General features: G+C 66.3%; 51 protein-coding genes, 1 tRNA gene and 1 pseudogene (1 of these 53 only partly in view). 29 read left to right on the plus strand and 24 right to left on the minus strand.

The window, feature by feature from the left end:
* Positions 1-18: 18 nt before the first annotated feature.
* Both ACTRWB_RS27275 and ACTRWB_RS27280 read right to left on the minus strand, forming a co-directional pair.
* A complete protein-coding gene (locus tag ACTRWB_RS27275; protein WP_048243570.1) occupies positions 19-1,725 on the minus strand; it encodes an AMP-binding protein in 1,707 nt (568 codons plus the stop codon).
* Positions 1,726-1,885: 160 nt separating this feature from the next.
* Positions 1,886-3,019, minus strand: a complete 1,134-nt coding sequence (locus ACTRWB_RS27280; protein WP_048243653.1) for an acyl-CoA dehydrogenase family protein — start codon at positions 3,017-3,019, stop codon at positions 1,886-1,888.
* Positions 3,020-3,155: 136 nt separating this feature from the next.
* On the opposite strand from ACTRWB_RS27280, the gene ACTRWB_RS27285 reads away from it, so the two are divergent.
* The 3 genes from ACTRWB_RS27285 (at position 3,156) to ACTRWB_RS27295 (ending at position 6,647) form a co-directional block, all read left to right on the plus strand.
* Positions 3,156-4,190, plus strand: coding sequence for an AraC family transcriptional regulator (locus ACTRWB_RS27285; protein ID WP_446903649.1), 1,035 nt, complete (start codon positions 3,156-3,158; stop codon positions 4,188-4,190).
* A 121-nt stretch (positions 4,191-4,311) separates the two neighbouring features.
* Positions 4,312-5,877 (plus strand): NfeD family protein, encoded by a 1,566-nt coding sequence (locus ACTRWB_RS27290; protein ID WP_446903650.1) that lies wholly within the window; start codon positions 4,312-4,314, stop codon positions 5,875-5,877.
* Positions 5,874-6,647 carry a slipin family protein gene (locus tag ACTRWB_RS27295; RefSeq protein WP_048243566.1) on the plus strand — a complete coding sequence of 258 codons (774 nt, stop codon included), beginning with the start codon at positions 5,874-5,876 and terminating at the stop codon, positions 6,645-6,647. Before ACTRWB_RS27290 ends, ACTRWB_RS27295 begins: the two co-directional genes overlap by 4 nt.
* Before the next feature lie 65 nt (positions 6,648-6,712).
* Here ACTRWB_RS27295 and ACTRWB_RS27300 read toward each other — a convergent pair whose 3' ends face one another.
* A complete protein-coding gene (locus ACTRWB_RS27300; protein WP_048243565.1) occupies positions 6,713-7,990 on the minus strand; it encodes a haloacid dehalogenase-like hydrolase in 1,278 nt (425 codons plus the stop codon).
* A gap of 424 nt (positions 7,991-8,414) precedes the next feature.
* Here ACTRWB_RS27300 and ACTRWB_RS27305 point away from each other — a divergent pair, with 424 nt between their 5' ends.
* From ACTRWB_RS27305 to ACTRWB_RS27330, 6 genes are all read left to right on the plus strand, one after another.
* Positions 8,415-9,311: a M24 family metallopeptidase gene (locus tag ACTRWB_RS27305; protein WP_446903651.1), complete on the plus strand. Its 897-nt coding sequence runs from the start codon at positions 8,415-8,417 to the stop codon at positions 9,309-9,311.
* A 45-nt stretch (positions 9,312-9,356) separates the two neighbouring features.
* On the plus strand, positions 9,357-11,144 hold the full coding sequence (locus tag ACTRWB_RS27310; protein WP_446903652.1) for an SDR family oxidoreductase: 1,788 nt from the start codon (positions 9,357-9,359) through the stop codon (positions 11,142-11,144).
* A 30-nt stretch (positions 11,145-11,174) separates the two neighbouring features.
* The gene (locus ACTRWB_RS27315; protein ID WP_446903653.1) at positions 11,175-12,080 is read left to right on the plus strand and encodes a metal-dependent hydrolase; all 906 of its coding nucleotides are present in this window, start codon (positions 11,175-11,177) and stop codon (positions 12,078-12,080) included.
* Between the two features lie 78 nt (positions 12,081-12,158).
* The gene (locus ACTRWB_RS27320; RefSeq protein ID WP_446903654.1) at positions 12,159-12,446 is read left to right on the plus strand and encodes a hypothetical protein; all 288 of its coding nucleotides are present in this window, start codon (positions 12,159-12,161) and stop codon (positions 12,444-12,446) included.
* 251 nt (positions 12,447-12,697) lie between these two features.
* Positions 12,698-13,075: a DUF2917 domain-containing protein gene (locus ACTRWB_RS27325; protein ID WP_446903655.1), complete on the plus strand. Its 378-nt coding sequence runs from the start codon at positions 12,698-12,700 to the stop codon at positions 13,073-13,075.
* 328 nt (positions 13,076-13,403) lie between these two features.
* Positions 13,404-13,778 (plus strand): DUF2917 domain-containing protein, encoded by a 375-nt coding sequence (locus tag ACTRWB_RS27330; RefSeq protein ID WP_419688900.1) that lies wholly within the window; start codon positions 13,404-13,406, stop codon positions 13,776-13,778.
* 172 nt (positions 13,779-13,950) lie between these two features.
* On the opposite strand, the gene ACTRWB_RS27335 is transcribed toward ACTRWB_RS27330, so the two are convergent.
* Positions 13,951-14,229 (minus strand): hypothetical protein, encoded by a 279-nt coding sequence (locus ACTRWB_RS27335; protein ID WP_446903656.1) that lies wholly within the window; start codon positions 14,227-14,229, stop codon positions 13,951-13,953.
* A 750-nt stretch (positions 14,230-14,979) separates the two neighbouring features.
* Between ACTRWB_RS27335 and ACTRWB_RS27340 the strand changes: the two genes are divergently transcribed.
* Positions 14,980-16,281: an NCS2 family permease gene (locus ACTRWB_RS27340; RefSeq protein WP_193099967.1), complete on the plus strand. Its 1,302-nt coding sequence runs from the start codon at positions 14,980-14,982 to the stop codon at positions 16,279-16,281.
* Positions 16,282-16,523: 242 nt separating this feature from the next.
* Here the strand turns inward: ACTRWB_RS27340 and ACTRWB_RS27345 are convergent, their stop codons facing one another.
* Positions 16,524-16,811 carry a DUF1488 family protein gene (locus ACTRWB_RS27345; protein ID WP_048243539.1) on the minus strand — a complete coding sequence of 96 codons (288 nt, stop codon included), beginning with the start codon at positions 16,809-16,811 and terminating at the stop codon, positions 16,524-16,526.
* Positions 16,812-17,052: 241 nt separating this feature from the next.
* Positions 17,053-17,328, minus strand: a complete 276-nt coding sequence (locus tag ACTRWB_RS27350) for a DUF2964 family protein (RefSeq protein ID WP_240674446.1) — start codon at positions 17,326-17,328, stop codon at positions 17,053-17,055.
* 64 nt (positions 17,329-17,392) lie between these two features.
* Here ACTRWB_RS27350 and ACTRWB_RS27355 point away from each other — a divergent pair, with 64 nt between their 5' ends.
* The 9 genes and pseudogenes from ACTRWB_RS27355 (at position 17,393) to ACTRWB_RS27395 (ending at position 22,693) form a co-directional block, all read left to right on the plus strand.
* Positions 17,393-17,596, plus strand: coding sequence for a hypothetical protein (locus ACTRWB_RS27355; protein ID WP_446903657.1), 204 nt, complete (start codon positions 17,393-17,395; stop codon positions 17,594-17,596).
* A 129-nt stretch (positions 17,597-17,725) separates the two neighbouring features.
* On the plus strand, positions 17,726-19,639 hold the full coding sequence (locus ACTRWB_RS27360; protein ID WP_446903658.1) for a sigma-54-dependent Fis family transcriptional regulator: 1,914 nt from the start codon (positions 17,726-17,728) through the stop codon (positions 19,637-19,639).
* Between the two features lie 82 nt (positions 19,640-19,721).
* On the plus strand, positions 19,722-20,024 hold the full coding sequence (locus tag ACTRWB_RS27365; protein WP_446903659.1) for a 2Fe-2S iron-sulfur cluster-binding protein: 303 nt from the start codon (positions 19,722-19,724) through the stop codon (positions 20,022-20,024).
* A gap of 3 nt (positions 20,025-20,027) precedes the next feature.
* Positions 20,028-20,114 (plus strand): annotated as a pseudogene (locus ACTRWB_RS27370) (vanillate O-demethylase oxidoreductase VanB); the annotation flags it as partial.
* Positions 20,115-20,224: 110 nt separating this feature from the next.
* On the plus strand, positions 20,225-20,602 hold the full coding sequence (locus ACTRWB_RS27375) for a DUF2946 domain-containing protein (protein ID WP_446903660.1): 378 nt from the start codon (positions 20,225-20,227) through the stop codon (positions 20,600-20,602).
* Positions 20,603-20,904: 302 nt separating this feature from the next.
* On the plus strand, positions 20,905-21,270 hold the full coding sequence (gene copC, locus ACTRWB_RS27380) for a copper homeostasis periplasmic binding protein CopC (protein ID WP_446903661.1): 366 nt from the start codon (positions 20,905-20,907) through the stop codon (positions 21,268-21,270).
* 43 nt (positions 21,271-21,313) lie between these two features.
* Positions 21,314-21,760 (plus strand): copper chaperone PCu(A)C, encoded by a 447-nt coding sequence (locus ACTRWB_RS27385; protein WP_446903662.1) that lies wholly within the window; start codon positions 21,314-21,316, stop codon positions 21,758-21,760.
* A gap of 31 nt (positions 21,761-21,791) precedes the next feature.
* The gene (locus tag ACTRWB_RS27390) at positions 21,792-21,965 is read left to right on the plus strand and encodes a hypothetical protein (protein WP_164992052.1); all 174 of its coding nucleotides are present in this window, start codon (positions 21,792-21,794) and stop codon (positions 21,963-21,965) included.
* Between the two features lie 98 nt (positions 21,966-22,063).
* Positions 22,064-22,693, plus strand: coding sequence for a LysE family translocator (locus ACTRWB_RS27395; RefSeq protein WP_446903663.1), 630 nt, complete (start codon positions 22,064-22,066; stop codon positions 22,691-22,693).
* A 15-nt stretch (positions 22,694-22,708) separates the two neighbouring features.
* Here ACTRWB_RS27395 and ACTRWB_RS27400 read toward each other — a convergent pair whose 3' ends face one another.
* Positions 22,709-24,034 carry a leucine-rich repeat-containing protein kinase family protein gene (locus ACTRWB_RS27400; protein ID WP_446903664.1) on the minus strand — a complete coding sequence of 442 codons (1,326 nt, stop codon included), beginning with the start codon at positions 24,032-24,034 and terminating at the stop codon, positions 22,709-22,711.
* 140 nt (positions 24,035-24,174) lie between these two features.
* Here ACTRWB_RS27400 and ACTRWB_RS27405 point away from each other — a divergent pair.
* Positions 24,175-24,259 (plus strand) — tRNA-Leu (locus ACTRWB_RS27405).
* 126 nt (positions 24,260-24,385) lie between these two features.
* On the opposite strand, the gene ACTRWB_RS27410 is transcribed toward ACTRWB_RS27405, so the two are convergent.
* The 6 genes from ACTRWB_RS27410 to ACTRWB_RS27435 all read right to left on the minus strand — a co-directional run bounded on the left by ACTRWB_RS27410 (position 24,386) and on the right by ACTRWB_RS27435 (position 30,153).
* The gene (locus ACTRWB_RS27410) at positions 24,386-25,369 is read right to left on the minus strand and encodes an NADPH:quinone reductase (RefSeq protein WP_446903665.1); all 984 of its coding nucleotides are present in this window, start codon (positions 25,367-25,369) and stop codon (positions 24,386-24,388) included.
* 444 nt (positions 25,370-25,813) lie between these two features.
* A complete protein-coding gene (locus ACTRWB_RS27415; protein ID WP_446903666.1) occupies positions 25,814-26,731 on the minus strand; it encodes a VOC family protein in 918 nt (305 codons plus the stop codon).
* A gap of 40 nt (positions 26,732-26,771) precedes the next feature.
* On the minus strand, positions 26,772-27,218 hold the full coding sequence (locus ACTRWB_RS27420) for a DoxX family protein (RefSeq protein ID WP_446903667.1): 447 nt from the start codon (positions 27,216-27,218) through the stop codon (positions 26,772-26,774).
* 1 nt (position 27,219) lies between these two features.
* Complete coding sequence (locus ACTRWB_RS27425; RefSeq protein WP_446903668.1) at positions 27,220-29,109, minus strand: amidohydrolase; 1,890 nt, start codon at positions 29,107-29,109, stop codon at positions 27,220-27,222.
* 19 nt (positions 29,110-29,128) lie between these two features.
* Positions 29,129-29,296: a DUF1427 family protein gene (locus ACTRWB_RS27430; protein ID WP_412023996.1), complete on the minus strand. Its 168-nt coding sequence runs from the start codon at positions 29,294-29,296 to the stop codon at positions 29,129-29,131.
* 170 nt (positions 29,297-29,466) lie between these two features.
* A complete protein-coding gene (locus ACTRWB_RS27435; RefSeq protein WP_412023995.1) occupies positions 29,467-30,153 on the minus strand; it encodes a hydrolase in 687 nt (228 codons plus the stop codon).
* A 322-nt stretch (positions 30,154-30,475) separates the two neighbouring features.
* Between ACTRWB_RS27435 and ACTRWB_RS27440 the strand changes: the two genes are divergently transcribed.
* A complete protein-coding gene (locus ACTRWB_RS27440; protein WP_412025614.1) occupies positions 30,476-30,757 on the plus strand; it encodes a XapX domain-containing protein in 282 nt (93 codons plus the stop codon).
* 236 nt (positions 30,758-30,993) lie between these two features.
* The gene (locus ACTRWB_RS27445) at positions 30,994-31,902 is read left to right on the plus strand and encodes a LysR family transcriptional regulator (protein WP_446903669.1); all 909 of its coding nucleotides are present in this window, start codon (positions 30,994-30,996) and stop codon (positions 31,900-31,902) included.
* Between the two features lie 29 nt (positions 31,903-31,931).
* Here ACTRWB_RS27445 and ACTRWB_RS27450 read toward each other — a convergent pair whose 3' ends face one another.
* Positions 31,932-33,395, minus strand: coding sequence for a mechanosensitive ion channel domain-containing protein (locus ACTRWB_RS27450; protein ID WP_446903670.1), 1,464 nt, complete (start codon positions 33,393-33,395; stop codon positions 31,932-31,934).
* 280 nt (positions 33,396-33,675) lie between these two features.
* Positions 33,676-35,469, minus strand: coding sequence for a winged helix-turn-helix domain-containing protein (locus ACTRWB_RS27455; RefSeq protein ID WP_446903671.1), 1,794 nt, complete (start codon positions 35,467-35,469; stop codon positions 33,676-33,678).
* Between the two features lie 314 nt (positions 35,470-35,783).
* Here ACTRWB_RS27455 and ACTRWB_RS27460 point away from each other — a divergent pair, with 314 nt between their 5' ends.
* On the plus strand, positions 35,784-36,623 hold the full coding sequence (locus tag ACTRWB_RS27460; protein WP_446903672.1) for an HD domain-containing protein: 840 nt from the start codon (positions 35,784-35,786) through the stop codon (positions 36,621-36,623).
* A gap of 46 nt (positions 36,624-36,669) precedes the next feature.
* Here ACTRWB_RS27460 and ACTRWB_RS27465 read toward each other — a convergent pair whose 3' ends face one another.
* On the minus strand, positions 36,670-37,491 hold the full coding sequence (locus tag ACTRWB_RS27465; RefSeq protein ID WP_446903673.1) for an alpha/beta fold hydrolase: 822 nt from the start codon (positions 37,489-37,491) through the stop codon (positions 36,670-36,672).
* 71 nt (positions 37,492-37,562) lie between these two features.
* Positions 37,563-37,988 carry a DUF3331 domain-containing protein gene (locus tag ACTRWB_RS27470; protein ID WP_446903674.1) on the minus strand — a complete coding sequence of 142 codons (426 nt, stop codon included), beginning with the start codon at positions 37,986-37,988 and terminating at the stop codon, positions 37,563-37,565.
* A gap of 570 nt (positions 37,989-38,558) precedes the next feature.
* On the opposite strand from ACTRWB_RS27470, the gene ACTRWB_RS27475 reads away from it, so the two are divergent.
* Positions 38,559-39,380, plus strand: a complete 822-nt coding sequence (locus ACTRWB_RS27475) for an alpha/beta fold hydrolase (RefSeq protein ID WP_412023986.1) — start codon at positions 38,559-38,561, stop codon at positions 39,378-39,380.
* Between the two features lie 145 nt (positions 39,381-39,525).
* On the opposite strand, the gene ACTRWB_RS27480 is transcribed toward ACTRWB_RS27475, so the two are convergent.
* Positions 39,526-41,106, minus strand: a complete 1,581-nt coding sequence (locus tag ACTRWB_RS27480; RefSeq protein WP_446903675.1) for an MFS transporter — start codon at positions 41,104-41,106, stop codon at positions 39,526-39,528.
* Positions 41,107-41,189: 83 nt separating this feature from the next.
* Here ACTRWB_RS27480 and ACTRWB_RS27485 point away from each other — a divergent pair, with 83 nt between their 5' ends.
* From ACTRWB_RS27485 to ACTRWB_RS27495, 3 genes are all read left to right on the plus strand, one after another.
* Entirely contained in the window at positions 41,190-42,218 is a 1,029-nt protein-coding gene (locus ACTRWB_RS27485; RefSeq protein ID WP_446903676.1) for an HlyD family secretion protein, read from the plus strand.
* Positions 42,215-43,639, plus strand: coding sequence for an efflux transporter outer membrane subunit (locus ACTRWB_RS27490; RefSeq protein ID WP_446903677.1), 1,425 nt, complete (start codon positions 42,215-42,217; stop codon positions 43,637-43,639). The genes ACTRWB_RS27485 and ACTRWB_RS27490 overlap by 4 nt, the downstream gene beginning before the upstream one ends.
* A gap of 85 nt (positions 43,640-43,724) precedes the next feature.
* On the plus strand, positions 43,725-44,747 hold the full coding sequence (locus ACTRWB_RS27495) for a LysR family transcriptional regulator (protein ID WP_446903678.1): 1,023 nt from the start codon (positions 43,725-43,727) through the stop codon (positions 44,745-44,747).
* Between the two features lie 66 nt (positions 44,748-44,813).
* Here the strand turns inward: ACTRWB_RS27495 and ACTRWB_RS27500 are convergent, their stop codons facing one another.
* From ACTRWB_RS27500 to ACTRWB_RS27525, 6 genes are all read right to left on the minus strand, one after another.
* Positions 44,814-45,470 (minus strand): response regulator transcription factor, encoded by a 657-nt coding sequence (locus ACTRWB_RS27500; protein ID WP_412023981.1) that lies wholly within the window; start codon positions 45,468-45,470, stop codon positions 44,814-44,816.
* A 126-nt stretch (positions 45,471-45,596) separates the two neighbouring features.
* Complete coding sequence (locus ACTRWB_RS27505) at positions 45,597-45,968, minus strand: response regulator transcription factor (protein ID WP_412023980.1); 372 nt, start codon at positions 45,966-45,968, stop codon at positions 45,597-45,599.
* A gap of 79 nt (positions 45,969-46,047) precedes the next feature.
* Positions 46,048-47,532: a winged helix-turn-helix domain-containing protein gene (locus ACTRWB_RS27510; RefSeq protein ID WP_446903679.1), complete on the minus strand. Its 1,485-nt coding sequence runs from the start codon at positions 47,530-47,532 to the stop codon at positions 46,048-46,050.
* A gap of 426 nt (positions 47,533-47,958) precedes the next feature.
* Positions 47,959-48,360: a hypothetical protein gene (locus ACTRWB_RS27515; protein ID WP_129515559.1), complete on the minus strand. Its 402-nt coding sequence runs from the start codon at positions 48,358-48,360 to the stop codon at positions 47,959-47,961.
* Positions 48,361-48,377: 17 nt separating this feature from the next.
* Entirely contained in the window at positions 48,378-50,138 is a 1,761-nt protein-coding gene (locus ACTRWB_RS27520) for a S10 family serine carboxypeptidase-like protein (protein ID WP_446903680.1), read from the minus strand.
* Between the two features lie 157 nt (positions 50,139-50,295).
* Positions 50,296-52,254, minus strand: a complete 1,959-nt coding sequence (locus tag ACTRWB_RS27525) for a Xaa-Pro dipeptidyl-peptidase (RefSeq protein WP_446903681.1) — start codon at positions 52,252-52,254, stop codon at positions 50,296-50,298.
* Positions 52,255-52,971: 717 nt separating this feature from the next.
* On the opposite strand from ACTRWB_RS27525, the gene ACTRWB_RS27530 reads away from it, so the two are divergent.
* Complete coding sequence (locus tag ACTRWB_RS27530) at positions 52,972-53,682, plus strand: response regulator (protein WP_446903682.1); 711 nt, start codon at positions 52,972-52,974, stop codon at positions 53,680-53,682.
* 326 nt (positions 53,683-54,008) lie between these two features.
* Positions 54,009-56,811 carry the 5' portion of a trifunctional serine/threonine-protein kinase/ATP-binding protein/sensor histidine kinase gene (locus tag ACTRWB_RS27535; RefSeq protein ID WP_446903683.1) on the plus strand. It continues 2,282 nt past the right edge of the window, so the window shows 2,803 of its 5,085 coding nt (coding positions 1-2,803); its start codon is at positions 54,009-54,011; the stop codon falls past the right edge of the window.

The following is a 56,811-nucleotide window of genomic DNA, read 5'->3' on the forward strand; positions in this document are numbered from 1 at the left end:
CGCGCGCCCCGCGGTCGGTCATTTCAATTCGGCGGCAAAATCTTCTTCCCAGTATTCGCCGGGCATCCGCGCGGTCGCGTCGTCGCCGCGCTCGATCTCGCGGCGGCGCAGCTCGACGCGGCGGATCTTCCCCGAGATCGTCTTCGGCAGTTCCGCGAACTGCAGACGGCGGATGCGCTTGTACGGCGCGAGTTTCTCGCGCGAGAAACGGAAGATCTCCAGCGCGAGCGCCGGGCTCTCCTCGTAGCCCTGCCGCAACGTGATGAAGGTCTTCGGCACCGACAGCCGCACGGGGTCGGGGCTCGGCACGACGGCCGCCTCGGCGATCGCCGGATGCTCGATCAGCACGCTCTCGAGTTCGAACGGGCTCAGCCGGTAGTCGGACGACTTGAACACGTCGTCCGCGCGGCCGATATACACGTAATAACCGTCATCGCGGCGCATCGCGATGTCCGACGTCCGGTAGTGGCCGTCGCGCATCGCGTAGGCCGTCGCGTCGGGGTTGTTCGCGTAGCCGGTCATCAGCCCCACCGGGCGCGTGACGTCGGCGCCGATCGGCAGCGCGACCTCGCCCTCTTCGACGGGCGCGCCGTCCGGGTCGAGCAGCGTGATGCGGTAACCGGGCAACGGCCGGCCCATCGAGCCCGCGACGACCGGCTGGCCCGGCGAGTTGCCGATCAGGCAGGTCGTCTCGGTCTGGCCGTAGCCGTCGCGGATCGCGATGCCCCACGCCTTCTTCACGCGTTCGATGATCTCGGGATTCAGCGGCTCGCCCGCGCCGACGATCTCGCGCAGCTTCACGTCGAACGACGCAAGCGGCTGCTGGACGAGCATGCGCCACACCGTCGGCGGCGCGCACAGCGTCGTCACCTGGTATTTGACGAGCGCATCGAGCACGACCTTCGGCTCGAAGCGCGCGTAGTTGAATGCAAACACGCACGCCTGCGCATTCCACGGCGCGAAAAAGCAGCTCCACGCGTGCTTCGCCCAGCCCGGCGAGCTGATGTTCCAGTGGATGTCGCCCGGCTGCAGGCCGACCCAGTACATCGTCGACAGATGGCCGACCGGATAGGTGCGGTGCGTATGCTCGACGAGCTTCGGCTTCGACGTCGTGCCCGACGTGAAGTACAGCAGCATCGGATCGCCCGCGTGCGTGACGGCGTCCGGCTCGAACGCGGCGCTCGCCGCGTAGCCGTCGTTCATCGCGAGCCAGCCCGCGCGCGGCGCGCCGGCGACGATCTTCTGCGCGAGGCCGAGGTCGGGTTGTTCGAACTTCGCGGTTTCGTTCTCGTCGACGATCGCGTATTTCGCGCCGCCGATCTGCACGCGGTCGCGCACGTCGTCGGGCGACAGTTGCGTGGTCGCGGGCAGCACGATCGCGCCGAGCTTCATCGCGGCGAGCATCGCGTCCCACAGCTCGACACGGTTCGGCAGCATCAGCAGGATCCGGTCGCCGCGCACGACACCTATTGAGCGCAACCAGTTCGCGATCCGCGACGAGCGCTCGGACATCTGCGCGAACGAGTACGGATCGCCCGTGCCGGTCGCCGCGTCGACGATCCACAGCGCGGGCTGGTCGTTGCCGCGCGCCATCGGGTCGAAGTAGTCGAGCGCCCAGTTGAACGCATCGAGCACCGGCCACTCGAAATCGCGGTAGGCGGTTTCGTAGTCGGTGCGATGGCGCAGCAGAAAGTCGCGTGCGTCCAGGAATGCCTGTACCGTCATCGTCTTCTCCAGTCTCCATGCCTCGCAGTCAACCGGCGCACGCGCTGCAGCGCATGCCCGATTCCCTCTTGCGCGGCGCACGGTCACGTCGTTGCGTGCCGCGTTCACCGCCCTGCCCTCGTGCCCTTCGTGATACTGACGCCGGAACGGCCGGCACGGCTCACAGCTGCCGCGCGATCACCATCCGCTGCACTTCGCTGGTGCCCTCGTAAATCTGCGTGATGCGCGCGTCGCGATAGTGACGCTCGACTTCGTAATCGACCAGGTAGCCGTAACCGCCGTGGATCTGGATCGCGTCGGTGCACACGCGCTCGGCCATCTCGGACGCGAACAGCTTCGCCTGCGACGCTTCCGACAGGCACGGCAGCCCGGCCGTGCGCAGCTTCGCCGCGTGATGCACGAGCAGGCGCGCGGCGTTGATCTGCGTGGCCATGTCGGCAAGCTTCTGCTGGATCGCCTGATGCTCGGCGATCGGCTTGCCGAACTGCACGCGCTCGCCCGCATAACGACGCGCCTTGTCGAACGCCGCGCGCGCGATGCCGAGCGCCTGCGCGGCGATGCCGATGCGCCCGCCCTCGAGGTTCGACAGCGCGATCTTCAACCCTTCGCCGCGATTGCCGAGCAGGTTCTCTTCCGGAATCGCGCAGTTCTCGAACGTGATCGGGCACGTATCCGACGCGCGAATGCCCATCTTCTTCTCGGGCTTGCCGACGATGAAGCCCGGCGTGTCGGTCGGCACCAGGAACGCGGAAATGCCGCGCTTGCCGGCCTCCGGGTCGGTCATGGCAAAAACGATCGCGACACCCGCGCGCTGGCCGTTGGTCACGAACTGCTTCGCGCCGTTCAGCACCCATTTTCCGTCGCGCAACTCCGCGCGCGTGCGCAGGTTGTTCGCCTCGGAGCCGGCCTGCGGCTCGGTCAGGCAGAACGCGCCGATCACGCGGCCGCACGCCATGTCGGCCAGCCAGCGATCCTTCTGCGCCGGCGTGCCGAAACCGAGGATCGGTCCGCAGCCGACCGAGTTGTGCACGCTCATCAGCGTCGCGCACGCGGCGTCGCCGGCGGCGATCTCCTCCATCGCCAGCGCATACGCGACGTAGTCCGTATACGAGCCGCCCAGCTCCTGCGGCACGATCATCCCGAGCAGGCCAAGCTCGCCGAGCTGCGCGACGACGGCGTCGGGCAACTGCGCGTCGTGGTCCCACTGCGCGGCGTTCGGCGCCAGCACCTCGGTGGCAAAAGCGCGCGCGGCATCGCGAATCATCCGCTGGTCTTCGGTGTAAAGCTCGTCCATGGTGCTGCTGTCTCCCGCGGCCGCCGGGCGCGACCGTCCTTGCGTTTCGATGCAACAAGTGTAGGCAAGCGCGCGCGACTGTTCGATGCTCGCGTCGCTCATTTACACTGAGCGTTTTTGCCACACCGGCGGCATGATGAAGCAGGAAGACAAGGGAACCGTCGCGATCAGCCTCGTCGCTTACAGCGTCGCGCTCGCCACCCGGCGCGGCGTCGCGGCCGAGCCGCTGCTCGCGCAGGCCGGCATCGCGGCCGCGCTGCTCGGGCAGCCGCGCGCTCGCGTGTCCGCGCAGCAATACGGCGCGCTGTGGAACGCGATCGCGCGCGCGCTCGACGACGAGTTTTTCGGGCAGGATCGCCACCCGATGCGCAGCGGCAGCTTCATCGCGATGAGCCAGGCCGCGCTGTCCGCGCGCGACGGGCTGCACGCGATGGCGCGCGCGGTGAATTTCATGCACTGCGTGCTCGACGACCTGCACGCGGAGCTCGACGCGAACCCGCAGCGCGTGCGGCTGCGCTTCGTGCACCGCAACACCGGCGCGACGCCCGCGATGTTCACGTACGCGACCTATTTCATCATCGTCTACGGGCTCACCTGCTGGCTGATCGGGCGGCGCATCCCGCTGCTGCATGCGAGCTTCCGCTGCGACACGCCGCCCGCCGACCACGAATACCCGTCGATGTTCTGCGACGACATGCGCTTCAACGAACCCGATTCGTATGTCGATTTCGATCCCGAATTCGCGACGCTGCCGGTCGTGCAGAACACGAAGACGCTGAAGACGTTCCTGCGCAACGCGCCGGCGAGCTTCATCGTCAAGTACCGCAACCCGAACGCGCTCGCGCAGCGGGTGCGCGCGGTGCTGCGCGGGATGCCGCCCGCCGCGTGGCCGGGCGCGGGCGGGATGGCCGCGCGGCTGCACGTGGCCGAGGCCACGCTGCGCCGCAAGCTGCACCAGGAAGGCCACGCGTACCAGTCGATCAAGGACACGCTGCGGCGCGATCTCGCGTTCGAGGCGCTGGCCGACCCCGCGCGCACGATCGCCGACGTCGCGGCTGCAACCGGTTTCGCGGAGCCGAGCGCGTTCTACCGTGCGTTTCGCAAATGGAGCGGGCGCAGTCCGGCCGACTATCGCGACGAGGTGCTCGCACGGGGCGGCGGCTCGGTCTGAATCCGGTCCCAACGGCCCCGGTTTCGCGCTTTGCGTCGAAACCGCCTAATCTTTAAGCATCGGGCCAACGCCCTTTCCGCGAGCCAGGCGGCGCGCGGCCGCGCGCCGCCCGGACGCCCCGATGCGCTTTCACCGTCATGAGCCGCCGCCGGCGCTTGCCGCGCCTGGCGGCCGCCCCCGTCACCCGCTGTCCGCGCGGGTCGCACGCGCCGCGCTGTTCGCGGCGCTGCTCGTCGTATGCGCGGCCGTCGCCGCGCCGCCGCCCGCCGCTGCCCCGGCAGGCGCGTATCCCGTCGTCGTGATCCCCATCAACGGCGCGATCGGGCCGGCCAGCGCCGATTTCATCGTTCGTTCGCTGGAACGCGCGGCACGCGAGCACGCGCCGCTCGCGATCCTGCAGCTCGACACGCCCGGCGGCCTCGACACGTCGATGCGGCAGATCATCAAGGCCATCCTCGGCTCGCCGGTGCCGGTCGCCGCGTTCGTCGCGCCCGGCGGGGCACGGGCCGCCAGCGCCGGCACCTACATCGTCTACGCCAGCCACTTCGCGGCGATGGCGCCCGGCACCAATCTCGGCGCGGCGTCACCCGTGCAGTTCGGCATCGGCGGCGGCGCGCCGGGCGCGAACCCGGCTACGCCGCGGCCGCCGCCGGGCGGTTCGGGCGCATCGAACCCTTCCGCTACGCCCGCCACGCCGGTCGCGCTGCCGAACGACACGCAGTCGACCGAAATCCGCAAGGCGACCCAGGACGCCGCCGCGTACATCCGCGGCCTCGCGCAATTGCGCGGGCGCAATGCCGAATGGGCCGAGCGCGCGGTGCGCGAAGCCGTCAGCCTGTCGGCGAACGAGGCGCGCGCGCAACACGTCGTCGACCTGATCGCGCTGGATCCGGCCGACCTCGCGCGCCAGCTCGACGGCCATAGCGCGACGACCACCGCCGGCACGCTGCGACTCGCGACCGCGCATGCGCCGCTCGTCGTGGTCGAACCCGACTGGCGCAGCCGCTTCCTGTCGATCATCACCGATCCGAATGTCGCGCTGATCCTGCTGACGATCGGCATCTACGGGCTGTTCTTCGAATTCGCGAACCCCGGCTTCGTGCTGCCGGGCGTCGTCGGCACGATCTGCCTGCTGGTCGGGCTGTTCGCGATGCAATTGCTGCCGATCAGCTATGCGGGCCTCGGCCTCGTGCTGCTCGGTCTCGGCTGCCTCGTCGCCGAGGCGTTCCTGCCGACCTTCGGCGTGCTCGGTTTCGGCGGGATCGTGTCGTTCACGATCGGCGCGCTGATGCTGATCGACACCGACGTGCCCGGCTACGGCATTCCGTGGCCCGTGATCGCGAGCCTTGCGCTCGGCGGCGGGCTGCTCGTCGCGGGCGTGTCGAGCGTCGCGCTGCGTGCGCGGCGGCGCCCGGTCGTGACCGGCGCCGAAGCGATGGTCGGCAGCATCGGCGAAGTGCTCGACGACGGCTTGCTCGCCGACCAGCCGCACGGTGCGGCCGGCCCCGCGCCATCGGCCGCGGGCTGGGCGCGCGTGCATGGCGAGCGCTGGCGCGTCGCGAGCAGCGTGCCGCTCGCCGCGGGCTGCCGCGTACGCGTCACCGGCCGCCACGGCCTGCTGCTCACCGTCGCGCCGCTCTACGATGTACCCGCGCCAGAACAACAACACCAGGGAGCATCAACATGATGGGCTACACCTTCGGCTTCAGCAGTGTCCTGATCGTCTTCGTCGTGGTGCTCGTCGCGTCGTCGATCCGCATCTTCCGCGAGTACGAGCGCGGCGTCGTGTTCATGCTCGGCCGGTTCTGGAAAGTGAAGGGGCCGGGGCTCGTACTGATCATTCCGATCGTCCAGCAGGTCGTGCGGATCGACCTGCGCACCGTCGTGTTCGACGTGCCGCCGCAGGACGTGATCACGCGCGACAACGTGTCGGTGAAGGTCAATGCGGTCGTGTATTTCCGCGTCGTCGATCCGGAGAAGGCCGTGATCCAGGTCGCGCGCTTCTTCGACGCGACGAGCCAGCTGTCGCAGACGACGCTGCGATCGGTGCTCGGCAAGCACGAGCTCGATGCGCTGCTGGCCGAGCGCGAACAGCTCAACGCCGACATCCAGAAGACGCTCGACGCGCAGACCGACGCGTGGGGGATCAAGGTGTCGACGGTCGAGATCAAGCACGTCGACCTGAACGAGACGATGGTGCGTGCGATCGCGCGGCAGGCCGAGGCCGAGCGCGAACGGCGCGCGAAGGTGATTCATGCGGAAGGCGAACTGCAGGCGTCGGAGAAGCTGCTGCAGGCCGCGCAAAAGCTCGCGCAGGAGCCGCAGGCGATGCAGCTGCGCTACCTGCAGACGCTAACGACGATCGCGGCGGACAAGAATTCGACGATCGTGTTTCCGCTGCCGATCGATCTGCTGGGGGCGTTGCTGGATCGGTTGGGCAAGCCGCGCGAACACTGAGCCGCGCGGCGCCGCCATCTATCCCGCTGGACGCCAGACCACGACAGCCCGGCGCCCGACACACGTCAGGCCAGCAGCTTGCGCTCGGTCTTGCCGTACTTGATCGACTTCTCGTCCGGGATCATCAGGCCCGTGTGCTCGTCGCGGCCCTGCAGCAGGAAACGCGCGTCCGACTTGCCGATCTGCTCGGCCGCGAGCTTGCTGTCCGCGCCGATCTCGCCCTTCTTCATCCGGTTCACGATCACGCCGGCCGCGGTGTCCTTGAAGTCGCGCAGCATCCACGCGTCGCCGTCGCTGTCGCCGAACACCAGCAGCGGGCCATAACCCTTCTTCGATTCGAGCACGTTGCGGATGCCCACCGTCTTGCCGGGCCCCCAGTTGAAATGCCAGCCGGCCGGGTACGTGCTCGTGTACTTGCCGTCGCGCATGTCGAGACGCAGGCCGATCACGTTTTCGGGCGGCACGCCGTAGCCATAGTTCGGATTGCCGGCGAACACGCGCACGACGTCGTCGAGCGACGCGGTGCTCACGTACACGTCGATTCCATTCGCGCGCAGCGTGTGCATCACCGCGCGGATTTCCTCATGAATGCGGATGCCGTGGAAATGCGTGTCGGCCACCACGCCGGCCTTGCCCGGCAGCGTCTTCGGGCTTTCGTAGCGGACCTTGCGCAGCGCGTCGCCGATGCCGTAGTTGTCCGACGCTTCCGCCATCGCCTGCAGCTCGGCGGTCGTCATGTTCTTGTAGAAGTAGATGATCCACTTGTAGCCGACCTCGAGCGGATGCGTGTCGCAAATCGCGTCGTACATGAAGTACAGCTTCGCGCGGAAATCCTTGAACTGGTCGGTTTCGCGAATCTCGTCGAGGCTCTTGCTGCCGCCGAAGCCCGTGTAGTTCGCGTACAGCCAGCGATAGTCGGATTCGACGTCGGCGGCGAGGTTTTCCATCGTCACCGGCTTGCCATCGGTCGTCGTGTAGTCCTTCATGAACGCGCCCTTCGGCACGTCCTTCCACATCACGTCGACGAATTCGTCCGGCGTCAGCTTGTACTGCAGATGGTTGATCTGGTACATCAGCAACGCCTCTTCGCAGTCGTTCATGATGCACGTGTTGTCCCAGTCGAACACCGCGTACGGGCGGCGCTTTTCGTCGTAGCGCGCACTCGCGACGCCATGCTGGTCAAGCACCGCCTGCAGGCGCGCGGCGTTGAACGGCGACCAGCGGCCCGGGTCCAGCGCATCGGGGGCGGTTGTGCTCTTCGCGTCGGCCGTGCCGGCCTTGAACATCAGCGACGTCGCAGCGGTCGCCGCGGCAAGGGTATTCATGAACTTGCGGCGTTGCATGGTCTCTCTCCGTGGAAATAATGTCGAATCGGCTTCGGTCGCCACCCCGTGCGACGCACCGGCGGCTCGGCGCCGCCGCGAAGCCGGGGCGGCTTCGAATTGGGGGCGAATGATGTGACGAAATTATTTCGTCAATTTGACAACGTCACATTGCGACGCGACGGGGACTTGATCCGGCGCGACATGCCGGGTCGCCACAACGCGGCCGCGCGCGCGGCCATCCGGCCCCAATCCTCGTAAACCTAGAGGCTCCCCTCCATTTCGGCCCTGCATTAGGACAAATCCTCACCCGCGGGGGATGGCGTGCCACGCCGAACCGGCTATGATCGTTACATCACTCAATGACACATTAAATGCTGACTGAATAACCCGCGACGGCGACGCCGGGGGTGCGTTCCGGACAGCGCCCGATTGGAGACGCATCATGGCCGACCACCCGCTGCCGGAAGTCCACCTCGACGAGCTGCCGCAATTCCGCGCGGTCCAGCAGCTTGCCTACCGCTGTGTCGAAACCGTCGGCGCGATGCTCTACCCCGGCATCACCGAGAAGGAGGCCGCGCGCCTGCTGACCGAATGGCTGCAGGACAACGGCGTGCACGACTGGCTGCACAAGCCGTTCGCGTGGTTCGGCGACCGCACCGCGTTCGAGGGCTTCTCGGGCCTCAAGCACATGGGCGGCTTCAATCTCGCGTTCTTCCCGAGCAACCGGCAGCTCGAGACCGACATGCCGGTGATCCTCGACGTCGCGCCCGTGCTCGACGGCATCGTCGCGGACGTCGGCTACGCGCACTGTCTCGGCGACAACCCGATCCTCGAACAGCTGCAGGACGACCTGATGGACCATCGCGACATGATCGTGCGGCTCGTGAAGGAGCGCCGGTCGATGGCCGAGGTCGCGCAGGCAGTCGATGCGCTGTGCCGCCGCCAGGGCGTCGAGCCTCGCCACAAGGCCTATCCGTTCAAGGTGCTCGCGCATCGCGTCGCGAAGATCCACAAGCTGTCGACGCCGCGCTTCGTCGCGCGCTTCGGGCTGAACGCGACGCGCAACCTGCTGCTCGACCAGGGCCGCGCGGCGAAGCAGCAGGGCTGGTCGCCGCTGTGGTCGATCGACCGCCGCTCCGAGCATGCGCCCGTGCCGGGCCTGTGGGCCGTCGAGCCGCATCTCGGTTTCGCCGGCGTCGGCGCGAAATTCGAAGAGCTGCTCGTGATCACCGACGACGATGCGTACTGGCTCGACGACGACCTGCCGCACGTGCGCCGCTGGCAGCGCCGCCAGGCCGAGCGCACGCAGGCCGTCGCGACCGTGCCGGCCGCCGCCTGACGCACCCGCGCGTTTCCTCCCGAATCCCTGAACGACGGACTCACGATGCAGCCTCTTTCCGACGAAGCGCCGCTGGCCCTGTTCGAATCGGTTCATAGCGAGACGGCGGTCGCCTCCGGCGACCTGACGCTCGCGATCAGGACCTGGGGCGACCCGGCCCGCTCGCCGGTCGTGCTCGTGCACGGCTATCCCGACGACAGCAGCGTCTGGCAGCAGGTCGCGCCGCTGCTCGCGCGCAAGCACTACGTGATCGCGTACGACGTGCGCGGCGCGGGCCTGTCCGGCGTGCCGAAACGCACGGCCGACTACCATCTCGCGAAGCTGACCGACGACTTCATCGCGGTGATCGACGCGCTCTGCCCCGGCCGCGCGGTGCACCTGATCGCGCACGACTGGGGCTCGATCCAGGGCTGGGAATTCGTCACCGATCCGCGCCTGGCCGGCCGCATCGCGTCGTACACGTCGTGCTCGGGGCCCTGCCTCGACCACGTCGGCTTCTGGCTGCGCGAACGCGTGCTGCGCCCGACGCCCGCCTCGCTGGCCAAGCTCGGCGGCCAGCTCGTGCGCTCGTGGTACGTGTACCTGTTCCACCTGCCGTTCATCCCCGAGCTCGGCTGGCGGCTGTGGCTCGGCCGCGCATGGCCGGGCCTGCTGCGCCGGATCGAGAAGACGCCCGTCGCGTCGCGCCCGACGCAGGCCGACGACGGCGCGCGCGGCGTGCGCCTCTATCGCGCGAACTTCATCCGCTGCCTGTTCGCGCCGCGCGAACGCTACGCGCATGCGCCCGTGCAGACCATCGTGCCGCTCGGCGACAAGTACGTGAGCCCCGCGCTGTCCGAGAACCTGTCGCGCTGGGTGCCGCAGTACTACCGGCGCGAGGTCGCGGCCGGCCACTGGCTGCCGCTCGCCGATCCCGCGCGCTTCGCGGGCCTCGCCGAACAACTGATCGACGCGGTCGAATCGGGCACCGAACCGCCCGCGCTCGCGAACGCGCGCCGCCGCGCGACGAGCGGGCGCTTCAGCGGCAAGGTCGCGGTCGTCACCGGCGCGGGCAGCGGCATCGGCCGTTGCGCGGCCCTCGCGTTCGCACGCGAAGGCGCGACGATCGTCGCGTGCGACATCGATCTCGCGAGCGCCGAGCGCACCGCGCTGCTGATCGGGCTGACCGGCGCGCAGGCCCACGCGAAACGCGTCGACGTCGGCTCCGCAGACGAAATGGAAGCGCTCGCGGCGTGGGTCGGCAACGCACTCGGCGGCGCGGACGTCGTGATCAACAACGCGGGCATCGGCATGGCCGGCGGCATCCTCGACACGAGCACGCGGCACTGGGAGCGCATCCTGCACGTGAACCTGTGGGGCGTGATCCACGGCTCGCGGCTGTTCGCGCAGCAGATGGCCGCGCGCGGCAGCGGCGGCCACATCGTCAACACCGCGTCGGCCGCCGCGTTCGGGCCTTCACGCGACCTGCCGGCCTATGCGACGACCAAGGCCGCCGTGCTGATGCTCAGCGAATGCATGCGCGCGGAACTCGCGGAGCAAGGGATCGGCGTGACGGCCGTGTGCCCCGGCTTCGCGGAAACCGGAATCATGGCGTCGACGCAATACGCGGGCGCCAACGCGCAGGACGAAGCGCGGCTGCGCAAGCGCGCGACGAAGCTGTACCAGATGCGTGGCCTGAAGCCCGAAACCGTCGCGCAGGCGATGGTCGACGGCGTGCTGCGCAACCGCCCCGTCGTCGCGGTCGGCGGCGAAGCGCACGCGATGCGCTTCGTCGGCCGCTTCATGCCGTGGCTCGGCCGGATGATTGCCCGCGTCAGCATGGCATCGCATTGACGGCGCACGACGCCGCACAGGGAGACACAGATGACCGCAACCGCCGACTACCACAAGATCAAGGCCCGGCACGTGAAGTTCGACTTCAGCGACACGCCGATCACGTGGGTGCCGAACGACCCGGGCAGCACGCACATCATCAACACGCTGAACCTGCTGTTCCCGGAAGGCGAGCTGTGGTTCTGCCGCGTGTACAACAAGGCGCTGCCGCTGATCACCGATGCACGCCTGCGCGACGAGGCCGAAGGCTTCCTGCGGCAGGAAGCCGTGCATTCGCGTTCGCACGGCGGCGTGCTCAAGCACTACTACGACCGGCACGGCATCGACACGAAGCCGTTCACGCAGAAGCTCAACCGGCTGTTCACGCGCGTGCTCGGCGAACAACCGCTCGGGCTGAAGATCGGCCATACGCGCTTCTGGCTGCGGCAGCAGCTCGCGGTGATCGCGTCGCTCGAGCATTTCTTCGGTTATCTCGGCAACTGGGTACTCAACGCGCACGGGCTCGACGAAGGAAAGGCCGACCCGACGATGGTCGACCTGCTGCGCTGGCACGGCGCCGAGGAAGTCGAGCACCGCACCGTCGCGTTCGACATCTACCGGCACCTGGGCGGCAACTATGCGGAACGCTGCGTGCACATGACGTTCGTGATCCTGCTGCTGCTCTACTACATCACGACGGGCGCGAAGTTCATGTACCAGCGCGACCCGGCGGCCGGCCGTTATCCGGGTTTCGTGCGCGCGTGGTGGCAGGGTTCGCGGCGCGGGCACCTGCCGTCGTTCTGGAAGGTGATCGGTGCGGCGCTGCGTTATTACAAGCCGAGCTATACGCCGCACCACGAGGGCTCGACCGAACAGGCGCTCGACTACCTCGCGCGCTCGCCGGCCGCGCAGGCGGCCGCGCACGGCGGCAACTGGGGCACGACGAAGGGGGCGTAACCGGGTTTCTTGGGCGCGCGGCGGGCGGCGCCCGCCGAAATGCGTACAATCGCGGCTTCATTTCCCGGAGGTGCCGCGATGGCCATGAAGAAAACCGATCTCGAAAAGAACAAGGCGCTCAAGCTGACGCAAGCGATGAAGCAGTCGGGCGCCGCCCGTTTCGGCAAGGGCGCCGAGGACGCGGCAAAGCTCGACCGCCGTGCGCAGCGCAAGCTCGACCAGGAACAGGGGCTCGTGCCGTTCGCGTGCAAGCTCAACGCCGAACTCGTCGAACAGCTGAAGACGCGTGCGGCAACGCATCCGGACGGGATGACGGGCCTGCTGTCCGAACTGCTCGTGAACGGGCTCGCGCAGCGCGACGCGTAACCGCCACGCATCTCGAAATTGCCGTTGACATCGTAGCGCTGCCACGACACACTCGTTCGCATGCCTATGCTCAAGCCCGTCGCCATCGCGCATAAAACACCAGTGAACGCCCATGCGGGGCGATCACCGGGGGCGCTTGTGCGTTAGCATCGAGATTCAGACACGCATGTCACAAGGCCTCGCCGGAAACGGATGAGGCCTTTTTGTTCTGGTGCGCGTCATCCTGCCCGGCTCAACGGATGGAGATGACGATGGACCAAGCAAGCCGCCTGATTGTTTGCCCCGATCGATGCCGCACCGACTCGATCGCGTTGCCGCGCGTCACGATGCATTTCACGGTCGCGCCGCGCAAGGTACTGACGTGGCGCGCGCAGCGCGACGCCGAGATCCGTGTGCACGACGCGACGCTGTGGATCACGCGCATCGGCAGCGTCGACGATTACTGGATACGCACCGGCGACGTGCTGCGCGTGCGGCGCGGCGATCGCATCTGGATGAGCACCGACGACGACCGGCCGGCCGAGGCGTCGATCACGACCGCGTACGCGATGAAGCGCGACGCGTGGCGTCAGCGTGCGCTCGAATGGATGCGCGGCATGCTGCGCGGACGATGTCGAAGTCGCGCATGACGAACGCGTCGCCGCGCACGCGATCCGGGTGCGCGGCGACATCACGCAACACCGAAGGCGCGCGGCGACGACTCTCCGCGCATATCTTGAAAATTGTCATTGACAACGCCGCACCGCGGCGACAAACTCGTTCGCATGCCTACGTACAAGCTCATCGCCATCGCGAATCATTGCCCGGTGAACATTCGAAAGAATGGATCACGGGAGGCGCTTGTGCGTTAGCATTCGAGCAGTACCGCATGTCACACAAGGCCTCACCGGAAACGGATGAGGCCTTTTTGTTCTGGTGCGCGCCATCCGTCCTCCGGCTCAATCAATGGAGAAGACGATGGACCAGGCAAGCTCGCTGTTTGACCGTCCCGATCGGCGCCGTGCCGGCACGATCGCGTTACCGACTGTCGTGATCCGTTTCGCGGTCGCACCGCGCACGACGATGACCTGGCGTGCGCCGCAAGACGCGGAGATCCGCGCGCACGACGCGGCGCTGTGGATCACGCGCCCGCCGAGCGTCGACGATTACTGGGTGCGGCCCGGCGACGTGCTGCGCATCGCACGCGGCGACCGCATCTGGCTCGGCACCGATGGCGACGGACCGGCCGAAGCGTCGATCACGACCGCCTACGTGCGGCGTGGCGAGCGGTTCAGACGCACGCTCGCGCAAGTGCAACGTTGGCTCGTCGGGGTATGGCGAAGAAGTGGATAAGCAAGTGGATGCGCGACGCGCCGTCACGCACGCGAGACGCGGAACGGTCGCGACCGGAAACGGACGCACCCGCGGCGCAACGCGCCGCAGGTGCGCATCGAATGACGCGGCACGCCGGTGCGTGCCGCGAGCGATCGCGCGCCGTGCGCAGCCACCGGATACATCAGGTGCATCAGGTGCTGGCGGCGAGACGCGGGCCCGTGCTTCGGGGAGTTGAATCGAGCTCGGATCGTTGCGAAGCCTGCGAGGTCACCCACGGATCGATGCCTTGCTTCTGCACCTCTTCGAGAAATGACACACGTGCGCGCCAGTAATCCGCCTGTAATTTCGCATCGATGACGCGCTGTTCGGCTGAGAACAGTTCCATGCGCGCCGTCACAAGCATCGACGCAGCGGTTTTTTCCGGCGTGGGGGCGTGTCGCATCGCCCAACGGCTGATCCAGTTCAACATGCTGACCTCCGTGATTACGGACGAACCCGCATCGGGCAATCGCAATCGGCCGTGCCTGCCCGAACGCGCAACGGCCTTGACCGCCATTCACCGCCTGGCCTGCACGGACTGCGACTCCCCCGCGTCGGCAATTACCGGCCGGCGTGTGCATGCGCGGTGTATCTATCCTAGAAAGACTTGCCGGTTTACGCGATGGGGTCTTGCAATCTTTTACACAGAAACCACAGTCGCCCCCGCATCGCGATATGACAGTTGCGGACGGGACGGCTTCGGCGCACGATAGCCCGATATCTGAAACCGCCTGGACTGACGAATGGCCGCTGCACGGCGCCGTGCATCCGCACCGGCCACGCATGCGACGCCTGCACCGCGTTCGTGCAGCATGCGGGCACTCCGTTTCAGTCGGATGTCATCGCCCACCACGCACGATGCGGTCGGCGCGCCGTTGCGCACGCATCGGCCTGCTTCACCCTTTCTTCCTGCTTCCCCTCACGCCGTTTCTACCGTTTCCGACGGCTCGTTCCGTCCGAACCGGTAAAATGCGCGCCTTCGCCGCGCGGCCGGGCTGCCAGACCGTTCGCGCGCAGGCAGCCGATCATGCCCCCAACTATATCGTCCGAGCTATCCGCGCTATTACAATCCGCCGATAGCCGGGCAATAGTGGCTGGTTACAGTTAGCCGGCCGCGCGCTGCCTTTACAACAATTCGGCACAACAAGCAACACGACAACCCGACCGGAGAAACGCCTTCATGGAATCCATCAAGCGGTATTTCGGCTTCGCTGAAGCCGGCACCGACTTCCGCACTGAAATACTCGCGGGCGTCACCACGTTCCTGACGATGGCCTACATCATCTTCGTCAACCCCGCGATCCTCGGCGACGCCGGCATGCCGAAGGAATCCGTGTTCGTCGCGACCTGCCTCGTCGCGGCGCTGGCGTCGATCATCATGGGGCTGTACGCGAACTACCCGATCGCCTGCGCGCCCGGCATGGGCCTGAACGCGTATTTCGCGTACACGGTGGTCAAGGGCATGGGCTTCACGTGGCAGGCCGCGCTCGGCGCCGTGTTCATCTCGGGCTGCCTGTTCCTGCTCGTCACGCTGTTCCGCGTGCGCGAGGCGATCGTCAACGGCATTCCGAAATCGCTGCGGATATCCATCACCGCGGGTATCGGCCTGTTCCTCGGCATCATCTCGCTGAAGACGTCCGGCGTGATCGTCGGCAACCCGGCCACGCTCGTCACGCTCGGCGACCTGCACAAGCACGACACGATCCTCGCGATCGTCGGCTTCTTCACGATCGTCACGCTCGACCACCTGCGCGTGCGCGGCGCGATCCTGATCGGCATCATCGGCGTCACGATCCTGTCGTTCTTCTTCGGCGACAACCAGTTCCACGGCGTGTTCTCCGCGCCGCCGTCGATCGACGCGACGCTGTTCAAGCTCGACATCCGCGCCGCGCTGTCGACCGGCATCATCAACGTGATCCTCGTGTTCTTCCTCGTCGAGCTGTTCGACGCGACGGGCACGCTGATGGGCGTCGCGAATCGCGCGGGCCTGCTCGTCGAAGGCAAGATGAACCGCCTGAACAAGGCGCTGCTCGCCGACAGCACGGCGATCGTCGCGGGCTCGGTGCTCGGCACGTCGTCGACCACCGCGTATATCGAAAGCGCATCGGGCGTGCAGGCCGGCGGCCGCACGGGCATGACCGCGCTGACCGTCGCCGTGCTGTTCCTCGCGTGTCTGTTCATCGCACCGCTCGCCGGCGTCGTGCCGGCGTACGCAACCGCGCCCGCGCTGCTGTACGTGTCGTGCCTGATGCTGCGCGAGATGGTCGAGGTGCCGTGGGACGACGCAACGGAAGCCGTGCCGGCCGCGCTGACCGCGCTGCTGATGCCGTTCACGTACTCGATCGCGAACGGTGTCGCGTTCGGCTTCATCTCGTACGGCGGCCTCAAGCTGCTGACGGGCCAGGCCCGCACGGTCAAGCCGATCGTGTGGGTCATCGCGGCCGTGTTCCTGTTCCGCTTCTTCTATCTCGGCAGCGAGTGATCGAAGCGCGGCGGCACGCTGCGTGACGGAAAACGCCACCCCTAGGGTGGCGTTTTTTATTGCCGCGTGATTTCCTACGCGATCCTCACGAACCGGCGAGTCCGATCATGCCGACGCACAAGCAGCCGGCGCGGCCCGCATACGAAAATGCCGCCCGGTTCCGCCGAACGGCATTGCATGGACGGCAACGTCTCCGCGCGCGCATTGTCCGCGACGCGCGCCGCCAGTCGAGTGTCGTTTCGTCAGCGCCAGTTGGCCTCGTAGAAGCGCACGTAACCGCTGCGCAGCGTCACGCATTGCGCGCGTGTTTCCGACAGCAGGCGCCGCGCGGCCGCCTCGATGCGATCGCGGTGCTGGTCGAATGCACCGACCATGTCCTCGAAACGCGGCGATGCCGCGCCGAAGTGATCTTCCAGCGCCTCGGCGGTGATCTGACATTGGACGCGCTCGCCATTGACCATCGCCGTGAACGCAAGCATCAGGTCGCGCCCCGAATACTCGGGCTTCTCGTTCGTGAAATGGATCTGCATGGAAGCCGCCTCAACCGGTAGAAAACGAATGACCGCGTCCGTCGTCCCCTACCGGCCGGACGAAATGGACACGGGCTCGCCAGCGGAGGCACCGTCCACGGGGTGTTGGCGCGGACAATGCATGCCGGTTGACTTCCACTTTAGACGGTTTCGCGCAGGAGACAAATATTCCGGTGTGCGTCGTTCCGACGCGCATTTCGTCTGATCAGCGCGGCATCCGGCACCCTTTCGGAAACGGGCATCAGTGCGGATCGGTCGGCCAGACGTTGAGCGCGATCGCAGCCGTCGTGGCGCCCACCGCAATCGCGGCTGCCCCGTATCGCACCGCATCGGTCAAATCGAACAGCAACCCGTGGATCGCCACGGCAATGCCGCCCAGCATGATGAATGTGGCGATGGCCGCCAGCACGACTCTCAGTTCCGTCCGAACCATGATGCGTCTCCCGAACGGATGCATGTCGCGTCGCATGCATGTTGCAATGCGGAACACGGCGCGTGCGTGCTCCATTTCCATCATTGCAGGCGGGCGCTTAAAAGCAAGGGGATTTTGTTCGCGGTCGCATATCGCACGTGGCGCTTGTATGATGATGCGTACCCGGATGGTCGGCCTGCGTGCACCGATGGTGCGCCGCAAGCGGAACCTGGATTCCGCAGACGGTTTCGGTGCAAGCGCTTCGGCACATGGCAACGCGCTGGAGGGGCCGATCGAGGAGCTTGGGGTCCGAGTAAGCGCTGAAGCGCTGACCGAGGCCGACCGCGAAGCATGCGATCCCAGTAGGCGCTGAAGCGCTAGCTGGGACCGACCGCGAAGCATGGGATCGGAGTAAGCGCTGAAGCGCTAACTCGGATCGACCGCGAAGCATGGGACCCCAGTAAGCGCTAAAGCGCTAACTGGGGTCGACAGGAGACAAGTCATGCCGCAACCCTTCGTGCTGCCCGCCACCGCGGGTCGCACCGACCTGCTCGCGCAGGCGCATGCGCGTTCGACCGCGGTCGGCCTGCGCGCGCACGAACGCCCCGATTTCTCGCCGCTGTCGCGCATCGCGCTGCGCGAACTGCTCGACACGAACCACGCGCTGTTTTCACACGCGCGCCCGGTCATGGAGAACCTCCACGCGCAAATCGCCGATACGCAAAGCCTCGTGCTGTTGACCGACGCCGACGGCGTGATCCTGCACAGCATCGGCGACGCGGACTTCATCGAAAAAGCCAACCGCGTCGCACTGTGCACCGGCGTGTCGTGGGCCGAAGGCGCGCGCGGCACCAACGCGATCGGCACCGCGCTCGCATCGGGCCAGGCCGTCGCCGTGCATGGTTCCGAACACTTCCTGCGCGCCAACCACATCCTCACCTGCTCGTGCGCGCCGATCTTCGATCCGTTCGGCCGCACGCTCGGCACGCTCGACGTCAGCGGCGACCCGCGCGGTTCCAGCCCGCATACGCTCGCGCTCGTGCGGATGTCCGCGCAACTGATCGAGAACCATCTGTTCGCGAACCAGTGCGCGGATGCATTGCGGCTCCGTTTTCATGCCCACGAGGAATGCGTCGACTCGCTGTTCGCCGGGCTCGTCGCGTTCGGCCCCGACGGCGGACTGATCGCCGCGAACCGCAGCGCGCAATTCCAGCTCGGCGCGCCGTTCGATGCACTGCAGCATCAAGGCAGCGACGCGCTGTTCGGCATGCGCTTCGGCCAGCTCGCGCAGCAGGCGGCGCGTGCACCCGGCGCGACGTTCCGCCTCACGCTGCCAACCGGCGTACGCGTGCTCGCGCGCTGCGAATTCGCGGAAGCGCACCGGACGGCCATCGCGGTCACGCCGCCCGCACCGGCCGCACGCGTGCGCGCACCGGACCCCGACGCGATCACGTTCGCGACGCTCGACACCGGCGATGCGCGGATGGCCGCCGTGCTCGAACGCGTCGCGAAGATCCGCGGGCGCGACCTGCCGCTGCTGATCCTCGGCCAGACCGGTACCGGCAAGGAATGGCTCGCCCGCGCGCTGCACCAGGCATCGCCGCGCGCGGATGGCCCGTTCGTCGCGGTCAACTGCGCGGCGCTGCCCGATTCGCTGATCGAGGCCGAACTGTTCGGTTATGAGGACGGCGCATTCACGGGCGCGCGCAAGCGCGGCAGCCCCGGCAAGATCGTGCAGGCCGACGGCGGCACCCTGTTTCTCGACGAGATCGGCGACATGCCGCTCGCGCAGCAGGTCAGGCTGATGCGCGTGCTGCAGGAGCGCGCGGTGATGCCGCTCGGCGGCGCGCGCGCGGTGCCGGTCGACGTGCGCGTGGTCTGCGCGACCCATCGCGACCTGCGCGCGATGATCGCGGAAGGCACGTTCCGCGAAGACCTGTTCTACCGGATCAATGGGCTCGCGGTCACGCTGCCGGCGCTCGCCGCGCGCACCGACCTGCCCGCGCTCGTCGACCGGATTCTCGCGCGGCTCGCCCGCAGCGAACCGATGCCGCGCCGCCTCGCGCCCGACGTGCTCGACGCGTTCGCGCGCCACCGCTGGCCCGGCAACCTGCGGCAGATGACCAACGTGCTGCGCACGGCCGGCATGCTCGCCGAAGACGAAGCCGAAATCACGCTCGCGCATTTGCCCGACGATTTCTGGCTCGACTGCGCCGACGCACCGGCCGCATCGACCGCGCCGACGTCGGCAACCCCCGCCGCATCGGCCGACACGCGCGAAGGGACGACGCTGCAAAGCCATCAGGCCGCCGTAATCGATGCGGTGCTCGCGCGGCACGGCGGCAACGTGTCGGCGGCCGCGCGCGAGCTCGGTCTCGCACGCAATACCGTGTACCGGTACCTGCGCCGCCATTGACGCCCGCGGCCGGCGGGCGCCGGCCGCATGCGGGTTCGGGTATGCTTGGCGCGTATCCGCCGAACCGCCGCCCGCATCACTCATGACCGATCCAGACCACCCGCCCCTCGTGCGCATCGAGCCGCTCGGCGCGACCTTCGACGCGCCCGATTCGCTGACGCTGCTCGAAGCCGCCGCGTTCGCGCGCGTGTCGCTGCCGCGCTCGTGCCGCAACGGCACGTGCCGCAGTTGCCTTTGCCGGATCGTCAGCGGCAGCGTACGCTACACGATCGAGTGGCCAGGGCTGAGCCGCGACGAAAAAGCCGACGGTTATACGCTGCCGTGCGTGGCCGTCGCGACGTCGGACATCGTGCTCGACATCCCCGACGCGGTCATGCTCGACTAGACGCGGCGCGCGAAGGCGCGCGACATGAACGATCAGGGCTGGGCCGCACAGATGACGCTGATCACGAAATATCTGGCGAAGCACGCATAGCGCGCCGCCGCGCCGCGTGTTCTCCCCGTCATGCGCATGCGCGCATGCCCGTGCTGCGACGTGCGTGGCATAATCCGCTCCATCGTCGCCCACACGCCGCCGCGTATCGCATGCTGAGTCGTCGTCTCCGGAAGATCGGCAGTCTGATCGGGATACTCGCCATCCTGATGACGGCGCTCGCGCCGACGATCTCGCAGGCGCTGACGACGCAAGGGCGCGTCGACGCGCTGCTGGCCGGCTACTGCACGGCCGCACCGGCCGCCGCCGGTCACGCAACCGATGCATCGTCGAAAAGCCTGCAGGCCCATCTCCAGGCGTGCGGCTATTGCAGCCTGCTTGCCCATACCCCCGCACTGCCCGCGCCCGAACTGACGTTCGCGGCCAACGTGCACGTCATCCAGCACCGCGAAGCCACCCGCTTCGAAAGCCTGCGCCGTGCGCTGCCGCTCACGGCCGCGCAACCGCGCGCCCCTCCGCTCGCGTCCTGAACCGTTGTCGTCACGCGTGATGCCGTAGCGCATCGCGCGGTCCGCGCATGCCACTGGCGTGCGTGACGTGTCACGTTTCGAAGGACGATCATGTCTCACCGTGTTGCGCGCGGCGTCGTGCCGTGCGTGCGGTTGGCCGCTTCCGGTTCGCACCACCACGCCGACATTCGCTCACAGGCGAACGTCCGGCAGCGCACGTCCGTGCCGACGGCAGCCGGCATCGTAGCCGTTGCGATGCCGCTCGCACATGCGTCCGTCGAATCCGTCTTTCTCCATCCGATTCGCCACTCGCAGATCCAGCCATGAAAACCACCTCGTTCGTTCGCGGCGCACTCGCCGCACTCGGCTTCGTCGTCATCCAGGCCGCCCATGCCCACGCGCATCCGAAGACGCAGGAACCGGCCGCCAACGCCACGCTCTCGAGCGCACCGCACGCGGTCACGATCGATTTCAGCGAAGCGCTCGAACCGGCCTTCAGTTCGATCGCCGTCACCGACAGCCGCGGGCAGTCGGTCGCCGACGGGAAATCGGCCGTCGACGCCGGCAACCGCAAGCGGATGCGCGTCGCGCTGGCCAACCTGACGGCCGGCGCGTACACGGTCGCGTGGATCGCGGTGGCCAGCGACGGCCATCGCACGCAAGGCCACTACACGTTCACGCTGAAGTGATGCACGCGATCCCCCCTGTAGCCACCCATAAGGAAAACTAACTATGAAACACTCGATTCCGACCAGCCTGCTCGTCACGCTGCTGGCGCTGCAAGCGCCCGTCACGTTCGCCGCGCCGGCCGTGCAGGCCGACGCGTGCTGGATCCGCGCGATGCCGGCGACGGTGCCGTCATCCGGCTACTTCACGCTGAAGAACGACGGCGACGCGCCCGCCACGCTGACGGACATCGACTCGCCCGCGTACGGGATGGCGATGGTGCACGAAACGCAAACGAACGGCAGCACCGCGAAGATGGTCCACGTCGACGCGGTCGCGGTCCCCGCGCACGGCACGGTGACGTTCAAGCCGAAGAGCTATCACGTGATGCTGGAGCAGCCGCGCCAGGCCGTCGCGCCCGGCGCGAAGGTGCCGCTCCGGCTGCATTTCGCCGACGGTTCGACGGTGTCCGTGACCTGCGACGCCAAGGCGCCTTCGTATAGCGGCCAATAGGCCGCATCCGCCACGACCGATGGAGACGAACATGAAGAACCGCATTCCGCTGGCCGACCTGATCGTCCGTTACCGGACGCCGCTCAATATCGCCGTGCTGATCGCGTGCGGGTTATGGGCCGCGTGGATCGCGTGGATGACGCGGCCCGCCGCGATCGATACGCCGCCGTCGATCCCCGCGTACTGCATGCGCGACGCAAGCTGACGCGCCGCGACGGCACGGTTCCGGCGGCGGCCCGCGCCATTATTGGCGTGGCATCATCGGTTCATCCCGCCCGCCGGAACCGTCTCTCGGAGCGATGCATGTCGATTCAGACCTGGATGCTGTTTGCCGCTGCGTATCTTGCCACGACACTGTCGCCGGGGCCCAACGTGCTGCTCGTCATCCGCAACACGGTGCGCTACGGCACGCACGGCACCGCCGCGACGATCGCGGGCAACCTCGTTGCGCAGGGCGTGGTCGTGCTGTTCGTCGCGCTCGGCGTCGGCGCGGTGCTTGCCGCGATGCCGCCGCTGTTCGTCGCGATGAAGATCGTCGGCGCCGCGTATCTGATGTTCCTCGGTGTCCGGCAGCTGCGCGGCGACCGGAAGACCGCCACGTCGGACCGCGAAACGGAACGCGCCGTGCCCGATCGCCGGAAGCTGTTCCGCGAAGCGCTGTTCGTGTCGGGCAGCAATCCGAAGACGATGATCTTCCTGTCCGCGTTCATGCCGCAGTTCATCGTGCACGATCGCCCGCTCGCGCTGCAGTTCGTCGTGATGTACGCGACAATCGCGTGCACCGTCGTGGTGGTTCACAGCGTCTATTCGGCCGGCGTGCGCCGGTTCCATCGCGGCTTCGGCATGAGCCGCGCGGTGCGTGCGCTCAAGCGGGCCAGCGGGCTGCTGTTCGTCGGGCTCGGGATCAAGCTGCTGACCGCGCGGCAAGCGTAAGCGGGCGCGATTCCGTCAGGGTCGGTGCGCGGCCAGCGCGGCCGTGATGTCGTCGAACGACGGCCGGGTATCGACATCCTCGTTCAGGCAGGCCGCCGCCAGCGCATCGAGCGCGTGCCTGCCGGCCCACGCACGCGGTTCGCATCGCTCGAGCAACTCGCCGAGCAGATAACCGAACGCCCTTACGTCGAGCCGCTCGAACCGGGCGCCGCGCATGCGGTCATTCACGTCGTAGAGCGACGCCGCGCCGAAATCCCCGAGCAGCGCGCCGCCTTCGCCATCGTGCAGGATGTTGTGCGCATACAGGTCGCCATGCATGATGCCGCGTGCGTGCAGATGGCCCGCGACCGACGCGATGCCGTGCGCGATCCGCACCGCTGCCGCCGGGTCGAACCTTGCGTCGGCTTCATACACGTCGCGCGTGCAGGTCGCGAAGCTCGGCGGCCCGGCGAGGTTCGTGAGCGCGGGATCGACCAGTTCCATCACGAGGCCGTGCGTGCCGTCCGGATGCCCGCGCACCTTGCCGATCACCGGGATCATGTTCGGGTGGCGGCCCGCATGCAGGCACGCTGCCATCTCGCAATCGGGCAGCCCGTCGCTCGTCACCGCGCCCTTGAACAGCTTGACCGCGACCGCCCGCGGCGCATGGCCTTGCGCCGTCCATTGCGCGCGGTAAATTACGCCCGATGCGCCTTCGCCCAGCTTCTGCCCGCACGCGAGCGACGCCCAGTCGACGTCCGCCACGTCCGGCCCGGCGGACGCCGCGGCCTCCGGTGCCGCGCCGAACGGATTGCCGGCAGCGGCGAGCCATGCGAGCCGCGGCAGGCGCAGCAACCAGTCCGGCAAGTCGTCCAGCCGGTTCGCCGACAGACGCACCAGTTCGAGCGCACGGCACGCGGCCATTTCGACCGGCAGCGCGCGCAGCCGGTTGCCGGCGAGCATGAGCTTCTGCAAGCGCGAGCAGTCGCCGATGTCGCCGGGCAGCGCATCGATTTCGTTGTCGGTCAGAATCAGCCAGCGCAGTGCGCGCGGCAGAGACCCGCGCGGCACCGTGCGGATCCGGTTCGCCTTGAAGCCGATCATGTCGAGCTGCGCACACGCGCCGAGCACTTCCGGGAATGCGGTGAAGCGGTTGCCGGACGCAAACAGCACGCGCAGGCGATGCAGCCGCGGCAGGTCGTCCGGCAGCGCGGACAGCGCATTGCCGGTCAGGTCGAGCACTTCGAGCGTGTCGGCGAGGTCGAAGATCTCGCGCGGAAATTCGGTCAGCCCGCATGCGAGCTTCAATTGCCGTGCGCCCGACAGTTGTCCGGCCTGCAGTTGTTCGAGGGTAGATGTCACGGTGGAAAGCGGATGGCGGTTGCGATGGTCGTCGGACCGATCGCACGAATTTTACCGGGATCGCTCTCGCGTACACCGCAATCGTGTCACACCCCCTTCACAAACGCGCAATGTGGCGCTAGAATTGCGCCCCTTGCAGTGCCGACGTGGTGAAATTGGTAGACACGCTATCTTGAGGGGGTAGTGGCGAAAGCTGTGCGAGTTCGAGTCTCGCCGTCGGCACCAGACGCGGTTTTACCGTGTTTCGCACCTATTCAAAGACCCGCGACAGCGCATGGCTTCGCGGGTTTTTTGTTGTCGTCGCGTTCGATACGATGTCGTTGCAATCCGGCGTAGCGCTGCAATTCGCGCTTACCGCTGCATATCGACGAGGATCTTTGCGTTCGCGCCGGACTCGACGCGCTCGTGGGCCTTCGCGATCTCCGAAAGCGGAAAAATCTCGACCTGCGGGTGTTGCAGCACGCCGCGCTCCAGCAGCGGGGTGAGCGCATCGATGGCCGCCTGCCTGACGGCGACCGGCAGGTTGTAGACGATAAAGAATCGCAGATTCGCGAAACCGACGATCATCGGCCTGAACGGAACCTCGATCACGCCCGCGCCCGAGCCGTAAATGATCACGTCGCCGCCAAACTTCAACAGCTCGCCATATTTCCCGGCATTTGCCGCGGCGTCGACCTCGATGATGACGTCCACGCCTTTGCCGGACGTCATCTCGCGCACCGTGGCAGTCACATCCTGCACGTTGCGATTGATGACCCACTCGGCACCGAGCCGGGACGCGAGCCGGCACTTCTCGTCGCTGCCGACTACGCCAATGACCCGCGCGCCCGAAAACGCGGCCAACTGGGTCGCGTAGCCGCCTACCGCGCCGGTCGCACCGTAGACCAGCACCGTCTTGCCGAGCAGCCCGCCGCACGCGTACACCGCATACCAGGCCGTCAGCAGCGGAATGCCCAGCGACGCGCCCGTCTCGGTCGAAACGTTGTCGGGCAATGGCGCAACCTGGTCTTCGGGCAACGCGATCAGCTCCGCTGCCGTGCCGAACGGCCGACGCCACTGGCCATTGATCGTCCAGACGCGCCGTCCGATCCATTGTTCCGGGACGCCGGCCCCCACCGCCTCGACAATGCCGGCGCCGTCACTGTGAGGAATGACGCGCGGAAACTCCATCGCAGGGCTTGTCACACCCGATCGCGATTTGACGTCGGAAGGATTCACGCCCGAGTGCGCAATGCGGACGAGGACTTCACCCGCTTCAGGGGTGGGATCCGGCTCGTCGCCGACGACAAGAACGTCGTGAGCCGGGCCTTTTGACGAATAGTGGGCAGCCTTCATATCGATCGACCTCCAAGCCGGTTCGGTGAAGCGCGGTCGCATCCCTGCCTTGCGGCTCAATGCAATATTGAGCGCACGGCGTGATCCTTTGCTCGTGGACGCGCTTGTGGAAAAGTGACGATACCAGCGATCCGCTCCAGACTCGCCGGCTACGCCACTGTACCAAGATTGCGCATGGCCTCGCGCGCCGGTTCGACGAACTGCGTCGCGCGCACGTTCGGATCGCGTCGCGGTTTGATGTCAGTGGGAAACGGTTTCGCGGGCTGCGCAGGGCGGTGCCTGACCGCACATCGTTGCGGCTCGACTCATATCCAATATATTTCGGATAACGATATATTTTGCGATGAAAGCATACGCCGCGTCACGTGTAGTGACGACACGCTTCAGGCGCCGGGCATGCCGGCGCCATTCACCACCAAGCAGAAAGCACCGCGTCGCCAGGCTTCACTTCGCGACGCTTGCGTGAATCTCGGCGATATAGCCGCCCGGGAACTGGACGATTGCCGCGTTACGACCGTCGGACGCGAACGGCGACACGAGCACGGTGACACCGGCTGCCTTGGCTTTCTCCAGCGTGGCGGACAGGTCCGGCACTTGATAACCGGTCATTTCGTGCCCGAACGGGTAAGGCAGCTGCCCATTCGTCACGAGCACGGTGATCTTGCCGAATCCCGATTCGATCCGGACACGGCGATAGGTGCCGTTCGGCTGCCCGATCTCGATACCGGGCGCGTTGGCCACGTCGGACACGACCTTGCCGTTCGAGAACTTGACGAAATCGTGGACGAATTTATGCAGGTTATTCCGCGATACGTACACCCGATTCTCGGGAATCGTCTGCAACGCATCGTAGTGCGGCGCCTGCGTATGCCAGTAGAGCTGCATCCTCACGCCGCCCGGCCACGAGATGACCGCATCGCGGCCGATCGGATCGGGGAACGTGTCCACGAGCACATCGGCGCCGTGTTCGCGCGCCACCTTCATCGCCACGTCCATGTCGGTCACGAGATAACCGGTGCGCTCCGTGCCGAACGGCGACGGCACCGGCGTCTTGAAACCGAACACGGAGATCGTGCCCGACGGCGTGAACACAAGCTGCGACATCGTCTGGCTCGGCGTCGGCGTGACCTGGAACACGCCCTGCTTCGACTTGCTGCCGCCGAACGTCGCGACGAAGCTGTCGGTGAAACGGTCAAAATCCCCGGGCGCCACGTACACGTGCGTCGTGTCGTATTGCGGACCGACGGCGAGCGTCGGCGCAAGCGTGGAGACGGCCTTGGGGGGCGTTGCGAACGAAGCGGGAGCGGCGACGAAACCACTCGCCAGCATCAGGGCCAACCATGCGGCGCGAACTGTCTTCATGACCGGACTTCCTTCTGGTTTCAATGGGCGGTTCGAACGATCACGCGCGCCCGTCGCCGTCCTCATGCTGGACATCGCCGAGCATGGTGACGAGGACGAGCGCCGCAATCAGCCCCAGGTGCTCGAAAAAACTGTTGAGCGCCATGAAGTGCGCCGTGCCCGTCTGGTTCCAGAAGTCGTTCGCCACGCACATCGCGACGAGCGTCAGCATGCCGAGGCTGCCGGCGCCGAGCCACGTGAAGCGGCGAAACACCACGCATAACGAACCGCCGATCTCGACCACAACCGCCAGTGCAGCCCACAGCGCGGGCGGGTGCAGGCCGAAACGCGCCTGCTCCGCGACCGCGCCGTCGAAATCCAGCGCCTTCGCGACGCCGCCGATCAGAAAGGCGGAGACCAGCGCAAGCCGTACCAGCGCTCCGACCCACGGCTGCGAAAGCAGGACTCGAATCCACCCGGGGCTGTACCGGCCAGTTGCAGTCGACATGTCAGATCGCCCAGCAGGAACAACCGAACGCGCCCCAGAAGCCCTTCGCGTCCGACGTCGGCAACGCGCTGCCCCACGCGCTCGCATGCGCATGTGCGTGCACGTTGCAGGCGCTCGCGCAGGCACACATCGCAGCGGCGGCCGCACGCTGCAGCGGTGCGCCGCTGCGCTGCGTCGCGCCCCAGCCGCCGTAGCCGCCGTACTCGCGCACCGGCGACCAGTCCGGCATCGCGGGCGGAATCGGCGCATCGTGCGACGCGAACGGGCCCGCACCCCATACGATCTTGCCGCCGACCACCGTCAGCAAGGCGGTCGTATCCGCGATATCGTCTTCCGCGCACGCGAAGAAATCGCGATCCGGGACCACCAGGTCGGCGAGCTGCCCGACCGCGACACGCCCTTTCTTGCCTTCCTCGTTCGAGAACCACGTCACGTACTCGGTCCACATGCGCAGCGCGGTTTCGCGATCGAGCAGGTTGCGTTGCGGGTACATCCGCAGGCCGCCGACCGTCTTGCCCGTCACGAGCCACGCGAGCGACACCCACGGGTTGTACGACGCGACGCGCGTTGCGTCGGTACCAGCCGAGACCTTGATGCCCTTCGACAACATCTTCGCGACGGGCGGTGTCGCTTCGGCCGCCTGCGCACCGTAGCGCTCGACGAAATACTCGCCCTGGTACGCCATCCGGTGCTGCACCGCGATGCCGCCACCCAGTGCCGCGATGCGGTCCATCGATTTTTCGGTAATGGTTTCCGCGTGATCGAAGAACCAGTTCAGCCCTTCGAGCGGAATGTCCTTGTTGACCTTCTCGAACACGTCCAGCGCGCGGCTGATCGTTTCGTCATAGGTCGCATGCATGCGCCACGGCCAGCGGTTCTGCGCGAGCACGCGCACGACGCCTTCGAGATCGTCTTCCATCTGTGCCGGCAGGTCCGGGCGCGCGACGCGGAAGTCCTCGAAATCGGCCGCGGAGAACACCAGCATTTCACCCGCGCCGTTGTTGCGGAAGTAGTCGGTGCCGTCGTGATACTTCGTGCTCTTCGTCCAGTTCACGAAGTCTTCCTTCTCCGCGTTCGGCTTCTGCGTGAACAGGTTGTACGCGATCCGGATCGTCATCTCGCCCGCATCGTGCAGCTTGCGGATCACTTCGTAATCGTCCGGATAATTCTGCGAACCGCCGCCCGCGTCGATCACGCCCGTCACGCCGAGGCGGTTCAACTCGCGCATGAAGTGGCGCGTCGAGTTGTACTGGTATTCGAACGGCAGCTTCGGCCCTTTCGCGAGCGTCGCGTAGAGAATCGTCGCGTTCGGGTTCGCGAGCAGCAGCCCGGTCGGGTTGCCCGCGGCGTCGCGCAGAATCGTGCCGCCCGGCGGCTCCGGCGTGTCCTTCGTGTAGCCAACCACGCGCAGCGCCGCTGCATTCAGCAGCGCGCGGTCGTACAGGTGCAGGATGAACACCGGCGTATCGGGCGCAGCCGCGTTGAGTTCGTCGATCGTCGGCAGGCGCTTCTCGACAAACTGGTGTTCGGTGAAGCCGCCGACCACGCGCACCCACTGCGGCGCGGGCGTGACGGCAACCTGCCGCTTCAGCATCTCCATCGCGACCGCGAGCGAAGGCACGCCGTCCCAGCGCAGCTCCATGTTGTAGTTCAAGCCACCACGAATCACGTGGCAGTGGTTGTCGATCAGGCCCGGCAGCACGGCACGGCCACCGAGGTCGACGACTTTCGTCGCGCGGCCGGCGAGCGGCATGACGTCCGCGTCGTTGCCAACCGCGACGAAGCGGCCTGCTGCTATTGCCACCGCTGTCGCGGTGGGGTTCGCGCGGTCGAGGGTCGTGAACCTTCCGTTGCGGAGGATCAGATCCGGTTGGGTCTCGGTTGCGGTCATATGCGTCACCTCGCTTCGATCAGAAGCCAAAAAGCTGTTTGAGGGTGGGGAGGGCCTGCACGCCGATCACCATGCCGAGCAACCCGACAAGGGCAATCAGCGGCGGTGCGGGAGAACGAACCTTGATCGCGCTGTAAATGACGCCGATCAGCAAGCCCGCACCCAGCGAAACCAGATAAGGTTCCATACGAACAATTTCCCGGACGAGTTGAATGGCAGGCCGTACGCCCTGGCAAACGCCCGGCGGGCGGCATCCGTGTATCGAACGGATTCCGCCGCCCGCGTTTGCGTATCGCCGATGTCACGCGTTCACAGGGAACGCGCGGCATCGGCATCGACAGTCGCGATCGACTGCGCTCACTTCGCCGGCACGGGCGCGAGCGACTCGTGCGGCGTTGCGGTGCGCGGTGCGGTCTTGTGGACCATCGTGTACGCGTAGTCCACGCCCATCCCGTACGCGCCCGAATGCTCCTTCGCGATCGCCATCACGGCGTCGTAGGTCTCACGGTGCGCCCAGTCGCGCTGCCACTCGAGCAGGACCTGCTGCCACGTCACCGGCACGACGCCGGCCTGCACCATCCGCTGCATCGCGAAGTCGTGCGCGTCCTTCGACGTGCCGCCCGATGCGTCGGCGACCATGTAGATCTCGTAGTCGCCTTCGAGCATCGCGCAAAGCGCGAACGTCGTATTGCAGACTTCCGTCCACAGGCCGGAGACGACCACCTTCTTGCGACCGTTCGCGGCGAGCGCGTCGCGCACCTTCTGGTCGTCCCACGAGTTCATCGACGTGCGTTCGAGCGTCTTCTGGTTCGGGAACACGTCGAGCAGCTCGGGATAGGTATGACCCGAGAAGCTTTCGCTTTCGACCGTCGTGATCGTGGTCGGGATGTTGAATGCCTTTGCGGCCTTCGCGAGCCCGACGACGTTGTTCTTCAGCGCCTGACGATCGATCGACTGCACGCCGAACGCCATCTGCGGCTGCTGGTCGATGAAGATCAGCTGGCTGTTCCCGGGGGTGAGTACTTCAAGCTTCGGATTGCTCATGACGGTGATGTCCTTTGACGCGGAGAAAAATGAAACCTGCCTCGCCGACCATGCCGGGGAGGCGCCTGATGCGCTGTGCCGGGAGGTTCGCCTGCCAGCCCGTGTCATTCAATACGCAAATTCATGGTAACGCCACTTAATCATTTCGATTAATAAAATACCCAAAACGCAGCCTTAAAAGATCTTAAATCGCTTGAATTCAATCGCCATGATCGACGTGGCCTGATACGCTGGTGACAGGCTTCACGCAAGGCGTTCGCGCGGTATTTGTCGGTAGTTATCCGTATTTCTCACACGGTTGCCATTCGCTTATGTTGGTTTTATGAAACCGTATATTTTTTCGCTATTCGCCGGAATTCTCGCCGGTATCGTTTACTACGTGATCGGCGTGCAATCGCCGGCACCGCCTACCGTCGCGCTGGTCGGTCTGCTGGGCATCCTTGCCGGCGAACAGATCCTTCCGCTCGCACGCCGGATGCTGTCGGGGAACCGACTGGGCACCGCGTGGAGTGAAGCGAAGTGCAGCCAGCACATGTTCGGCCCCTTGCCCGGCGCGCATGCGTCCAATGCCGCCGCGAAGCGCCCGCCATCGACGCCGACGTGACGCACCTCGATTGACCTGACTCGGGCGCGCCGACTGCCGCGCGCCCAGCTTCCGCGGCCAGCACCACGCGTTGCCGGCGCGGAAAACCGGTACGTATGAACATTGACGCTCGGGGCGCCGTCGACGACCTGCCCCGCCGTCCGGTTCCGGTACCCGGACGAATTGTTCCGATTCGTATTGGACTCCGCGGGTCTTGGCGATAACATGACAGCCCGACGCCCCCCGTGGAATTCACTATGAAGCTGTCATTCGAAGCGCTCGAAGCGCTGGACGCGATCGACCGCACCGGCACGTTCGCCGAAGCCGCGGAGCTCCTGCACCGCGTCCCGTCTGCGCTGACCTATCTCGTGCAAAAGCTCGAGAGCGACCTCGACGTCGCGCTGTTCGATCGCAGCGGGCGCCGCGCGAAGCTCACGCACGCCGGTCGCGTGGTCGTCGAAGAGGGCCGCCGGCTGCTGCATGCGGCCGAACAGCTCGAACTCAAGGCGCAGCGTGCGCAGCAAGGCTGGGAAACCGAGGTTCGCATCTGTATCGACGAGATCCTGCCGTTCGAGGCCTTGTGGCCGTACGTGCACACGTTCTACGGACTCGAGATGAACACGCGGCTGCGGCTGTCCACCGAAGTGCTCGGCGGCACCTGGGACGCGCTGATTTCGCGCCGCGCGGATCTCGTCGTCGGCGCGGCGGGCGAACCGCCGGAACTGCCGGACATCGTTGCGCGGCCGATCGGCACGCTCAAGCACGTGTTCGCCGTCGCCCCCAACCATCCGCTCGCGGCACTGCCCGAACCGCTGTCGATGGCGTCGGTCGTCGAGTATCGCGGCGCCGTCATCAGCGACACCTCCCGCGAACTGCAGCCGCGCTCGGTCGCCATCGATGCCGGGCAGCCGTATATCGCCGTACCGACGCTCGCCGCGAAACTGGCCGCGCAGTGCGAAGGGCTCGCCGTGGGCACGCTGCCGGATTGCATCGCGGCACGCGCGATCGCGCAGGGCAAGCTCGTCGCACGCCAGGTGACCGGCATGCGCGACACGACCCATTGCTATATTGCGTGGCGTGGCGACGAGGCCGGACGCGCGCTGCACTGGTGGGTCGATCAACTCGCCCGCCCCGATCTCGTCGACCGGTTCACCGCGTTCGCCTGACTCCGCCGCTCGGGCAACCTTCCATCGCGTCAGCCGAACGAATCGTGCAGGCGCTTCATCTCCTTCTCGAGCCACTCGATCAGGCTGAACGACGCATGCTCCTTCGCGGCCGGCGGGATCATCATCTTCTCCTCGGTCGCGATGTGCTCGGTGAGCGATTCGCACATCAACCGGCCCAGTTCGGGTTTCCTCGCGATCAGCGGCGTCAGGTCGCGACTGCTCAACTGATAGACCGTCACGGCAGTCACGGCGTAGACGCTCGCGTGAAGCCGCGTTCCGGCCAGCACGACGGACTGGCCGATCGCATCGCCGGGCGCCATCCGCCTGACTTCGATGTTGCCCGTGGCACTCGGCACGAACACCGACGCGACGCCGGACCCGACGATGGTCAACAGGCGTGAATCGGAATCCGACGCGTAGATCACGTCGCCCTTGTGGAACACACGGGACACCAGCGCATCGGCCAGCACCGCCAGATCGGCGTCGTCGAGCTGCTTGAAGAGGTCGACCGCGTGCAGCAGCCGTTGACCGCGCGACACCGGACGGTGCTCCGCGGCCGACCCCGCAAGCGGGCGCAACGCGATGTCCGCGGCGGCCAGATGCCGGTGGGCCAGATCGTAGAGCCGGTTGCGGACTACCCCCTTTTTCTGCAGCGAGTCGACGTAACAGACGAGCTCGTATTCGATCGCGTTGGCCCTGAACGCCTTGACGACCGACACCGGCGCCGGATTCGTCAGCACATCCAACGAACTGGCCGCGGCCCGATCGAGCGCATTGACGACGACGGCCGGCCGCACCTGGGGGTCGATCTCGACCGTCAGCGTCACACCGTGCACGCTCACGGGTTCGCTGAGATTGACGATCGTCGCTTTCGCGGCAACGCTGTTGGGCACGACGACCAGGTTGCCGAGGCTGTTGATCATCTTGGTCGCGCGCCAGTTGCTTTCGACGATCCGCCCTTCCAGATCGCCGATCGATACCGTATCGCCAAGACGAAACGGCTGGGTGGTATTCAGCACAAGGCCCGAGAACACATCGTTCAGCGTGTTCTGGACCGCCAAACCCAGGATCACGGCCATCGCGCCCGACGTCGCGACCACGCCGCTCAGCGGCAGTCCGAGGACATAGCCGAGCGCGGCTACCGCGGCGGCGCCGAACACGGCGCCCGCGGCGATGTCGTGAAACAGCCGCTGGTTGCGCCACGCGCGCGGCAACAGCAGATGGTCCAGCATCAGGCTGAACACCAGCGCGAACTGCAGCCACCATGCGACACCGATCACCTGAATCGCCAGCCGATCGAATCGGTCGGGCGACGGTGGCACCGCGAGCGGGCTCACGCCGGTTGCGAACAGCACATAGGTCAACGCGGCGAACGACGCGCAGCGCCAGACCGCTTTCGTCGTGGAACGGCCATGCCCGAGCAGCCGCCATGCGACGAGGTCGGCAACGACGATCGGCACGCCATAGGCGACCGTAGCGGACAGGTTCAGCATGCCGGATCGGGATGCGGACGCGCGGAAAGGTCGGACCGGGCAGGATTCATGCGTGAGTCGCTCGATTGCGCGCGAAGTCGCCGCGGCGGAGCAGTCGCCGCCGGCCTCCCCACGCTGGCATTCAGTGGCGTCGCGATATCGATGAGCGGCCGTGCAAGCAGTCTCCTGATCGCACGCCGGCCCATCGCCGACGGTCCCCGTGCAGGCAATGTAGACGCACCGGCCGGCCAGGTCCTGTGTTCAGGCTGAAACGTTCTGAATTCGTCGGCGGCGCGCGCCGTTACGCGTCGCGTCGCGGCAACTCGGCCTCGCCCGCCTCGAACCCGAGCGCGTGCACTTCGGACCATGCGTCGTGTACAACCTGTGTCGGCCCCGAGGTATGGGCGAGCGCGGCGGCATAGGCGGCCAGCAGACGCACGCGCGCATCCTCGCGCTCGCGCGTCTCGTCCACATTCCGCATCGCATCGAGCGCCGCGCGCGCCCGTTCGCGACACTCGTCCACGAGCGACAGGTCGAACAGGCACGGGACCGCGACAGCCGCAAGCGCGATGCCGACCCCGGCATCGCCGTTCGACGAGAAGGCCCAGTCGAGTGCCGCGCGCAGATTGCCGAGTTCGCGGCGAATCACGTCGAGCCGCGATTCGGCCAGCGACCCGTCGTCGCTGCCCGGTGCAAGCCTGAACAACGTATGGAAGTAGTTCGCATGCGCGCGTGCCGCGGCCGCGCATTCGCCGTTGTTCTCGAGCTGCTTCAGCGCATAGGCGCGCGTCGTCGTCAGCAACCGGTAGCGCGGCCCGCCGTGTGCATTCTCGAGGCTCAGGAGCGACTTCGATACGAGGCCGGCGATCGTGTCGAGCAGGTCCGCATCGGCCAGCCCCTTCATCCCGACGATGTCGCGCACCGCGTCGATCGAGAAACTGTCGCGGAACACGCCGAGCCATCGCAACAACAGGCGCTCCGCGTCGCCAAGCAGGCGGTAGCTCCAGTCGTACATCGCCTGCAGCGTCTGATGCCGGGGCAATGCGGTGCGAAAACCGCCGGTCAGCAACCGGAAATGGTCGTCGAGATGGGCGGCCAGCACGTCGATGCCGAGCACGGCCGCGCGGGCGGCGGCCAGTTCGATGGCGAGCGGCAGACCGTCGAGGCGCCGACAGACCGACGCCATCAGCGCCAGGCTCCGTTCGTCGAGCGGAAAGCGCGGATCGGCGGCACGCGCGCGCGCCGAAAACAATTGCACCGCGCTTGCGCTCAGGGTCTCGCCTTCGTCGGCGCCCTCGCCGGGCACCTCGAGCGGTGGAATCGGACACAGCCGTTCGCCCTGGATACGTAGCGCCTCGCGGCTGGTTGCGAGGACGTACAACCCGGCATCGGATTCGGTCAGCGCGGTCGCGATCTGCGCGGCGGCGTCGAGCAGATGCTCGCAATTGTCGAGCACGAGCAGCATCCGGCGATGCGCGACGCTCGCCAGCACCGCTTCGAGCGTCAACGATCCGGCCGGGTGCACGATGTCGAACGCGCCCGCCAGCGCGTCGGGTACGAATTGCGGACAGGCCACCGTGGCCAGCGACACGAACGCGGCACCATCGGGAAAGCTAGCCTCGGCCCGCATCGCGGCTTCGATCGCGACCCGCGTCTTGCCGATGCCGCCCGCCCCGACCAGCGTCACGACGCGCGCGGTGTCGAGCGCCGCAAGTACATCGGCGACGGTCTGCTCCCGGCCGACGAGTGCGGTCGGCGTGGGCGCCAGCCGCGATGTCGCGGGGCGCACGGGTGCCGCGCCTTCGGCTTGTCCGCCGACCAGCCGATAACCGCGCCCGGGCACCGTGATGATCAGGTTCCGGTCGTCGGCCAGCGCCTTGCGCAACGCGGCGATATGCACCTGCAGATTGTTTTCCTCGACGATCGTGTGCGGCCACACGCGCTGCATGATCTCGTCCTTCGACACCAATGCGCCGTTCGCCCGAATCAGCAGTTCGAGAATTTCGAACGCACGACTGCCGATACGCAGCAGCTTGCCGTTCGCGCGAATTTCACGTCTGTCGAGAAAAACGTGAAGCGTTCCAATCCGGATCATGGGAATCTTTAATCGATTTCATTCATCGATGCCCTGTCAAAAATGACACCGATTTGCCGCAATGCTACGGCATTTGCGTTGCAAAATGATTCAAATTATCAGAACGGAAGATGCAAATTTTTTGAATCGATGAAAACCACGATCGCCGCGACACGAACAGTGTGCACGCCGCGGCCCGCCCGGCACGGGCCGCCAACGGATCCCGCATTTCCGTCAATGCGCGAAAAAGTCATTCACCCATGAACCCGTTTCATACGATAAAACGACCGCTAATTCGGAATTCATTTTTCGACCGATTCAATTGACGTGGCGAATTGAACGATTGGCGTTTACAGCCAGGTAAAAACGACGTGCAAGGTCCACCGGAACCGATTCCTTACTCGACGATCGGTCGGTTTTTCCTTTTCAGGACGATTCAGGCTCCGCTAAGGACATTCAGCCGCGCAACGCGAGACGATACTTCGACGACGCCAGTGTCGAGCGACCGCCGTCGCGCCGCAAGGAACACGACCATGGGCAACCGCATCGCCGGCATCCGGATTCCCGACAGCCCCATCGCACGGGAGGCCGCCGCGATCGTACGCGCCAGCGAACCGGAACTCCTGGCCCGGCACGCGCTGCGCGTGTTCGCGTTTGCATCGATCATCGGGCTGCGTCGCAACATCGCGTTCGACGCCGAGCTCCTGTACGTCGCCGCGCTGTTCCACAACTTCGGGCTGACGGAGCATTACCGGCATTCGCGCCGGCGCTTTGAAATCGACGGTGCGAACGTCGCTCACGCATTCCTCGGAGGATACGGTGTCGCCGCCGACGATGCGGCGGAGGTGTGGCGTGCGATCGCGCTGCACACGACCTTCGGCATTCACCCGTACATGACACCGTTGACGGCGTTGCTTGGCGCAGGCATCGAGACGGACCTCTTCGCGCGGCACTTCGACGAAGTGAGCCGCTCCGAACGCGACGAGATCGTGAACGCGTGGCCGCGCGGCCCGTGTTTCAAGGAGCTGTTCCTCGAGGCGCTCGCCGCGGGCACCGCGCATCGCCCCGCCACCGCGTTCGGCAACGTCTGCGCCGACGTGCTCGAGCGTTGCGACCCGGACTATCGTCGGACGAATTTCTGCGGCCTGGTGCTCGGGTCGAAATGGACGGAGTGAGCAGGCCGGTCGGCCGTGCGCACTCCGTCGCGTCAATGCCGCCGCGTCACGCGCGAACGAACGCCAGCAGTTCGTCGTTCAGGCGTTGCGCGTGCGTCAGATACAGCGCGTGCGGGCCGCCCTCGTAGATGCTCAGCGTCGCGTGCGGCACGCGCTTCGCCGCGACGGCGCCCGTGAGCGCGAGCGGCACCGTCTGGTCGTCGTCGCCGTGAATCACGAGCGTCGGGATGTCGAACTTGTCGAGATCCGCCCTGAAATCGGTTTCGGAAAACGCGCCGACGCAATCGAGCGTCCCCTTCAAGCCGCCTTGCAGCGCCATGAAGGACGACCAGTCGAGCGCGGCGCGCGAGATCGCCGACGTGGGCCGGTTCGAACCGGTGAACAACGGCCAGAAGTGCTCGAAGAATGCCGCGCGGTCGGCCACGATGCCCGCGCGCATCCCGTCGAACACGGCCACGTCGACGCCTTCCGGATGGTCGTCACGCCGTGCAACCAGCGGCGTCACCGACCCGACCAGCACGGCCTTCGCGATGTGTCGCGTGCCGTGCCGGCCGATGTAGCGAGCCACTTCGCCGCCGCCCATCGAGAAACCGACGAGCGTCACGTCGCGCAGCCCGAGTGTCTCGATCAGCGTCGCGAGATCGTCCGCCAGCGTGTCGTAGTCGTAGCCCGTCCACGGCTGGCTCGACCGGCCGAAACCGCGCCGATCGTACGCGATACCGCGAAAGCCGTTCGACGCGAGATGATGCATCTGGACGTCCCACATGTCCGCGTTCAACGGCCAGCCGTGAATGAACACGACCGGGCGCCCCGCGCCCCAGTCCTTGTAGTGAATCGAAACGCCGTCGCGTGTCGTGAACGTGCTCATCAAGATTCCTCATCGGTGAAAATACGGCGGCCGCCGGACGTGCCCGGCGGATGGGGCACATCGTTCCGGCGTCACGAATGGGACAGCCTGACGATGAACCGGTCGAGTTCGGACGCGAGGATCACCTCCCAGTAGTTCGCGGGGCGCTTCGCGCCGCGCCACTGCGGCTTGTAGATCGCGTCGCCGGTGTGAATCGTCTGCCCCGTCAGCGCGCAGCGCCCGAGGGAGCGGGACTTCGCGCTGATCCAGCGCTGCTCGTCATAACGACAGCGCGTCGGATCGCTCCACGAGATCAATACCGACGAATCGGTCTGCCGCTCGGCCGCGACGATCGCGCACCGGCGGCGCACGCCACCGCTCGACGCCGCCGGCGTTTCGTCGCGATGGCGACGTCGCGCGGCGTCCGGGTCGCGCAGATGCGGCGGCGCGCAGCGGCTCGCGGCGGGCGACGGGTCGAGCAGCGTCATCACGTGCTCCCAGCGATTGAATTCGTCCATGGCGGCGTATCCAGGCAAGTGGCGAGGGGTCCGGATGTCGTGCATCCACCGCATCGCGAACGTCGTCCTTCGACGCGAACCGGCACTGACCCGCGACGGGATGACCTGATGCTGACAATAGCGGGCCGCCGCTGAAGAGTCTTGATTCCATGCTTAATTTTTCTGGCACACGTGCTCGCACGGCGGATGGCACGCACCGCCGCCGCGTTCAAGACAATTCAGCGGGAATTCAGTACAGGCCGCATGGCCCCGCGATAGGCTCCAGTCGGCGTTCGTTCGCTACCGCTGCGTGCCTGCCGGCCCGCAATCGCGAACGCACGCCGGCTGCCGGCGGGAGTGCCGCCTGCGGGCAGAACCGAACCGAACCATCCATTCATTCAACGCGGCATCGTTGTACCGCACGTTCAAGGAGCCTCAATGCGTCCCGCAGATTCCGACGCCGTTCCCTCGGCACGCCGCCGAGACATGCTGCTCGCCGGCGCGACCGCCGTTGCAGCCGCCGCGCTGCCGGCTGCCGCCGCAGCCGCCGCCCCGAAACACGCCGCTTCCGGCCATCAAGGAGCCCATGCGATGAACACGATCACCACCCAGGACGGTACGCAGATTTACTTCAAGGACTGGGGCAGCGGTCGCCCGGTCGTGTTCTCGCACGGCTGGCCGCTGTGCGCCGACGCATGGGACCCGCAGATGCTGTTCCTGGTGCAGCACGGTTATCGCGTGATCGCGCACGACCGCCGCGGTCACGGCCGTTCGAGCCAGCCGTCGCACGGCAACGACATGGACACGTATGCCGACGATCTCGCCGCGCTGATGAATGCGCTCGACCTGCGCGAAGCAACGCTCGTCGGCCATTCCACCGGCGGCGGCGAAGTTGCGCACTACATCGGGCGTCACGGCACGAAGCGCGTGTCGAAGGCCGTGCTGATCGGCGCCGTGCCGCCGCAGATGGTGAAATCGGCGTCCAATCCGGGCGGTTTGCCGATGGACGTATTCGACGGTATCCGCAAGAACGTCGCCGAGAACCGCTCGCAGTTCTACAAGGATCTCGCCGTGCCGTTCTTCGGCTTCAACCGTCCGGACGCCAAAGTGTCGCAAGGCACGATCGACGCGTTCTGGGCGCAGGGCATGATGGGCGGCGCCTATGGCCAGTATCTGTGCGTCAAGGAATTCTCCGAGGTCGACTACACCGAAGACCTGAAGAAGATCGACGTCCCGACGCTGATCCTGCACGGCGACGACGACCAGATCGTGCCGATCGACGATTCGGGCCGCCTGTCCGCGAAAATCGTGAAGCACGCGCAACTCAAGGTGATCCCCGGTGGCGCGCACGGAATGTGTGTCGTCAATGCCGACCAGATCAATGCCGAGTTGCTCGCATTCCTGAAGGCGTAAGCGGCGCCGCACGGCGCGCCGGACCATCGCGCCGGCGCGCCTTTTAGCATTTTTCAGGATTTTTCAGGTCGCCGCCATTCCGTTGCGACATGCGCGATCGTTAAGATCGTCGATGCGCGACCTGCGCCGATCCGGCCTCGGGCGCTCACGGCGCACGCGCCGGCCTGAGCAGCATCCCGATCAACACCCCCGCGACCGCGAACGCCGTCGCGACCTGGAAATTGTCGGCCAGCGCGAGCGTGGTCGCCTGGACGCGGACCGCCCGGTCGAGCAGCGCGTAAGCCGCCTGGTCGCCCGTCGCGAAGGTCGCGCCGTGCGACACGAGCGACGCCGCGCCGGCCCGCAAGCGCTCCAGCGTTTGCGGATCCGACAGCGTGACATGCAGACCGACGAGATTCGAATGGGTAGCCTCCATGATGCGCTGGATCACCGCGATCGACGTCGTGCCGAGCTGCCCGCTCAGCAGGCGCGTCGTCTGCACGACGGCGCCGAAGGTCAGCGCATGCTCGGCCGTCACATGCTTGCCGAAGAAGAACACGACCGACGTGAGCGCCATGGTCTGCCCCAACGCCTGAAGCAGCTGCGACGGGATGAAGTCGGGTTCGGCCCAGGCCGACGTGAGCTGCGCGCCGAGCGCGAACGCGACCGCCACCATCGCGAAGCCGATCACGATCAGCCGGCGCGGATCGACGCGTTGCAGCAGCCACGCGACGCACGGCGCGAACAGCAGCTGCGGAATCGCGATCCAGCGCAGCGTATCGCCGATCTGCAGCGGACGAAGCCCGTAGGTGCTCGCCAGAAACGCCGACGGAATGAAGCTCGTGTTGAGCACCGTAAAGCGCACGAGGCCGACGAGCAGGATCAGCAACGCGACGTTGGGCAGCGCGAGGTAGCCGAGATCGAGCCCGGCCCGTCGCGACGCCAGTTCGTGAATCAGGAACGCGGCCACCATCACGATGCCGATGCCCAGCAGCGCGACGATCAGCGGCGACTGGAACCAGAACAGCCGCTCGCCCTGATCGAGCGCGATGCACAGGCACGCGAACCCGCCGGCGCCGAGCAGCATGCCGCGCGTGTCGATACCGGACGCGAAACGCTTGATCGGCTCGTTGGACAGCGACAGCATCAGGCACACGATGAACGGCACGGTCAGCAGCGCGTTCTGCCAGAACAGCCAGCGCCAGCTCAGGTGTTCGCTGTACCACCCTTCGAGCGTCGCCGACAGGTTGAGCGACATCTCGAGGTTCATCGCATACGCGGCGATGCCGAACGGAATGAGGCGCGGCGGCAGCGTGCGGACGACGAACCCGACGGTCAGCGGCACGAACACGCCGGACGCGAGGCCGGCAAGGCTCTGGAACACGATGAACGTGCCGAAGTTCGTGCACAGCGGGAGCACGCTTTCGACCACCAGGAAAATCGCGGCGCCCGCCAGCAGCACGCGACGCGTACCGAACACGAACGCCGCCGCGATCGCGAGCGGTCCGACGAACATCTGCGACGCGATGAACGCGGTGTTGATCCACGCGCCTTCGTCGAACCCGACGCCGAGCGCGCCGCGCACGTCGGCGAGCCCGAGCGATGTAATGCGCGACGTCAGCGTCGAGATGATCGCGCCGAGCAGCACGGCGACGATCGCGGCAATCGAGCGAAACGTCGGTATGTCGGCGGCCGGCGTCGTGGCCGGCCCCGGTGTCGCGCCACCGGGGGCGAACGTGGTGTTCATCGTCGAGCGGCTCCCGCACAAAAAGCTCGCGCAAGCATAGCGCGATGTGAAGAACCCTGTCTGTTTGATGGAGTATCCCGACCGTGACCCCGAACTCGCCGGACACGCCGTCCACTCCCGTCGCGCGATCGCGCAAGTGGCCGGTCGTGCTGATCGCCGGATCCGCGCTGCTGCTCGTCGCGCTGCTGGTCTATGAATTCGACGCGCACGACCGCGGCACCGACGACGCGTACGTGACGGGCCACCTGCACGTGATCTCGCCGCGCGTGGCCGGCACGGTCGAGCGCGTACTGGTGAACGACAACCAGTTCGTGCACGCGGGCGACCCGCTCGTCCGGCTCGACCCGCGCGACTTCGACGTACGCGTCGCGCTCCAGCGCGCACGCGTTGCGCAGGCGCACTCCGACGCAAGCCGCGCGAAGGCACTGGTCGAGCAGGCCGACGCGACGCTCGTGTCCGCGCAGGCCGACACCGAGAAGGCCGAACTCGATTACGCCCGGGCGCGCGAACTGACTCGCGAAACACCGCGCGGATTGTCGCAGCAGGAATTCGATGCGGCCAACGCGGCACGCAAGTCGGCCCGCGCACGCATCGACGCGGCCGACGCGCAACGACGCAGCGCGCAGGCCGCGTGGCAGGCCGCCGATGCCGTGTCGAACCAGAACGACGCCGAGTTGCGCGACTCGCTGCTCCAGCTCGAGTACACGACCGTCGTGGCGCCGTCGGACGGTTATGTCGGCAAGAAGACTGTCGAGACCGGCGAGCATGTCGCGCCCGGCCAGGCGCTGCTCACGCTCGTCGAGCCGCACCCATGGGTGGTCGCGAACTTCCGCGAAACCCAGCTCCGGCACGTCCGCACCGGCGACGTCGTGCAGTTGCGCTTCGACGCGCTGCCGGACCGGACCTTCAACGGACACGTCGACAGCCTGTCGCCCGCGACCGGCGGGCAATTCTCGCTGCTGCCGCCGGACAACGCGACCGGCAACTTCACGAAGGTCACGCAGCGGGTGCCCGTCAAGATCCTGCTGGATGGTCCGGCCTCGGCCGAGCCGCGCATTCGGCCCGGCCTGTCGGTAATCGTGTCGTTGCAACGCGAGCGCGCGCAGCCATGACCCGCATCGCCGCCCTGCTTGCCGCCGGCCTGCTGAGCGCGTGCACGATCACGCCGCGCCCGCTTGCCCCCGTGCCGGTCGGAACCGACCGGTTCCGCCATGCCGAAACGGCGAATGAACCTGCATCGCCGCTCGTCGAATGGCCCGCATGGTTCGGCGCGCCGCCGCTCGTCACGCTCGTCGATGCCGCGCTCGCCGGCAACCAGGACATCCGCGCCGCGGCCGCGCGCGTCGACCAGGCGCAGGCGCTGCTCGGCGAGCGCGAAGCGGCACTGGCGCCAACCGTCGGCGTCGATCCGTCGTTCAGCCGCGCGCGCGTGTCCGGCACGGTCGACAACGCATTGCCGAAACGCACGATGCACAACTGGTCGGTGCCGTTCAACGCCAGCTATGAAGTCGATCTGTGGGGGCGCCTGCGCGGCGACGCGGAGATCGGCAGGCAGAACGTGCTGCAAGCGGCCGCGGATCGCGCGGCCGTTCGCCTGCGCGTCGCGACCGACGTCGCGAGCGACTACCTGACGCTCCATTTCGTCGAACGGGATCTCGCGACACTCGCCCGCGCGATCGAGCTGCGACGCACCGCGCTCGACGTGATCGCCGCGCGCGTGCGGGCCGGCGCGGCGAGCGATCTCGACGCACTGCGCGCGGCGGCCGATCTCGATACGGCGCGCGCCGATCTCGCGGACAGCCAGCGGCTGCGCGACAACCTCGTCGACGCGCTCGCCGTGCTGACCGGGGTCTCGCCGACCGCCTTCGCCGTCGCACCGACCGCATCGGCCATTCGTGTGCCGGAGGTGCCGCCCGGCCTGCCGTCCGCGCTGCTCGCGCAACGGCCGGACCTCTACGCAGCGGCGCGCCGCGCCGACGCGGCGTCGCTCGAAATCGGCGTCGCCCGCACCGCGTGGCTGCCGACGTTGACGCTGACCGCACAGGGCGGATTCGCGAGCCGCGACCTCGGCACGTTTCTCGACCGCAACAGTTCGCTGTGGGGCCTCGGGGCGAGCGTGGCCGAGACGTTGTTCGACGGCGGCAAGCGCGACGCCGCGGTGGCCGCCGCGACGGCAGGCGCGGACCTCGCCGACGCGAACTATCGCGCGACCGCGCTGGGTGCGCTGCGCGAGGTTCAGGACGCGCTCAACGACATCACCGCGCAGAAGGACCGGATCGTGCGCTACGACAGCGCGGCGCGCGCCAGCGAAGCAGCAGCGCGGTTGTCGCTGAGCCGCTACGCGCACGGCTACGTCAGTTATCTCGAAGTGATCGATTCGGACCGCGACGCACTGAATGCGCAACGCCAGCTGATTCATAGCCGCCAGGCACTCGCCATCGCGACCGTCAATCTCGTGCGTGCGCTGGGCGGCGGATGGACGCCGCCCGCGTCGACACCGGCGAGCGATGCGAAACACGCCGACCGGTTCTGAAGAAAAATGAATGCGCCCGCCGCGTTCCTTCGACCAGCCTCACGTATTTTCATATCGCTCTTCAGCTTACCTAACGTTTTTTGTGTTGCTCCGCACCGGTGCGCCGCATAGATTGATCACAACCGAATTCACCGATGCGAGACCTGTCATGGATCGCCTGAAAACACTCGAGATACTCAGGACGGTTGCCGAACTGGGCAGCTTCACGAGAGCCGCCGAGGCCCACCGGCTCGGCGTCTCCTGCATCAGCCGTACGATCCAGTGCCTGGAGACGTCGCTTGGCGTGCTGCTGTTTCACCGCACGACGCGCAAAGTGACGCTGACGCGCGTCGGCCAGGACGTGCTCGAGCAGGCGGTCGCGCTGCTGCAGCAATACGAGCACTTTTCCGTCTGCTGTCATGCCAATGCCAACGAGATGCAGGGCGACATCTCGCTCGAGGTCTCGAACCTGTTCGGCGTCGATCGCCTGGTGCCGGTCCTGGCCGATTTCAATGTGCAGCATCCGCTCGTGCGCATCCGCGTCGACTGGGTCGATCACCCGAGCGCGGCCCTCAGCGGCGAAGCGGATCTGTCGATCGTCACCGAACGAACGTCGAGCCTGACATGCATCGAGCGCCGCCTCGGGCGCATCCCGATGGGCCTTTACGCGAGTCCGCGGTTTCGCATCGCGCGCGGTGCAGCGAAGAATCCGCAGGCGCTCGAACGCCTGGATGTGCATCGCGGCAAGCCGGGTAGCGGCGGATCAGCGTGGCCGCTGCGACACCGGCGCACCGGCGCGACCGCCGAGATACGGCTGGCAGGCGCGATCCGCTCGAACTGCCTCGATACGCTGATTCTCGCGACGACGCGCGGCACCGGGTTCGCCGTGCTTCCGGAGCATCTTGCGCGGCCGCTCGAACGCAACGGCGAACTGGTTCGCCTGCTGCCCGACTGGCAGGTAGACGACCTCGACGCGTCGCTGCTCTATCACTCGCGCCGGAACCTGCCGGCGCGCATCCGATCGCTCGCCGAGCATCTCGTCGCCGCGTTCGACGACAACCCCGCCGCGCGGCACGACGCGCCTGTCGTCACGCACCTCGTGGATGCCGACAACGCAGTCGCTGCATGAATGCCGCTGTTCGCGTCTTCGCGTCCGCAGCCGGCGTCGTTTCGTCGAACGCACCGGCACGCATGCTCAGCCGCGCGCGCCCGCCGGGCGCACGCCCAGCGCTTCGGCCTGACGCACGAGATCCGGCAGCGTGCGAACCTGCATCTTCTTCATCACCTGGGCCCGATGCACCTTCACCGTGATTTCCTGCAGCCCGAGATTCGCTGCGATCTGCTTGTTCATCTGGCCCGCGATCACATGGCTCATCACTTCGCGCTCGCGCGGCGTCAACGACGCGTAGGCCTGGCGCACTCCGTCCAGCGCACGCTCGCGCGCGAAGCGCTCGCTGTCGCGGGCCAGTGCGCGATCGACGGCATCGAGCATCGTTTCGTCGTCGAACGGTTTCGTCAGAAAGTCGAGTGCACCGCCCTTCATCGCCTTGACCGTCGTGGCCACGTCGCCGTAACCCGTCATGAACAGGATAGGCACGCTCAAGCCCGCACGCACCGCTTCCTCCTGAACGGCCAGCCCGCTCTCGTCGGCGAGACGCACGTCGAGGATCAGGCAGCTCGGCACGTCGGGCCGCTCGAACGCGAGAAACGCCCGCGACGACGCGAACGTCTCGACGCGAAATCCCGCCGAACGCAACAGCGCGCTCAACGCGCGCCGCAGCGTTTCGTCGTCGTCGACCACATAGACGATCGGCGCGGGATCGCCCGCGCCCCGGTTGCCGATCGACGTCATATCCGGCGTGCTCGCCATCGCATTCCCTGTGTAGGCATCCGCTTCATTATCGAATGATAAACTAAGACAAGACCAAGCGGAAAAGCCACGCCGCGAACGCGGTGTGGCCAGTCGCCCGGCCGCCTCTCATGCGGGCGGCGCGCCGGATGCGACGTGATCGATCAGATTGAGCATGTCGTCCGATGGAAACGGCTTGCGCAGGAACGCGATCGCGCCTTGTGCGAGCGCGCGACGCACCGAGTCGTCGTCGCCGTGCGCCGACATGAAGATGACCGGAATCGTCGACTTGCGCTGAACCAGCAGGCGCTGAACGTCGAGACCGCTCATACCCTTCATCTTCAGATCGACCAGCACGCAAGCCGCGTCGTCCAGCGGGCCGGTCGCGAGAAATTCCTCGCCCGACGCGAACGGCAATGCGGTATGCCCAGCCGATTTCAGCAAGCCGGCAAGACTCTTACGGACCGACGCATCGTCATCGATGATGCAAACAATGGCCATGAAATGAGAACCTGAGAATTTTGTCAATCCAGAACATCGCGGCTCGACTTCCGCCGTATCGCCAGGTGCCGCCCGCGTGTCACGCCCACGGCCCTGCGGCCAGCGCCCGTTGTGCGGACGCCGCCGGTACCGGCTGCAGCGTGTCGGCCCGCTCGTCGTTCGCAAAGGACGCGCACCGGGCATGGAGACGCCCGGCTTCGCCCGACTCCGCCAGTTTCTCGAGCGCATACGCGCGCACGACCTCGAGCATCGAGTAGCGCTTCGAAAGTCCGACCGAATGAACGACCAGCAGCGACTTCGATGCCAGACCGACCAGGCAGTCAAGCACCGCCTCGGCGCCGAGTTCGTCGCAGGCGGCCAGCGCGCAGGCCGCGTCGAGCCGGAACGCATCCGGAAACACCGCGAGGCGGCACAGCACGGTGCGCTCGGTGTCGTCGAGCAGCCGATAGCTCCACTCGATGGTGGCCCTGAGGGTCTGTTGGCGGGGATGGGCCGTACGCAGGCCGCCCGACAGCGACAGGACGGACTTGTCGAGATCGGCCGCCAGCCCCTGGATGCCGAGCGACGCGATCCGGACCGCACCGAGTTCGAGCGCGAGCGGCAGGCCGCTCAGGCGGCGGCAGATCGTCGCGATCGCGTCCAGCGTCTTCGGGTCCGCCTGAATGTCGGTGCCCATCGCGCGCGCCCGCGCCAGGAACATGCGGACGGCGCCGCATTCGACGATATCGCCGTCGTTCGCGCCGGCCGGCGGCACCGGTAGCGGCCCGACGCGATAAACGCGTTCGCCCGCGACACGCAGCGGTTCGCGGCTCGTCACGATGAGGATCGCGCCGGCATTCGCCTCCGCGATCGCTTCGCAGAGGTCCGCCAGATCGTCGACGTGCTGTTCGGCATTGTCGAGCAGCAGCATCACGCGCTGCTCGCCGATCGCGCGCACGACATCGGCAGGCCCGGCAGCCGGGCTGGCGGGCAGGCCGAGCGCGTCCAGCACCGCGGATTCCAGCGTCGTGTCTCCCTGCCAGCCGGCGAGATCGATCCGGACCACCTCGATGCCATGCACGGCCGACCACGCCGCGGCGACCTCCAGCGCGAGATGCGTCTTGCCGACGCCGCCGGGGCCGACCAGCGTGACGAGCATCTCGCGCTCGAGCAGCGCGTGCAGGTCGGCCGCTTCCTGCTCGCGGCCGATCAGCGGACATTTGCGCGGCGCGGTGCCCGCGCGGGTGCCGCCCAGCGGCTCGAACCCGGCCGGCTGACGCTCGGCGCGAGCCGGGTCGGCCGGCGGCGCGAGCCGATAGCCGCGGCCCGATTCGGTCCGTATCCAGCCGTGCTTGCCGCCGAACAGCTTGCGCAGCGTCGAGATGTGCACCTGAATGTTGTTCTCGACCACGATCGTGTTCGGCCACACGGCCTGCATGATCTCGTCCTTCGACACGAGCCTGCCGGCCGCCTTCACCAGCAGTTCGAGAATCTCGAATGCCCGCGCGCCGATATACCGGGGCTGCCCGTCGACGCAGACTTCGCGGCACTCAAGGGAAACCGTCACCCGCCCGAATGTGTACATGATCCGCACTCGCTTATGCTGCTCCCCCACCTTGCGCCGCCGCAGAAGCGACGCCCCCTGTTCCGCCGTCCGGACCCGCATCGATGCGGGTCCGGACGGCGGAACAGGGGGCGTCGCTTCTGCGGCGGCGCAAGGTGGGGGAGCAGCATAAGCGAGTGCGGATCATGTACACATTCGGGCGGGTGACGGTTTCCCTTGAGTGCCGCGAAGTCTGCGTCGACGGGCAGCCCCGGTATATCGGCGCGCGGGCATTCGAGATTCTCGAACTGCTGGTGAAGGCGGCCGGCAGGCTCGNTTTCGCGGCAAGTTGTTAACCTCGGGCTTCAAAAAAAACCGGCCCGTTTCGGGGCCGGCGAAGGAGTTCCGGACAATCCGGGGAGGATAAGTGCCGGAACCAGGGCAACCGCTTATGATCAAAAATCCACGTTACTGTCGCTGGTCCTGTTTCGTCGCGTTTTTCATGCGCATGATCCGTTGAGGGGTCCGTTCCGACATGAATCGCAATACGTCGTCGAGTCGGACGTATCCGGTTCCAGCACGATCGATCTCTGAAAAATGGTCACTGACCAAGCCCCAGCCAGCAGCCTTGGCTTGCTGCCGCGACAAGAGCCCGTTGGGATTGCCGTTGGTCGCAGCGGTGAATCGTTGCGCGATTTGGCTCTCCACGTCCTGCGTAACGGAGTTTTCCGATTGTTTGGGCGGCTGGACCCAGTCTTCTGGCGGGGGCGGCGGTTTCGGCAAATCGTCATAGGCAAATGCCACGCCGATGCTCGACATTGCGACGACAGTAGCCGCCGTGCCGGAAACAAGGAAAGTCACGATTTTCATAGCTATCCTCGCTTCGCTTACAGTAGGGAGCCGTCTGCGATACGCGCCGGCGACTGGTAATAGTTGTCAATCGCCTGTTTCAATGGCACGCGCGACATCTCCGTGTTGTAAATCATATGCCCGCCTTCGAACCACTTGACGGGGATTCGGTCAGCCAGATTGACCCCTTCGAGGTCAAGCTCGGTTTGGAAGCCCGGCGTCGCAATATCCTCGTAGCCGTGGAGAATCAGCAGCTTGGCGTCCGGGTTGGCGGTCAGCACTGCCTGAATGTCGGTGATGCTCTGCGGATAAGAAGATTTGCTTCCCGCCCGCCGCCATGTCCAGTTGCCGATTGTCGCGCCGTTTAGCGGTTGGTAGCTCGACCTGGTCTTATAGTTGACGAAGTCAGGGAAGTACGTCTTGAGTTCGTTGAGGAATGCTACGTTAATGTAGTCGTCCGCCTCGAAGCTGTTCCCGTTCGGCACCTTCATGCGGGCATCATAGCGGCCGAGGGTATAGCCTGAAACCAGCGTTCCCCTGAACGGCCCCGGCGTATAGTTGAAGCTGCTGCTCCAGGTTGATGCGGGAATGCCGGTATGGTCCGCAATTCGATTCAGGACCGCCTGACCCGCAGGACTTGCCGCGTACGCATTCCAATTGCTGTTCGGCTTGCCGTTTGAATTGAAGTACGTTTTGAAGGTAGCCTGGAACGTTGTTTTCGCCAGCGCGCGCAACTCGTTGAGATACTGCTCCTGGGTCTGTCCCGCACGCTTCACGGATTTTTTGAAGTAATCGGCCGCCATCGCGTAGGACGGGATGTATCCCTCACAGGTCACCCTGCCGCGCATCATGTCGCAATTGGAATTGTAGTCAACGAGCGGCGAGTTGAGGATGAATCCCGCCAGGACTCTGGCTGGCTTACCGGATGGGTCGGGAGCATAACCACTGGTACCCGCCTGCTCCAGCAGGTTGGCGACGATTGGCGTGCGGATGCCACCATAGGATTCGCCGTACAAGTACTTTGGCGAACTCTGCCGATTGTATTTGTTCGTATAGCTGGTGATGAAATCCGCGACCACCTGTGCATCGATGTCGGTACCCCACAGGTCACCGTTCTTGAGTGGGCCGATCGCCGTGGAAAGACCCGTACCCGGCGGATCGACGAAAACGATATCCGACTGATCGAGCAGGGAAATCGCATTGTCCTCAAACGGGAAACTGTCGGGTTGCTTTGTCGGGTCAGCCATGTTCGGCGCGTCGGACTTCAGCCGTTTCGGTCCCCACGAGCCCATGTGCAGCCAGATCGAGGCCGATCCGGGCCCGCCGTTCCATAGAAACGTGACCGGGCGATTCTCCTTGGGCAACGCGTCCCGCGTGTACGCCGTATAAAAGATCGCGGCTTCAGCTTTCCTGGCGGCTCCGCTTCCGTGATAGGCGATCAAGTGTCCCGCGCGGGCGACATACGGCAGGACCTTGCCGTTGATCGTAATGGTGTGCCGCTTGACCGACGCGTCCTCGTTGATCGCGGATAGCGCGATCGACCCGTCCTTTTTCGTATCGTAGATGTTGGCATCGTCCAGCACCTTGTCAGCAGGTGCGACCTTCGCAAATACAGCCAGCTCGGATTCCACTGACGCGGTGGTCGGGCTCGGCAGCGCAGTCGTCGGTGAAGACGGAGCGACAGGCAGTGTGGTCATGCTGCCCAGGGTCGTAGACGATGTGTCATCGCCACCGCATGCGACCAGTGTTGCGGCTGCAAGCGTTGCGATCACGCCCCATGCCGGCATTCTTTTAGTCATTCGTTGATCTCCACAATGATTCGATTTAGTTGAAATCTGATCAGCACTCCAAACTATAAGGATCCTCCTCAAAACCCTTCACCATGAACCCCATCGATTCGAGCGTGCCCGACGGTTTCCCCTGAGCCTGCTTCCGGTAACGCCACCGAATCTTCCGCTACTTCGCCACCATGACCGCCGCAACGTGCGCCTTCGGCACAACCGGCATCTCGAGCGTCGTGTGCGACAGATCGAGCGTAACGAGTGCTGTGCCCTGATAGCCCTCAAGCTTCAACTTGACCTTGCTGCCCGGCATCACCGTGAAATCTCGCGGCATCATCTCCAATGAGAAGCCGTAGTCGGTGTTCGGCGCGATTGTTTGCGCGACGTCCAGGCCCTTGTAGAAACGCGGGTTCGCCCAGCCATAGGTGACGTCATGCCCGTCCACCGACAGCGTTGCCTTGATGTTGGTCACCGCGGGTGTGAAGCGACCGCGCATCACCACCCGGATTGCGCCCGCGTAGCGGGTCGCGTTCGCGAGGGGTTTCGTCTCATAAGTCACGGCCGCTGCCTTGCTGAAATCGACCGATACAACCTGCGTGCCATCCGTCGTGCTCGGCGTCAGCAATCCACCTGCGCGGCCGTTGTCGTGCAGGTAGTAGGACGTATCGACCGTCTTGGGCCATGCGTCTTCCTTGATGAAAAGCTCGCCCGTCGGAATGCAATCCCTCGTGCTGTGATCCGGGTTGTAGCAGTGCCCAATCAGTGAATTGCTTGTGTCGCCTGGTTGGGGATTCAGTGTCGTGCCGGACGGGATGTCGCCAGCCGGTGTTTCACGCACGTAGGTGGGTTGCTTCTCGACGCCGTTGTTCACGCCGAACAGATAGCGCGAGTACCACATCAAGATCTGCTTTTGCCACTCCTTCTGCCACGCGGGATCGTTATGATCGCGGCTATGCAGCCAAAGCTGAACCGGCTTCCTGGCACGATAGAGCGCGTCGTACAACTGCATCGCGTTCTTCGTCTTCACGTTATTGTCGGCTTGCCCCTGCGCGATCAGCGTAGCCGCCTGGATCTGGTCGACGAGCGACAACGTGTTGCGCGATTTCCAGAAGTCGTTGTACGCGTAAGTGCGGTCGTCGGAATCGGTCACCGCCTTGAGTCGCGCGGGTTCGCAGATCGACGCGCGCGCGGTCGACTGTTGCAGCTGCATGTAGGGACCCAGCTGAATCATGTCCCCCTTGACGCCGTTATAACGGAAATAGTCGTAACCGCTGCTGATGCCGTCGACCGGTACGATGGCCTCGAGCCCCGGCACACCGGTAGCGGCCACCATCGTCGGCAAGGTGCCGCCATAAGAGATCCCCTCCATCGCGACGTGCCCGGTCGACCAGGACGCCGCGACGGGTTGGCCCTGCGCGTCATAGCCCGGTGCAACGGGATCACCGGTCAACCAGCGCACGACGCTCGCCATCGCCTCGCGCTCGGTGCGATCCATCACTGACCAGCAGCCATCCGATTGGTTGGTGCCGATCGAATCCGCGTAGACGATCGTGAAACCCATCCGCAAGTATTCCGCTTCGCCGAGGAATGGCGCACGCTGTTTCGTCGCGTAATCCGGATCGGCGTAATACACCGACGGCCGCACAATGACAGGGGTCTTGAGCCCCTCTGCCACCTCGGCGGGCTGCACGATGCGTAACGCGATCCGGTCCGGCTTGCCATCCTGATCCGTGTCAAACGGCGTTTGCACCATCACGTTCAGCTTGAGCGGCGGGCGCATCGACAGCCAGGGCAAAATCATGCCGTCGTCGACGGTGGGCCCGTCGTGTCCCGGATACAGCGTGGCGAGCTTCGGATAGGGTAGCCCGGTCGGCGAGCGTTCATATTGCGCGCCGACGTCTGCCACCGGCGTAGGTGGCGCAAAGGGTGCCGGCGCGGGTGCCGTCGTCACGGTACCGGGCTGTGTCGTCTGGCTCGGCATGCTTGGCTGATTGACGCCGCTCAACGTGCGCGGCGACGAGGTCTCGTCGTCACCACATCCCGCCAGCTGGACTGCTACCGGTACGAGTAAAATCAGAAGCCGGATGCCGCGCATGAAAGATGGATGAATTCCCGCCCGCTGTGTTTTTTCCATATTTTTGTTTAGTGTGTTTATAAGGACTGTTAAACAACATCGATAGAAGCAATGTGAGGATTTGAAGCATTTCAAGCGGAATGAAATGGCATCACATTCGTACGATGCAACCAGCGTCGGCGATGCGTGCCACCAACGTTTCCCGTGCGACGGTGGAGACCCGGATATCGGTCTCCTGCATGCCGGCAGTGGCGCGCTGAATGTGGGCAGCTGCGTGTATCGATCACCGCCTACGTCGCGGCAAGCCCATCGACGTCAGAGCGGAAACCGCGGTGCGGCATGCCCGTTCGTGGGTTGAGAAGATTGTAGGAAGCCCAATTCCGCAACGTCGGTAATATTTTGTAATAATATGTCGAGTAATCTTTACCGGATTTCGGATGGGTCAGCGCGCGTAACGTTCACTCAAGCGACTCTCCGCAAACCTTCTTGCCGGAACGACGCGCCGTCAGAGATCCCCGCCGACGTCGCGCCGGATATCGCTCTGAACCATTTCACCCGAACATCGAGCCGTTCGTCGACGACACGATTCCACCCTGTCATCCGTTCGCTTTTCCGCTAGTCGACGATGATTTTCGTGCAGATATGTGCAGTGAATGGTGCAAATTTCGTCACATTCCGCCGGAATGTTGCGCAGTATTATCCACTTCGCTTCGGCTACCACGCGTTCGGACTGGGCCTAACCGCGCGCCATTTTCATGTATTGCCCCTCGTTGACCGATGCCCATCCGAATCCTGCTTGTCGAAGATGACGTCCGTTTATCCGCGCTGATCGTGGACTATCTGCGCAAGCATCAGTACGAGGTGGACACGCTGTTCGGCGGCGCCAACGCCGTCGCCACGATCGTCGCGAGTTGCCCCGATCTGGTGCTTCTCGACATCAACCTGCCGGGCAAGGACGGCTTCGATATTTGCCGCGAGGCACGCACGCACTATGACGGCACCATCATCATGGTGACGGCACGCGACGAAAAGTTCGACGAGTTGCTCGGCCTGGAACTCGGCGCAGACGACTTTCTCTATAAGCCGATCGAACCACGCATTCTGCTCGCGCGGATCAAGGCGCAATTTCGACGGCTACGCATGCATCCGGACAGTTGCGCGCCCGAAGCATCCCAGCGATTGGTGTTCGGCAATTTCTCGATCGACCGGACGGATCGCAAGGTTCACCTTCCTGACGGCAGCGCGCCTCGCCTGACCTCAACCGAATTCGACCTGTTGTGGGCCCTCGCCAGCCGCGCCGGCGAGGTGGTCAGCCGGGAGGACCTGACGCGGCTGTTGCGCCGCATCGAGTTCGACGGCCTCGATCGCTCGATCGACTGTTACATCTCGAAGCTGCGCCGCAAACTGCATGATGACGCGCTCGAACCGACGCGAATCAAGACGATTCGCTGCAAGGGTTATCAGTTCAGCAAACACGCGTGGGAATAACGCCGAATACGTGCTGACGCGTTGCGTCGCATACCACCGGTGCGGCGCACGGCTGCGCGCATCGATCGGCTGTCCACCGGCTGTTGCGCGTGTGCTGCCCCTTTCGCGCCGCCGGTCCGCCATCCTCTGCCCTGTGCTCGTACAACGCACCGGCCTGGGGGGGTACTGCAAACTCTCGCGGGCTGATGGACAATGCATGAGCCGCCGCCCAGACGCGCGCGACCCAGCCCGGCCGACCCCATATCGAGAGCCGGTTCCGCCCTGCTCCACCAGCGTGCCCCCCGACCGTGACCCAGCCCTTGCGTGACCCGGACGACGCGAATCGAATGGACGCCGACTGGCTCGCGCGCGCCAGCCTGTCGAACGCGGTCCGCTCGGGCGACGTGCTGCGGTTCGACCTGACGGACGCCGCGACGGGGCGCATGTGGTCCGCGTGCCAGACCGGCTGGGAATTCGATCAGCGCTGCCGGCAATTCGAGCGCGAATACGCATTGAACGATGCGCTGGAACCCGCTTGGGCGCTTTTGCCGGTTGCGCTGATCCGTGCGGCCGACGGTCCGGTGCTCGTCTATCCGCGCGTGGACGTGCATGCGCTCGACACGCTGGCGGACGGGCAACTTCCGCTCGACCGCTTTCTCGAAACGGCGATCCAGGCCGCGCGCACGCTCGGGGAACTGCATCGGCGCGGCTGGCTGCATGGAGATCTGCAGCCGGCCAGTTTCGTCACCGCGCCCGACGGCACGGTCATGCTCCGCTCGTTCGCCCATGCGCGGGAGCGCCGGACGGGAAAATCCGTGGCGGGCACGATGCGCGCGGATTTCGCCGCCTACGCGGCGCCCGAAGTCTCGGAAGGCGCATCCGTCGACGAGCGCTCCGACCTGTACGCGTTCGGCATCACGCTGTTCCGCCTGCTGACGGGCGCGATGCCTTACAAGGCCGCGTCGACCTCCGAATGGGTCCACGCACACGTCGCCATGCAACCGTCGCCGCCCGCCGCCTTTCGCGACGACGTGCCCGCGATCCTGAGCGACCTGATCCTGAAGCTGATCGCCAAGGAGCCCGCCGATCGCTACGCGTCCAGCGACGCGGTACTGCACGATCTCGAACGCATCCGGCACGACTGGCTGGCAGCGGGCCGCGCCGAGCCGTTCGTGCTCGGCGGCAGCGATCCGCTCGCCGGGTTGCACGCACCCGACCTGCTGATCGGCCGCGAACTCGAAATACGCCGGCTCGACGACGTGCTCGCTGCCGTATCGCGAACCGGCGAGACGGCCATCGTGCTGATCGACGGGCCGGCCGGCGTCGGCAAGACCGCGCTGGCCGAGCACTTCACGCGCGCTGCGCGCGCGGCGTCGCGCGCGGGCTGGTACACATCGGCCAAGGTCGATCAGTTCCAGCCCGCACGGCCCTACGCGCCCGTGCTGCAGGCATTGCGCGCGCTGTTCGGCAGCGCGCTGGCCCGGCGCGACGACGAAATCGCGGCGATCGCCGCGCGGCTGCGCGACTGCGTGGGACGTCAGGCGAATCTGCTGTCCGCGATCTTCCCGGAGATTGCGTGGCTGCTCGACGTCGAACCCGTCGCGTTCGGCCATACCGATGCGATTCCGGAATTCCATCTCTGCCAGATCATCGTGAATGCGTTCCGTGCGTTCGCGGCGCCGGCCGAACCGCTCGTCATGACGCTGGACGACATCCAGTGGGCCGACGACGCGACGCTCGCGTTTCTCGCATCGATCGCGGTCGATCCGCCGGCCAATTTCTGCATCGTTGCCGGTTATCGGAGCGGGTCGCAGGACGACCACCCGCCCGCGTTCCGCCGCTTCCTGCGGCAGCTCGACCCCACCCGCGTGTCGACCCTGACGCTGACGCCGCTCGACGCACCCGACGTCACGCGCATGCTGGCCGGCATGCTCGGAGACGCGCCGACCCGGCTGGTTGAACTCGGCGACCTCGTTCACCGCCGGACCGGCGGCAATCCGTTCTACGTCCAGCAGTTGCTGCGTACGCTGATCGACGAGCGGCTCCTTGCCTACGACCCGGAGCGAAAAGCATGGCACTGGCGTGCGGCCGACATCGACGCACGCCACGTGACCGAAAACGTCGTGAGCCTGCTCGCGGCCCGGATGCACCGGCTGCCGCATGAATCGCGCATGCTGCTGTCGCTGCTGGCCAGTATCGGCATCAACGCCGACGAGACGCTGTTGTGCGCGGCCGCCGGCAACACACTGTCCGAACTCCGCTTCTGGCTGGACCCCGCGCGCCAGGCCGGCCTCGTGTCGCTCTCCGGCAACCGCTGGCGCTTCGTTCACGACCGCATCCTCGAGGCCGTCCACGCACTCGCCGGGCGCCCGGAGCGCGCGTTGTGCCACGCCCGGATCGCCGCCGCGATGCGTGCACGCTCGGACCCGCCGTCAGCCGAAACCCTGCTGGAGCTGGCCGCCCATATCGAGCAGGCGAAAAGCGCGCCGCTCGACCGCGCGCTCGCGCTCGCGTTCGCGGATGCGCTGGTCGCGGCAGCCGAGGCCGCGGCGATGGTCGCCGCACGCGATCGCGCGTTGTCGTTTCTCGCGTCCGCGCAGTCGCTGCTCGGCCCTCAGGCGTGGCTGCAGCACTACGGGCTCGCGAGCCGGATCGGCATCCTTCGCGGCGGCCTGCTGCTCGCGACCGGCGAAACCGCGCAGGCGGCCGACGCGATCGACGAACTCATGGCGCGGACCCGCACGCCGGCCGATCGCGCCGAGGCTCACCGGCTGAAGGCCGCGCAGCTCACGGTGGAGTCGCGCTACCGGGAGGCCGTGGACGTCGCGCTGGCCGGGCTGGCGCTGCTCGGCGTGGCACTGCCCGCCGAGCCCACCGCGGCCGATCTCGCGGCGGCCTGCAACGCCGTGCGAGCGGCGCTCGAAGGCCGCGCGATCCACGAACTCGTCGACTTGCCGGTCACGACCGACACGCGCGTCGAAGCGACGATGGCGCTGCTGACCGCGCTCGAAGCCGCGATGTTCTATCCGAGCGGCGGGCTGATGTTGCTGCATTTCGCGACGATGGTGCGGCTGACACTGCGCCACGGCGTCACCGCCGCGTCGGTGCAGGGGCTCGCGTGGTACGGCGTCAGCATTGCCGAGCATCACG

This window comes from Burkholderia sp. YIM B11467, assembly GCF_052952715.1.

What these genes read in the sequence shown, in the direction of transcription:
- ACTRWB_RS27275 (WP_048243570.1), bottom strand. Translation starts at nt 1,725, where the DNA reads ATGACGGTACAGGCATTCCTGGACGCACGCGACTTTCTGCTGCGCCAT.
- ACTRWB_RS27280 (WP_048243653.1), bottom strand. Translation starts at nt 3,019, where the DNA reads ATGGACGAGCTTTACACCGAAGACCAGCGGATGATTCGCGATGCCGCG.
- ACTRWB_RS27285 (WP_446903649.1), top strand. Translation starts at nt 3,156, where the DNA reads ATGAAGCAGGAAGACAAGGGAACCGTCGCGATCAGCCTCGTCGCTTAC.
- ACTRWB_RS27290 (WP_446903650.1), top strand. Translation starts at nt 4,312, where the DNA reads ATGCGCTTTCACCGTCATGAGCCGCCGCCGGCGCTTGCCGCGCCTGGC.
- ACTRWB_RS27295 (WP_048243566.1), top strand. Translation starts at nt 5,874, where the DNA reads ATGATGGGCTACACCTTCGGCTTCAGCAGTGTCCTGATCGTCTTCGTC.
- ACTRWB_RS27300 (WP_048243565.1), bottom strand. Translation starts at nt 7,990, where the DNA reads ATGCAACGCCGCAAGTTCATGAATACCCTTGCCGCGGCGACCGCTGCG.
- ACTRWB_RS27305 (WP_446903651.1), top strand. Translation starts at nt 8,415, where the DNA reads ATGGCCGACCACCCGCTGCCGGAAGTCCACCTCGACGAGCTGCCGCAA.
- ACTRWB_RS27310 (WP_446903652.1), top strand. Translation starts at nt 9,357, where the DNA reads ATGCAGCCTCTTTCCGACGAAGCGCCGCTGGCCCTGTTCGAATCGGTT.
- ACTRWB_RS27315 (WP_446903653.1), top strand. Translation starts at nt 11,175, where the DNA reads ATGACCGCAACCGCCGACTACCACAAGATCAAGGCCCGGCACGTGAAG.
- ACTRWB_RS27320 (WP_446903654.1), top strand. Translation starts at nt 12,159, where the DNA reads ATGGCCATGAAGAAAACCGATCTCGAAAAGAACAAGGCGCTCAAGCTG.
- ACTRWB_RS27325 (WP_446903655.1), top strand. Translation starts at nt 12,698, where the DNA reads ATGGACCAAGCAAGCCGCCTGATTGTTTGCCCCGATCGATGCCGCACC.
- ACTRWB_RS27330 (WP_419688900.1), top strand. Translation starts at nt 13,404, where the DNA reads ATGGACCAGGCAAGCTCGCTGTTTGACCGTCCCGATCGGCGCCGTGCC.
- ACTRWB_RS27335 (WP_446903656.1), bottom strand. Translation starts at nt 14,229, where the DNA reads ATGTTGAACTGGATCAGCCGTTGGGCGATGCGACACGCCCCCACGCCG.
- ACTRWB_RS27340 (WP_193099967.1), top strand. Translation starts at nt 14,980, where the DNA reads ATGGAATCCATCAAGCGGTATTTCGGCTTCGCTGAAGCCGGCACCGAC.
- ACTRWB_RS27345 (WP_048243539.1), bottom strand. Translation starts at nt 16,811, where the DNA reads ATGCAGATCCATTTCACGAACGAGAAGCCCGAGTATTCGGGGCGCGAC.
- ACTRWB_RS27350 (WP_240674446.1), bottom strand. Translation starts at nt 17,328, where the DNA reads ATGATGGAAATGGAGCACGCACGCGCCGTGTTCCGCATTGCAACATGC.
- ACTRWB_RS27355 (WP_446903657.1), top strand. Translation starts at nt 17,393, where the DNA reads ATGATGATGCGTACCCGGATGGTCGGCCTGCGTGCACCGATGGTGCGC.
- ACTRWB_RS27360 (WP_446903658.1), top strand. Translation starts at nt 17,726, where the DNA reads ATGCCGCAACCCTTCGTGCTGCCCGCCACCGCGGGTCGCACCGACCTG.
- ACTRWB_RS27365 (WP_446903659.1), top strand. Translation starts at nt 19,722, where the DNA reads ATGACCGATCCAGACCACCCGCCCCTCGTGCGCATCGAGCCGCTCGGC.
- ACTRWB_RS27375 (WP_446903660.1), top strand. Translation starts at nt 20,225, where the DNA reads ATGCTGAGTCGTCGTCTCCGGAAGATCGGCAGTCTGATCGGGATACTC.
- copC (WP_446903661.1), top strand. Translation starts at nt 20,905, where the DNA reads ATGAAAACCACCTCGTTCGTTCGCGGCGCACTCGCCGCACTCGGCTTC.
- ACTRWB_RS27385 (WP_446903662.1), top strand. Translation starts at nt 21,314, where the DNA reads ATGAAACACTCGATTCCGACCAGCCTGCTCGTCACGCTGCTGGCGCTG.
- ACTRWB_RS27390 (WP_164992052.1), top strand. Translation starts at nt 21,792, where the DNA reads ATGAAGAACCGCATTCCGCTGGCCGACCTGATCGTCCGTTACCGGACG.
- ACTRWB_RS27395 (WP_446903663.1), top strand. Translation starts at nt 22,064, where the DNA reads ATGTCGATTCAGACCTGGATGCTGTTTGCCGCTGCGTATCTTGCCACG.
- ACTRWB_RS27410 (WP_446903665.1), bottom strand. Translation starts at nt 25,369, where the DNA reads ATGAAGGCTGCCCACTATTCGTCAAAAGGCCCGGCTCACGACGTTCTT.
- ACTRWB_RS27415 (WP_446903666.1), bottom strand. Translation starts at nt 26,731, where the DNA reads ATGAAGACAGTTCGCGCCGCATGGTTGGCCCTGATGCTGGCGAGTGGT.
- ACTRWB_RS27420 (WP_446903667.1), bottom strand. Translation starts at nt 27,218, where the DNA reads ATGTCGACTGCAACTGGCCGGTACAGCCCCGGGTGGATTCGAGTCCTG.
- ACTRWB_RS27425 (WP_446903668.1), bottom strand. Translation starts at nt 29,109, where the DNA reads ATGACCGCAACCGAGACCCAACCGGATCTGATCCTCCGCAACGGAAGG.
- ACTRWB_RS27430 (WP_412023996.1), bottom strand. Translation starts at nt 29,296, where the DNA reads ATGGAACCTTATCTGGTTTCGCTGGGTGCGGGCTTGCTGATCGGCGTC.
- ACTRWB_RS27435 (WP_412023995.1), bottom strand. Translation starts at nt 30,153, where the DNA reads ATGAGCAATCCGAAGCTTGAAGTACTCACCCCCGGGAACAGCCAGCTG.
- ACTRWB_RS27440 (WP_412025614.1), top strand. Translation starts at nt 30,476, where the DNA reads ATGAAACCGTATATTTTTTCGCTATTCGCCGGAATTCTCGCCGGTATC.
- ACTRWB_RS27445 (WP_446903669.1), top strand. Translation starts at nt 30,994, where the DNA reads ATGAAGCTGTCATTCGAAGCGCTCGAAGCGCTGGACGCGATCGACCGC.
- ACTRWB_RS27450 (WP_446903670.1), bottom strand. Translation starts at nt 33,395, where the DNA reads ATGCTGAACCTGTCCGCTACGGTCGCCTATGGCGTGCCGATCGTCGTT.
- ACTRWB_RS27455 (WP_446903671.1), bottom strand. Translation starts at nt 35,469, where the DNA reads ATGATCCGGATTGGAACGCTTCACGTTTTTCTCGACAGACGTGAAATT.
- ACTRWB_RS27465 (WP_446903673.1), bottom strand. Translation starts at nt 37,491, where the DNA reads ATGAGCACGTTCACGACACGCGACGGCGTTTCGATTCACTACAAGGAC.
- ACTRWB_RS27470 (WP_446903674.1), bottom strand. Translation starts at nt 37,988, where the DNA reads ATGGACGAATTCAATCGCTGGGAGCACGTGATGACGCTGCTCGACCCG.
- ACTRWB_RS27475 (WP_412023986.1), top strand. Translation starts at nt 38,559, where the DNA reads ATGAACACGATCACCACCCAGGACGGTACGCAGATTTACTTCAAGGAC.
- ACTRWB_RS27480 (WP_446903675.1), bottom strand. Translation starts at nt 41,106, where the DNA reads ATGAACACCACGTTCGCCCCCGGTGGCGCGACACCGGGGCCGGCCACG.
- ACTRWB_RS27490 (WP_446903677.1), top strand. Translation starts at nt 42,215, where the DNA reads ATGACCCGCATCGCCGCCCTGCTTGCCGCCGGCCTGCTGAGCGCGTGC.
- ACTRWB_RS27500 (WP_412023981.1), bottom strand. Translation starts at nt 45,470, where the DNA reads ATGACGTCGATCGGCAACCGGGGCGCGGGCGATCCCGCGCCGATCGTC.
- ACTRWB_RS27505 (WP_412023980.1), bottom strand. Translation starts at nt 45,968, where the DNA reads ATGGCCATTGTTTGCATCATCGATGACGATGCGTCGGTCCGTAAGAGT.
- ACTRWB_RS27510 (WP_446903679.1), bottom strand. Translation starts at nt 47,532, where the DNA reads ATGTACACATTCGGGCGGGTGACGGTTTCCCTTGAGTGCCGCGAAGTC.
- ACTRWB_RS27515 (WP_129515559.1), bottom strand. Translation starts at nt 48,360, where the DNA reads ATGAAAATCGTGACTTTCCTTGTTTCCGGCACGGCGGCTACTGTCGTC.
- ACTRWB_RS27520 (WP_446903680.1), bottom strand. Translation starts at nt 50,138, where the DNA reads ATGACTAAAAGAATGCCGGCATGGGGCGTGATCGCAACGCTTGCAGCC.
- ACTRWB_RS27525 (WP_446903681.1), bottom strand. Translation starts at nt 52,254, where the DNA reads ATGGAAAAAACACAGCGGGCGGGAATTCATCCATCTTTCATGCGCGGC.
- ACTRWB_RS27530 (WP_446903682.1), top strand. Translation starts at nt 52,972, where the DNA reads ATGCCCATCCGAATCCTGCTTGTCGAAGATGACGTCCGTTTATCCGCG.